At 71.4% G+C, this 55,060-nt stretch carries 57 protein-coding genes and 2 rRNA genes (2 of these 59 running past the window's edge); 28 read left to right on the forward strand and 31 right to left on the reverse strand.

Annotated features, from left to right (window positions below; translation table 11 throughout):
- From FEF34_RS20335 to FEF34_RS20345, 3 genes are all read left to right on the forward strand, one after another.
- Positions 1-964: ribosomal RNA gene (locus FEF34_RS20335) — 23S ribosomal RNA — on the forward strand; it begins 2,154 nt to the left of the window's first position.
- Between the two features lie 88 nt (positions 965-1,052).
- Positions 1,053-1,169, forward strand: a 5S ribosomal RNA gene (gene rrf / locus FEF34_RS20340).
- A 192-nt stretch (positions 1,170-1,361) separates the two neighbouring features.
- The gene (locus tag FEF34_RS20345) at positions 1,362-1,916 is read left to right on the forward strand and encodes a GNAT family N-acetyltransferase (RefSeq protein WP_138054437.1); all 555 of its coding nucleotides are present in this window, start codon (positions 1,362-1,364) and stop codon (positions 1,914-1,916) included.
- 68 nt (positions 1,917-1,984) lie between these two features.
- On the opposite strand, the gene FEF34_RS20350 is transcribed toward FEF34_RS20345, so the two are convergent.
- From FEF34_RS20350 to FEF34_RS20385, 8 genes are all read right to left on the reverse strand, one after another.
- The gene (locus tag FEF34_RS20350; RefSeq protein WP_234042471.1) at positions 1,985-3,646 is read right to left on the reverse strand and encodes a type VI secretion protein; all 1,662 of its coding nucleotides are present in this window, start codon (positions 3,644-3,646) and stop codon (positions 1,985-1,987) included.
- Positions 3,647-3,649: 3 nt separating this feature from the next.
- Positions 3,650-5,056: an ATP-binding protein gene (locus tag FEF34_RS20355; protein WP_138054438.1), complete on the reverse strand. Its 1,407-nt coding sequence runs from the start codon at positions 5,054-5,056 to the stop codon at positions 3,650-3,652.
- Between the two features lie 43 nt (positions 5,057-5,099).
- Positions 5,100-6,653: an SCO6880 family protein gene (locus tag FEF34_RS20360; RefSeq protein WP_138054439.1), complete on the reverse strand. Its 1,554-nt coding sequence runs from the start codon at positions 6,651-6,653 to the stop codon at positions 5,100-5,102.
- On the reverse strand, positions 6,650-8,017 hold the full coding sequence (locus FEF34_RS20365) for a hypothetical protein (protein ID WP_138054440.1): 1,368 nt from the start codon (positions 8,015-8,017) through the stop codon (positions 6,650-6,652). Before FEF34_RS20365 ends, FEF34_RS20360 begins: the two co-directional genes overlap by 4 nt.
- Positions 8,007-8,840, reverse strand: coding sequence for a hypothetical protein (locus tag FEF34_RS20370; protein WP_138054441.1), 834 nt, complete (start codon positions 8,838-8,840; stop codon positions 8,007-8,009). The genes FEF34_RS20365 and FEF34_RS20370 overlap by 11 nt, the downstream gene beginning before the upstream one ends.
- A 168-nt stretch (positions 8,841-9,008) precedes the next feature.
- Positions 9,009-9,317 (reverse strand): hypothetical protein, encoded by a 309-nt coding sequence (locus FEF34_RS20375; RefSeq protein ID WP_017945892.1) that lies wholly within the window; start codon positions 9,315-9,317, stop codon positions 9,009-9,011.
- Between the two features lie 363 nt (positions 9,318-9,680).
- On the reverse strand, positions 9,681-9,824 hold the full coding sequence (locus FEF34_RS20380; RefSeq protein WP_234042472.1) for a hypothetical protein: 144 nt from the start codon (positions 9,822-9,824) through the stop codon (positions 9,681-9,683).
- A 157-nt stretch (positions 9,825-9,981) separates the two neighbouring features.
- Complete coding sequence (locus tag FEF34_RS20385) at positions 9,982-10,773, reverse strand: thioesterase family protein (RefSeq protein ID WP_138054443.1); 792 nt, start codon at positions 10,771-10,773, stop codon at positions 9,982-9,984.
- 238 nt (positions 10,774-11,011) lie between these two features.
- Between FEF34_RS20385 and FEF34_RS20390 the strand changes: the two genes are divergently transcribed.
- Together FEF34_RS20390 and FEF34_RS20395 are read left to right on the forward strand one after the other, a co-directional pair.
- On the forward strand, positions 11,012-12,022 hold the full coding sequence (locus FEF34_RS20390) for a C40 family peptidase (protein ID WP_138057611.1): 1,011 nt from the start codon (positions 11,012-11,014) through the stop codon (positions 12,020-12,022).
- 248 nt (positions 12,023-12,270) lie between these two features.
- On the forward strand, positions 12,271-12,981 hold the full coding sequence (locus FEF34_RS20395) for a phosphatase PAP2 family protein (RefSeq protein WP_138054444.1): 711 nt from the start codon (positions 12,271-12,273) through the stop codon (positions 12,979-12,981).
- A 266-nt stretch (positions 12,982-13,247) separates the two neighbouring features.
- Here the strand turns inward: FEF34_RS20395 and FEF34_RS41355 are convergent, their stop codons facing one another.
- The gene (locus tag FEF34_RS41355; protein ID WP_171053026.1) at positions 13,248-13,403 is read right to left on the reverse strand and encodes a hypothetical protein; all 156 of its coding nucleotides are present in this window, start codon (positions 13,401-13,403) and stop codon (positions 13,248-13,250) included.
- Between the two features lie 60 nt (positions 13,404-13,463).
- Here FEF34_RS41355 and FEF34_RS20400 point away from each other — a divergent pair, with 60 nt between their 5' ends.
- Together FEF34_RS20400 and FEF34_RS41360 are read left to right on the forward strand one after the other, a co-directional pair.
- The gene (locus tag FEF34_RS20400) at positions 13,464-14,291 is read left to right on the forward strand and encodes a hypothetical protein (protein WP_138054445.1); all 828 of its coding nucleotides are present in this window, start codon (positions 13,464-13,466) and stop codon (positions 14,289-14,291) included.
- A gap of 99 nt (positions 14,292-14,390) precedes the next feature.
- Entirely contained in the window at positions 14,391-14,558 is a 168-nt protein-coding gene (locus FEF34_RS41360; protein WP_171053027.1) for a hypothetical protein, read from the forward strand.
- Positions 14,559-14,600: 42 nt separating this feature from the next.
- On the opposite strand, the gene FEF34_RS20405 is transcribed toward FEF34_RS41360, so the two are convergent.
- On the reverse strand, positions 14,601-14,951 hold the full coding sequence (locus FEF34_RS20405) for a metal-sensitive transcriptional regulator (protein WP_138054446.1): 351 nt from the start codon (positions 14,949-14,951) through the stop codon (positions 14,601-14,603).
- 188 nt (positions 14,952-15,139) lie between these two features.
- On the opposite strand from FEF34_RS20405, the gene FEF34_RS20410 reads away from it, so the two are divergent.
- Both FEF34_RS20410 and FEF34_RS20415 read left to right on the forward strand, forming a co-directional pair.
- The gene (locus FEF34_RS20410; protein WP_027731940.1) at positions 15,140-15,760 is read left to right on the forward strand and encodes a DUF47 domain-containing protein; all 621 of its coding nucleotides are present in this window, start codon (positions 15,140-15,142) and stop codon (positions 15,758-15,760) included.
- Positions 15,761-15,766: 6 nt separating this feature from the next.
- Positions 15,767-16,765, forward strand: a complete 999-nt coding sequence (locus tag FEF34_RS20415) for an inorganic phosphate transporter (protein WP_138054447.1) — start codon at positions 15,767-15,769, stop codon at positions 16,763-16,765.
- Between the two features lie 673 nt (positions 16,766-17,438).
- Here FEF34_RS20415 and pstB read toward each other — a convergent pair.
- The 10 genes from pstB to mshD all read right to left on the reverse strand — a co-directional run bounded on the left by pstB (position 17,439) and on the right by mshD (position 27,829).
- The gene (pstB, locus tag FEF34_RS20420) at positions 17,439-18,215 is read right to left on the reverse strand and encodes a phosphate ABC transporter ATP-binding protein PstB (RefSeq protein ID WP_138054448.1); all 777 of its coding nucleotides are present in this window, start codon (positions 18,213-18,215) and stop codon (positions 17,439-17,441) included.
- Between the two features lie 29 nt (positions 18,216-18,244).
- On the reverse strand, positions 18,245-19,315 hold the full coding sequence (pstA, locus tag FEF34_RS20425) for a phosphate ABC transporter permease PstA (RefSeq protein WP_138054449.1): 1,071 nt from the start codon (positions 19,313-19,315) through the stop codon (positions 18,245-18,247).
- Positions 19,312-20,304, reverse strand: coding sequence for a phosphate ABC transporter permease subunit PstC (gene pstC, locus FEF34_RS20430; RefSeq protein WP_138054450.1), 993 nt, complete (start codon positions 20,302-20,304; stop codon positions 19,312-19,314). The genes pstA and pstC overlap by 4 nt, the downstream gene beginning before the upstream one ends.
- Before the next feature lie 99 nt (positions 20,305-20,403).
- Positions 20,404-21,540, reverse strand: a complete 1,137-nt coding sequence (gene pstS, locus FEF34_RS20435) for a phosphate ABC transporter substrate-binding protein PstS (RefSeq protein ID WP_138054451.1) — start codon at positions 21,538-21,540, stop codon at positions 20,404-20,406.
- 352 nt (positions 21,541-21,892) lie between these two features.
- Positions 21,893-22,336, reverse strand: coding sequence for an NUDIX hydrolase (locus FEF34_RS20440; protein ID WP_138054452.1), 444 nt, complete (start codon positions 22,334-22,336; stop codon positions 21,893-21,895).
- Positions 22,333-23,454, reverse strand: a complete 1,122-nt coding sequence (locus FEF34_RS20445) for a CHAD domain-containing protein (protein ID WP_138054453.1) — start codon at positions 23,452-23,454, stop codon at positions 22,333-22,335. Before FEF34_RS20445 ends, FEF34_RS20440 begins: the two co-directional genes overlap by 4 nt.
- Positions 23,441-25,663 (reverse strand): RNA degradosome polyphosphate kinase, encoded by a 2,223-nt coding sequence (locus FEF34_RS20450; protein ID WP_138054454.1) that lies wholly within the window; start codon positions 25,661-25,663, stop codon positions 23,441-23,443. The genes FEF34_RS20445 and FEF34_RS20450 overlap by 14 nt, the downstream gene beginning before the upstream one ends.
- Positions 25,664-25,908: 245 nt before the next feature.
- Positions 25,909-26,241, reverse strand: a complete 333-nt coding sequence (locus FEF34_RS20455) for a hypothetical protein (protein ID WP_138054455.1) — start codon at positions 26,239-26,241, stop codon at positions 25,909-25,911.
- A gap of 130 nt (positions 26,242-26,371) precedes the next feature.
- Positions 26,372-26,767 carry a GntR family transcriptional regulator gene (locus FEF34_RS20460; protein ID WP_138057612.1) on the reverse strand — a complete coding sequence of 132 codons (396 nt, stop codon included), beginning with the start codon at positions 26,765-26,767 and terminating at the stop codon, positions 26,372-26,374.
- Positions 26,768-26,902: 135 nt separating this feature from the next.
- Positions 26,903-27,829 (reverse strand): mycothiol synthase, encoded by a 927-nt coding sequence (gene mshD, locus FEF34_RS20465; RefSeq protein WP_138054456.1) that lies wholly within the window; start codon positions 27,827-27,829, stop codon positions 26,903-26,905.
- Between the two features lie 137 nt (positions 27,830-27,966).
- On the opposite strand from mshD, the gene FEF34_RS20470 reads away from it, so the two are divergent.
- Positions 27,967-29,793 carry a bifunctional metallophosphatase/5'-nucleotidase gene (locus FEF34_RS20470; protein ID WP_138054457.1) on the forward strand — a complete coding sequence of 609 codons (1,827 nt, stop codon included), beginning with the start codon at positions 27,967-27,969 and terminating at the stop codon, positions 29,791-29,793.
- Between the two features lie 169 nt (positions 29,794-29,962).
- Entirely contained in the window at positions 29,963-30,838 is an 876-nt protein-coding gene (locus FEF34_RS20475) for a phosphatidylinositol-specific phospholipase C (RefSeq protein WP_138054458.1), read from the forward strand.
- Here FEF34_RS20475 and FEF34_RS20480 read toward each other — a convergent pair.
- The 5 genes from FEF34_RS20480 to FEF34_RS20500 all read right to left on the reverse strand — a co-directional run bounded on the left by FEF34_RS20480 (position 30,803) and on the right by FEF34_RS20500 (position 36,223).
- Positions 30,803-32,236, reverse strand: a complete 1,434-nt coding sequence (locus FEF34_RS20480; RefSeq protein WP_138054459.1) for a sensor histidine kinase — start codon at positions 32,234-32,236, stop codon at positions 30,803-30,805. The two genes, FEF34_RS20475 and FEF34_RS20480, sit on opposite strands and share 36 nt — an antisense overlap.
- On the reverse strand, positions 32,233-32,958 hold the full coding sequence (locus tag FEF34_RS20485) for a response regulator transcription factor (RefSeq protein WP_138054460.1): 726 nt from the start codon (positions 32,956-32,958) through the stop codon (positions 32,233-32,235). The genes FEF34_RS20480 and FEF34_RS20485 overlap by 4 nt, the downstream gene beginning before the upstream one ends.
- Before the next feature lie 20 nt (positions 32,959-32,978).
- Positions 32,979-33,992 (reverse strand): S1C family serine protease, encoded by a 1,014-nt coding sequence (locus FEF34_RS20490; protein WP_138054461.1) that lies wholly within the window; start codon positions 33,990-33,992, stop codon positions 32,979-32,981.
- A gap of 387 nt (positions 33,993-34,379) precedes the next feature.
- A complete protein-coding gene (locus FEF34_RS20495; RefSeq protein WP_138054462.1) occupies positions 34,380-35,405 on the reverse strand; it encodes a LacI family DNA-binding transcriptional regulator in 1,026 nt (341 codons plus the stop codon).
- 23 nt (positions 35,406-35,428) lie between these two features.
- Positions 35,429-36,223 carry a response regulator transcription factor gene (locus FEF34_RS20500; RefSeq protein WP_138054463.1) on the reverse strand — a complete coding sequence of 265 codons (795 nt, stop codon included), beginning with the start codon at positions 36,221-36,223 and terminating at the stop codon, positions 35,429-35,431.
- A 285-nt stretch (positions 36,224-36,508) separates the two neighbouring features.
- Here FEF34_RS20500 and FEF34_RS20505 point away from each other — a divergent pair, with 285 nt between their 5' ends.
- The 8 genes from FEF34_RS20505 (at position 36,509) to FEF34_RS20535 (ending at position 42,116) form a co-directional block, all read left to right on the forward strand.
- On the forward strand, positions 36,509-37,468 hold the full coding sequence (locus FEF34_RS20505) for an alpha/beta hydrolase (RefSeq protein ID WP_138054464.1): 960 nt from the start codon (positions 36,509-36,511) through the stop codon (positions 37,466-37,468).
- 40 nt (positions 37,469-37,508) lie between these two features.
- Entirely contained in the window at positions 37,509-37,763 is a 255-nt protein-coding gene (locus tag FEF34_RS20510; protein ID WP_138054465.1) for a MoaD/ThiS family protein, read from the forward strand.
- Between the two features lie 10 nt (positions 37,764-37,773).
- The gene (locus FEF34_RS20515; protein WP_138054466.1) at positions 37,774-38,979 is read left to right on the forward strand and encodes a hypothetical protein; all 1,206 of its coding nucleotides are present in this window, start codon (positions 37,774-37,776) and stop codon (positions 38,977-38,979) included.
- 103 nt (positions 38,980-39,082) lie between these two features.
- Positions 39,083-39,772: an LmeA family phospholipid-binding protein gene (locus FEF34_RS20520; RefSeq protein ID WP_138054467.1), complete on the forward strand. Its 690-nt coding sequence runs from the start codon at positions 39,083-39,085 to the stop codon at positions 39,770-39,772.
- 544 nt (positions 39,773-40,316) lie between these two features.
- Positions 40,317-40,397, forward strand: a complete 81-nt coding sequence (locus FEF34_RS44275; protein ID WP_352103060.1) for a putative leader peptide — start codon at positions 40,317-40,319, stop codon at positions 40,395-40,397.
- Between the two features lie 155 nt (positions 40,398-40,552).
- On the forward strand, positions 40,553-41,398 hold the full coding sequence (locus tag FEF34_RS20525; protein WP_138054468.1) for a sulfurtransferase: 846 nt from the start codon (positions 40,553-40,555) through the stop codon (positions 41,396-41,398).
- A gap of 44 nt (positions 41,399-41,442) precedes the next feature.
- The gene (locus FEF34_RS20530) at positions 41,443-41,730 is read left to right on the forward strand and encodes a DUF1416 domain-containing protein (RefSeq protein ID WP_017945923.1); all 288 of its coding nucleotides are present in this window, start codon (positions 41,443-41,445) and stop codon (positions 41,728-41,730) included.
- A 110-nt stretch (positions 41,731-41,840) separates the two neighbouring features.
- Positions 41,841-42,116, forward strand: a complete 276-nt coding sequence (locus FEF34_RS20535; protein WP_093661261.1) for a DUF3099 domain-containing protein — start codon at positions 41,841-41,843, stop codon at positions 42,114-42,116.
- Positions 42,117-42,189: 73 nt separating this feature from the next.
- Here the strand turns inward: FEF34_RS20535 and FEF34_RS20540 are convergent, their stop codons facing one another.
- Positions 42,190-42,552: a DsrE family protein gene (locus tag FEF34_RS20540; protein WP_138054469.1), complete on the reverse strand. Its 363-nt coding sequence runs from the start codon at positions 42,550-42,552 to the stop codon at positions 42,190-42,192.
- Between the two features lie 333 nt (positions 42,553-42,885).
- Here FEF34_RS20540 and FEF34_RS20550 point away from each other — a divergent pair, with 333 nt between their 5' ends.
- From FEF34_RS20550 to ygfZ, 3 genes are all read left to right on the forward strand, one after another.
- Positions 42,886-43,458 carry an FABP family protein gene (locus tag FEF34_RS20550; protein WP_138054470.1) on the forward strand — a complete coding sequence of 191 codons (573 nt, stop codon included), beginning with the start codon at positions 42,886-42,888 and terminating at the stop codon, positions 43,456-43,458.
- Positions 43,459-43,724: 266 nt separating this feature from the next.
- Positions 43,725-44,162, forward strand: a complete 438-nt coding sequence (locus tag FEF34_RS20555; RefSeq protein WP_171053028.1) for a Fur family transcriptional regulator — start codon at positions 43,725-43,727, stop codon at positions 44,160-44,162.
- A gap of 10 nt (positions 44,163-44,172) precedes the next feature.
- Positions 44,173-45,153, forward strand: coding sequence for a CAF17-like 4Fe-4S cluster assembly/insertion protein YgfZ (ygfZ, locus tag FEF34_RS20560; RefSeq protein WP_138054471.1), 981 nt, complete (start codon positions 44,173-44,175; stop codon positions 45,151-45,153).
- A 158-nt stretch (positions 45,154-45,311) separates the two neighbouring features.
- Here the strand turns inward: ygfZ and dtd are convergent, their stop codons facing one another.
- Entirely contained in the window at positions 45,312-45,737 is a 426-nt protein-coding gene (gene dtd / locus FEF34_RS20565) for a D-aminoacyl-tRNA deacylase (RefSeq protein ID WP_138054472.1), read from the reverse strand.
- A gap of 146 nt (positions 45,738-45,883) precedes the next feature.
- On the opposite strand from dtd, the gene FEF34_RS20570 reads away from it, so the two are divergent.
- Both FEF34_RS20570 and FEF34_RS20575 read left to right on the forward strand, forming a co-directional pair.
- The gene (locus FEF34_RS20570) at positions 45,884-46,534 is read left to right on the forward strand and encodes an RsiG family protein (RefSeq protein ID WP_138054473.1); all 651 of its coding nucleotides are present in this window, start codon (positions 45,884-45,886) and stop codon (positions 46,532-46,534) included.
- 380 nt (positions 46,535-46,914) lie between these two features.
- Positions 46,915-48,165 carry a GNAT family N-acetyltransferase gene (locus FEF34_RS20575; RefSeq protein WP_138054474.1) on the forward strand — a complete coding sequence of 417 codons (1,251 nt, stop codon included), beginning with the start codon at positions 46,915-46,917 and terminating at the stop codon, positions 48,163-48,165.
- Between the two features lie 129 nt (positions 48,166-48,294).
- Here FEF34_RS20575 and FEF34_RS41365 read toward each other — a convergent pair whose 3' ends face one another.
- The gene (locus tag FEF34_RS41365; RefSeq protein ID WP_171053029.1) at positions 48,295-48,462 is read right to left on the reverse strand and encodes a hypothetical protein; all 168 of its coding nucleotides are present in this window, start codon (positions 48,460-48,462) and stop codon (positions 48,295-48,297) included.
- 192 nt (positions 48,463-48,654) lie between these two features.
- On the opposite strand from FEF34_RS41365, the gene FEF34_RS43010 reads away from it, so the two are divergent.
- The 3 genes from FEF34_RS43010 to FEF34_RS20585 all read left to right on the forward strand — a co-directional run bounded on the left by FEF34_RS43010 (position 48,655) and on the right by FEF34_RS20585 (position 51,554).
- On the forward strand, positions 48,655-49,539 hold the full coding sequence (locus tag FEF34_RS43010) for a winged helix-turn-helix domain-containing protein (protein WP_234042474.1): 885 nt from the start codon (positions 48,655-48,657) through the stop codon (positions 49,537-49,539).
- Complete coding sequence (locus FEF34_RS43015) at positions 49,536-50,276, forward strand: HAD family hydrolase (RefSeq protein ID WP_234042475.1); 741 nt, start codon at positions 49,536-49,538, stop codon at positions 50,274-50,276. Before FEF34_RS43010 ends, FEF34_RS43015 begins: the two co-directional genes overlap by 4 nt.
- 153 nt (positions 50,277-50,429) lie before the next feature.
- Positions 50,430-51,554 (forward strand): phosphotransferase, encoded by a 1,125-nt coding sequence (locus tag FEF34_RS20585; RefSeq protein WP_138054475.1) that lies wholly within the window; start codon positions 50,430-50,432, stop codon positions 51,552-51,554.
- Here the strand turns inward: FEF34_RS20585 and FEF34_RS20590 are convergent.
- Both FEF34_RS20590 and FEF34_RS20595 read right to left on the reverse strand, forming a co-directional pair.
- Entirely contained in the window at positions 51,530-52,969 is a 1,440-nt protein-coding gene (locus tag FEF34_RS20590) for an MFS transporter (protein ID WP_138054476.1), read from the reverse strand. The genes FEF34_RS20585 and FEF34_RS20590 overlap by 25 nt on opposite strands.
- A gap of 78 nt (positions 52,970-53,047) precedes the next feature.
- Positions 53,048-53,890: a nitroreductase/quinone reductase family protein gene (locus FEF34_RS20595; RefSeq protein ID WP_138054477.1), complete on the reverse strand. Its 843-nt coding sequence runs from the start codon at positions 53,888-53,890 to the stop codon at positions 53,048-53,050.
- A 475-nt stretch (positions 53,891-54,365) separates the two neighbouring features.
- On the opposite strand from FEF34_RS20595, the gene FEF34_RS43715 reads away from it, so the two are divergent.
- Positions 54,366-54,491, forward strand: a complete 126-nt coding sequence (locus FEF34_RS43715) for a hypothetical protein (protein WP_267905242.1) — start codon at positions 54,366-54,368, stop codon at positions 54,489-54,491.
- 171 nt (positions 54,492-54,662) lie between these two features.
- Here the strand turns inward: FEF34_RS43715 and FEF34_RS20600 are convergent, their stop codons facing one another.
- A protein-coding gene (locus tag FEF34_RS20600) for a VOC family protein (RefSeq protein ID WP_138054478.1) crosses the window boundary here: on the reverse strand, positions 54,663-55,060 show its 3' portion. 19 nt of this gene lie beyond the right edge of the window; 398 of the gene's 417 nt are visible here — the last part of the coding sequence; the start codon falls outside the window, past its right edge; it ends in the stop codon at positions 54,663-54,665.

The following is a 55,060-nucleotide window of genomic DNA, read 5'->3' on the forward strand; positions in this document are numbered from 1 at the left end:
AAATTCCTTGTCGGGTAAGTTCCGACCTGCACGAATGGCGTAACGACTTCTCGACTGTCTCAACCATAGGCCCGGTGAAATTGCACTACGAGTAAAGATGCTCGTTTCGCGCAGCAGGACGGAAAGACCCCGGGACCTTTACTACAGTTTGATATTGGTGTTCGGTTCGGCTTGTGTAGGATAGGTGGGAGACTGTGAAGCTTGGACGCCAGTTCAGGTGGAGTCGTCGTTGAAATACCACTCTGGTCGTGCTGGATGTCTAACCTGGGTCCGTGATCCGGATCAGGGACAGTGTCTGATGGGTAGTTTAACTGGGGCGGTTGCCTCCCAAAGGGTAACGGAGGCGCCCAAAGGTTCCCTCAGCCTGGTTGGCAATCAGGTGTTGAGTGTAAGTGCACAAGGGAGCTTGACTGTGAGACCGACGGGTCGAGCAGGGACGAAAGTCGGGACTAGTGATCCGGCGGTGGCTTGTGGAAGCGCCGTCGCTCAACGGATAAAAGGTACCCCGGGGATAACAGGCTGATCTTCCCCAAGAGTCCATATCGACGGGATGGTTTGGCACCTCGATGTCGGCTCGTCGCATCCTGGGGCTGGAGTCGGTCCCAAGGGTTGGGCTGTTCGCCCATTAAAGCGGTACGCGAGCTGGGTTTAGAACGTCGTGAGACAGTTCGGTCCCTATCCGCTGTGCGCGTAGGAGTCTTGAGAAGGGCTGTCCCTAGTACGAGAGGACCGGGACGGACGAACCTCTGGTGTGCCAGTTGTCCTGCCAAGGGCATGGCTGGTTGGCTACGTTCGGGAGGGATAACCGCTGAAAGCATCTAAGCGGGAAGCCTGCTTCGAGATGAGGACTCCCACCCACTTGATGGGGTAAGGCTCCCAGTAGACGACTGGGTTGATAGGCCGGATATGGAAGCCAGGTGACTGGTGGAGTTGACCGGTACTAATAGGCCGAGGGCTTGTCCTCAGTTGCTCGCGTCCACTGTGTTAGTTCTGAAGTAACGAACATGCCGAGACCACTGTGTGGTCGGCCGGGTTCGATATCTTCATAGTGTTTCGGTGGTCATAGCGTTAGGGAAACGCCCGGTTACATTCCGAACCCGGAAGCTAAGCCTTTCAGCGCCGATGGTACTGCAGGGGGGACCCTGTGGGAGAGTAGGACACCGCCGAACAATTCTTCTGGGAAAGCCCCGGACCGTGATGGTCCGGGGCTTTCTCATGTTCCGGGGGCGTATTCCGCTTCGCTGTGCCGGATTCCGATGGTCGAGAGGCCCTCTCTCCACCGCGGCCGGGCGGGCCGGCCGAATCTGCGAGGCGGCGAAATCGCCTTGGCGTACCGCCGGTGCCCCCGCGAGGATCGGAGCATGGACCACATCATTCGCGCCGTACGAGCCGGCGAGTGGGAGAAGGCCCGGGACATCCGGCTGGCCGCCCTCCGGGACCCCGCGGCGCCGATCGCCTTCCTGGAAACCTACGAGCACGCCATGGGCAGGCCCTCGACGTACTGGCAGGACCGTACCGACACCGCTGCGGCAGGGGTGGGCTTCCGCCAGTTCATCGCGGAGGACTCCGAAGGGCGCTGGGTCGGCACCGTGACCGTGATGGTCGAAGGCCCGGCGGACGAAGTGCTGTTCGGTGAGGTGGCCAAAGTCGACCAGGCGCATCTCGTGGGGGTGTTCGTACGGCCGGAGGCTCGGGGAACCGGTGTCACGGAACTGCTGTTCCGGGCTGCCGTCGAGTGGTCGTGGGGGCTCACCGAGCCGTCGGTCGAGCGGGTCCGGCTGTATGTGCACGAGAGGAACGGCCGGGCGGCGGCCTTCTACCGGCGGTTCGGGTTCGTTCCGAGCGGCGACTCCGTTCCGGTGCCGTCCGATCCCTCGGCCAGGGAGTTCGAGTACGAGCTGCGCCGAACCCAGTAGCGGCCTCAGCCGACGTCCGCCCCGTCACGACGGGCAACCCTGCCCGACGCGGCACCGGTCCCGTGTCTCTACCCGGGCTGGTGAGCGCTCGGGCTGTGCCCGGCGCCGGGTGTCGTCAGTGGCTGCGGCCAGCGGGCCCGACCCTGTTCGCGGGAACGCAGCAGCGCGAGAGTCGGCATGCCCAGCACCGGGCCCGTGGCCAGCAGCTCGGGGAGGAGCGGTAGCGGGGCGACGGCGGCGATGTCGTCCAGGACGAGAGCGAGTGGTGGGTCGAGCCGACCGTCGGATGACCGTGCGGCCATGCGGCGGCCGTGCTCGACCACGCTTGAGGCGAGTGCGGTGAGGAGCGGCATGGCCCCGGGGCGGGTGCGCGGGTCCTCGATCGATTCACCCACCACATAGAGCGTGCCCCCCTCGTCCACAAATGATTCCAACGTGAGCGAATCTGCTCGGTTAGAGGTGCAGACCTCGCGGATGTGGACTGAGGAGAGGGCGGACAGCGTACGGGCCGTCAGTTCCTGAGCGACCTCACGGCGTTCATTGTGCGAGGTGAGCGCCGACTCGAGCAGGCCGGCGAGGCCGGAGGCTGCCTTCTGGTGAGTGCGGAGGATGCGTACCGGCTCGTGGGCGCCACTGCCCTGGGCCCAGCGGTGGACCTGTTTGAACGGGCGCCCGTCCACGGCGGCGGCGTGCAGCCAGCAGCGCAGGAGCGTTTCGGCGGTGTCCGCGACGGCCTCGTCCAGACGGGAGCGGGGTCGTACGGGAGCGAAGAGGGACGCCGCCCGGCTCGCCGCCGTTGCCGGGTCCTCACAGCCGGCCGTCGGGGACCAGTGGAGCCGGGTGGGCGTGTCGCAGAGATGGCCCGGATCGTAGACGAGGGCAGGGCCGAGTTTGGCCCTGGCGTCCTTGGTCTCCCACCAGACGGTCGGATCGGACGTGACGACGAGCGCCGGGCCGGCGGCGTCCCGGATCGCCTGGACGACCGAGGGGCGCCGGACGGAGGGGCCTCCGTAGAGGACGTGCGAGCGCCAGGGGACCGGGGCAGCGGCCGGTCCTGCCGGGGGCAGGACTGCGGACACGGAGGGCTCGGCAGGTGCCGCGGCAGCGGCGTGCTCGACCGGAACCGAGGCGTGCGCGGGTTGGGCGTGCTCGACCGGAACCGAGGCGTGCGCGGGTTGGGCGGGGGGTGCCGCTTCGGTCCGGAGGGTCGTACCGCCTCCGGTCATCGCCCCTGCGGGGACCGGGGTGCCCTCGGCGACGGTCGCGGTCGGACGGGAATCCGGCCGGTTCGGGGCCGTCACCGGTACCGCCTCGGCCGGGCCGCCCCTGTCCGTCTCCCCGACCCCCTTGCGGCGCGAGCGGACCGCGCGCCATCGGGCCAGCGTGCCGAGGACGAAGACCGTCAGCACGACGAGCGTCATCAACTGGCCGATGAGCAGCCCCCAGAACAGCCCGTAGCCGGACAACCGGGCGGGCGGCGTGTCGGGCCAGGCCGCGGGCAGGTCATGGGGCTCGGACACCAGGCTGCGTATGGCCAGCGGGGTGTTCGTGAACGTCACGCCGTCCGGCCAGGACCCGTGCGCGAACAGGCCCGCGAGGCCCGTTGCGGTCCAGACCAGCAGGGTCAGCCCGAGGAGGAAGCCGAGGACGCCCACGAGCAGTCCGTCCGGGATGCCTCTCTCCTCGTGCGGTTGCCGGCGCCCTGCGCCGTGTCGCGGGTCACGCGCCATCGGTCAGGCCACCGTCGACTCGGAGGAGTCCAGCCGCCGCTGCTGCCGTTCGATGAAGGCGGCGCGCTGCTCCGTCTCCTGTTCCGCGGCGCGGACGTCCTCGGGGAGCGAGGACTCCGTCATCGCCCGGTCCGTGTAGACCAGGGGGCGTTCGGCCTCCGTCACCAGGTGTTTGACGACCTGGACGTTGCCGTTGACGTCCCACACCGCGATGCCGGGGGTGAGGGTGGGGATGATCTCCACCGCCCACCGGGGCAGACCGAGCACTCTGCCTGTGGCCCGGGCCTCGTCCGCCTTCTGGGCGTAGATCGTGCGGGTCGACGCCATCTTGAGGATGGCGGCGGCCTCCCGGGCCGCGGCGCCGTCGACCACGTCGCTGAGGTGGTGGACGACCGCGACGAAGGACAGGCCGAGCCGTCGGCCGAACTTCAGCAGCCGCTGGAAGAGCTGCGCGACGAAGGGGCTGTTGATGATGTGCCAGGCCTCCTCGACGAGGAAGATGCGCTTCTTCCGGTCGGGGCGGATCCAGGTGTGCTCCAGCCACACGCCGACGATCGCCATGAGGATCGGCATCGCGATGGAGTTGCGGTCGATGTGCGACAGGTCGAAGACGATGAGCGGGGCGTCCAGATCGATGCCGACGGTCGTCGGGCCGTCGAACATGCCGCGCAGGTCACCGTCGACGAGCCGGTCCAGGACCAGGGCCACGTCCAGGCCCCAGGCCCGTACGTCGTCGATGTCGACGTTCATCGCAGCCGCGGACTCGGGCTCCGGGTGGCGGAGTTGCTCGACGATGTCGGTGAGCACCGGCTGCCGGTCCGTGATGGTCTCGTTGACGTACGCGTGCGCCACCTTGAGCGCGAAGCCCGCACGTTCGTCGAGGCCGTGACCCATGGCGACCTCGATGATGGTGCGCAGCAGCGCGAGCTGTCCGGTGGTGGTGATCGACGGGTCGAGGGGGTTGAGTCGGATACCGTCGTCCAGGGCGGCCATCGGGTCGAGCCGGATGGGAGTTATTCCCAGCTCCTGGGCGATGAGGTTCCATTCGCCCACGCCGTCCTCGCCCTGGGCGTCGAGGACGACGACCTGGCGGTCGCGGAAGCGGAGCTGGCGCAGGACGTAGGTCTTCTCCAGCGCCGACTTGCCGTTGCCGGACTCGCCGAGGACCAGCCAGTGGGGGGCGGGGAGCTGCTGTCCGTACAGCTGGAACGGGTCGTAGACGTAGCCCTTGCCGCTGTACACCTCGCGGCCGATGATCACGCCCGAGTCCCCGAGGCCGGGCGCGGCGGTCGGCAGATAGACGGCCTGCGCCTGGCCGGTGGAGGTACGTACGGGGGAGCGGGTCGTCTCGACCTTCCCGAAGAGGAAGGACGTGAAGGACTCGGTGAGGACGGACAGCGGGTCTCGCATCGGATGAGGGCCCCTATCGGCGCGTGTCGGTGCGTGTCAGCCGCTATCGGCGGATGCCGGTGGCGAACGGCAGCGTGTTCACAAAGGCCCGGTGGTGCTCGCGGTCGCACCACTCCAGCTTCAGGTACGACTTGCCCGCCGAGGCCCTGATCGTGCGCTTGTCCCTGGCCAGGGCCTCGGGCGTACGCGACGACACAGTGATGTACCCGACGAGATTGACGCCTGCCGCGCCGCTGGCGAGATCTTCACCCCGCTGGTCGAGTCGGCCGTGCGCGGCGATGTCTCTGGGGTCGACGGTGCGGTTCATCTTGGCGGCGCGACTGGCCTCGGCCTCGTCGTTGGTCTTCTCGGTGAGCATGCGCTCGATGGCGACCTCCGTGGGTTCGAGGTCCATGCAGACGGCCACGGTGCGGATCACGTCCGGGGTGTGGACGAGCAGCGGGGCGAGGAAGTTGACGCCGACGGGAGTCATCGGCCACTCCTTCACCCAGGCCGTGGCGTGGCACCAGGGGGCACGGGTGGCGGACTCGCGGGTCTTGGCCTGGAGGTAGGTGGCCTCCATCGCGTCGAGTTCGGCGGGCCAGGCGTTGCGCTTGGTCATGGCCTGGATGTGGTCGATGGGGTGGTCCGGGTCGTACATGGAGTGCACGAGGGAGGCGAGCCGGGCCTGGCCGAGCGGCTGGCGGACGCGGATGTCGGCCTCGGCGAGGCGGGCGCAGATGTCGGTCAGCTCGCGCGCCATGACGACGGCGAGGCCGGCGTCCTTGTCGAGCCGCTTGGCGCCGGTGGCCTGACGGGCGGCGCGGGCCATGGTGTGCGCCTCGGCGGCCAGCTCCCGGGTGTAGTGCATGCAGGCGACGAGGTAGGCGCGGTGTTGCTCGCTGGAGGTGGAGACCATCGACTGGAGCTGGTCGTAGGACTGCTGGAGCCAGGCGGGGGAGCCCGCGTCGCCGCGTTGGGCGACGTCCTTGGCGTGGGCGTCGGGGTCGGCGGGCAGGGTGCGGGCGAGCATCTGAAGGCGCGTCACGAAGCCGTCGCCGTTGGCGACGTGCTTCAGCAGCGTGCCGAAACGGTCCACCAGGGCTTCCTGGTCCTCGCTGTCGCGCAGGCCGACGCCGGGGCCCTCGATCTCGATGGCGGCGGTGACGGTGCGCCGGTCGGCGTGGAGCAGTACGGCGATCTCGTCCGGGCCGAAAGGGGCGGCGAGCCAGTTGATGCGGCCGATGCCGGGCGGGGGGCCGATCTCGACCTCGCGGCCGTCCACGCGGGTGCCGGCCTCCATGACGCCGGAGCGGTAGACGGTGCCCTGGCGCAGGGTGCGCTTGTAGCTGCGGTTGATCTCGTACCAGCGGTAGAAGGTGCGCTGCTTGTACGGCACGTACACGGCGGCCAGCGCGAGCAGCGGGAAGCCCATGAGCAGCACGATGCGCAGCGACAGGACGGGCACCAGCAGTCCGCTCATCATGCCGAGGAACGCGCCGGCGATGATCAGGGCGATCTCGCCCGTCTCGCGGTTCTTGCCGACGATCGCGTTCGGCCGGGCCCGGCCGATGAGATACGTGCGGCGGGGCGCGATGGCCGGGGACTGCGTCGTCAACGCCCTCCACCTCCTGTGCTTCCTGTACTGGTGCCGGTGGTGCTGCCGGAGTTCCTGCGGTGGCCGTGCGGGGTGCTGCCCGGGCCTCCGCTACGGGGCGGGGGCGCGGCGGAGGGGACGGACCCGCCGCCCCCGCCCGCGGCACCCGTTCCGGCCCCGCGTGCGCTGTGGGCGGCGACTCCGCCGGCGACCGGGCTCGGGGCGCTGCCGCCTCCCGAGCCGCCCCCGCCCTGCTGGTGGGTGCGGCTGCTGTGGGTCTTGATGCCCTGCGAGACGAGGGCGGCGGGTGAACTGATGACGGCGGCGGCCTTGTTCTCGGCGCTGTTCTGGAGTCGGTTGTTGCGGGACGCGGCGATCTCGTCGCCGAACCCGGGAACGAAACGGTAGATCATCGCGGACGCGAAGATCGCGAGCAGGATGATGGCGAGTCCGGTGACGACGGCGGAGAAGGAGTCCGGACCGTCGTCGGCGGAGAGGGCTCCGGCGAGGCCGAGCACGATGACGATGACCGGTTTGACGAGGATCACCGCGATCATGATTCCGGCCCAGCGGCGGACGTGGCCCCACATGTTCTTGTCCACGAGCCCCGAGTACACGACGACGCCGAGCAGGGCGCCGACGTACAGGAGGACGGCGCGGAGGAACAGCTCCAGGTAGAGGATGCCGGCGGCGACGATGGTCACCAGCGACACGACGATCAGCATGATCGGCCCGCCGCCGATGTCGTCGCCCTTCTGCAGCGCCTCCTTGAAGCCGCCGAAGAAGACGTCGGTCTGGCCGCCGGTGCCCTGGGCGATCACGTCGGTGATCGAGTCGGTCGCGGACACGAGTGTGTAGAGGATCAGCGGGGTGAAGGCGGAGGCGAGGACCGTGAGCCAGAGGAAGCCGATGGCCTCGGAGACGGCGGTGGTGAGCGGGACGCCGCGGATGGCGCGCTTGGCGACCGCCAGCAGCCAGAGGAGGAGGGTGAGGAACGTGGCGGCGGCGAAGACCACGGCGTACTGGCCGAGGAAGGTGGTGTTGGTGAAGTCCACTTCGGCGGTGGACCTCACGGCCTTGGAGAGGGTGTCCACGACCCAGGCCGCGGCGTCGGCACAGCCGCGGGCGAGGGAGGAGAGGGGGTCGAGCGCGCCGGCGGGGTCGTCGAGCGAGGGGGCGCGGCGGGCGGCTCCGCCGGATTCGCCGGTTTCGCAGTAGTCGCGGGCGGGGCCACGGATCAGGTCGCACGGGTTGTTGCTGCCGCTCGGGCTGGGCGTCGGTGTCGGCGCGGCAGCCACGCGAGCGGCGGTGACCATGAACGCGGCCTGCAGGCCGCCCACGGCTGAAGCCAGGGCGACCGCGCGGCGGGAGCGCTTACCGGGCATAGGTGAAGCCTCCGAACTGTTCCACCGCGTCGGCCATTTCCTTGGCGCTCGATGCCACCTGGTCGCGGCCCACGGGCACAGGCCCGTCCTTTTGCGTGTGCCCGGTGACCTTCCAGCCTCCGTCGATCCACTTCATCTCGTAGGTGGTCGTGTACCAGCTCTCGGCGACGGGGTTCTTGGATCCCTCCCCAGCGAGACCGAACAGCGACGAGTACCAGACGGCGACGCTGGCGGCGTTGGCGGTGAACTTCTGCACCTTGGTGCCCACGGGCACGACCCGTGAGACGAACGTGAGACCCTCGGGCGCGGTACCGTCCTCCCGCAGCCCGATCCGGGAGAGGAAGCCCTCGTCCGCGTAGACCCTGTCGAGGTCAGCCTGCCGGGCGTCCACCGCCTCGGGGGCGTACACGGTGCTCACGATCTCGTGGCGGCGTGCCTGGTTGTACATCTCGGCGGAACCGAGGGGAACCGCGTAGTTCGCCGCCGCGCTCTGTGCCCCCTGTTCGTCCCTCGCGTACCCCGCGGGGATGCCCGCGTGCTTGCCTGCGACCGGGCGGATGCCCGTCGCCGCCGTCGGGGCCGTGCCCTTGGCCGTGTCGGTGGTTCTGGGGGAGTCCGTGCCGTCGCCGCGGTTGGCGAAGGCGATGGCGGCGACGAGGAGGACGACCACGCCGACGACCGTGAAGAGGGAGCGGGAATTGCGGGTGGGTCGGCGGGCGCCGCCGTAGACGTCGCCGGTGCCGCCCTCGGGGAGGCGGGTGCGGGTCTGGCCCGTGCCGCCGGCGCCGCTGTCGAAGCCGTCGGTCTCGTCGTCGTAGCTCATGCCGCGTGCTCCCCCTCAGCCGTGTGCCTTGCCGTGCCGTAGTACGACGGTAGCCCTGCTGTTCTCCGTACGGGCGGAGTGTGGTGACTCGACATCAGGGGGACGCAACCTCTGCCGGTGGGCGCGACGGACGGGTGGTGTCGGGGACGGGCGATGCGGTGCGGAGGGTCAGACGGCCATTCCGTACACGATGGTGAACAGGGTCCCCAGTGACCCGATGATGAAGACGCCGGTCAGGCCGGCGACGATCAGGCCCTTGCCCTGCTCCGCGCTGAACGTGTCGCGGAGGGCCGTGGCGCCGATGCGCTGCTTCGCCGCTCCCCAGATCGCGATGCCCAGGCAGAGCAGGATGGCGACGGCCATCACGACCTCGATCATCACGCGGGCCTCGTTCCCGAGGCTGCCGAAAGGCCCCCAGTTCGGAGCGATTCCGCCGATGATGGTGGTGATGTCGCCTTTTTCAGCCGCCAGGTACATATAACTCACCGCCCCTGTTGGGTAGTTGTCCGCCCCTGCCCCACGGCACAGGCCATCGCTCTATCTTCGCTGATGAAACCGTCCGCGTGCGCCGACTTGGCGGCTCTCTTTGCACGTTCCGCGCACGGATGCCGGTCCGGCCGCTCTGACCTGCGGTGGCTCGTGCGGCCAGGTCGAGCGTGAGGACACGTTTCGTCACTCTGTGTATCACGGAGCGTGACTTCGGGCAATGACTGTCGTTGTGGCACCCAAGGTGTGAATCCGGCGCCGGGGTGCTCGCCGGTGCGCGACGGGAGCGGCTGACTTGGGGCATGAGCGCGGGGCGGCGCCGGAGTGCGGCGCCGCCCCGTGTGTGGGGGTCGGTCAGCGGTTGGCGACCATGTAGCCGAGCAGCCCGATGGCCACGGCGATGAGGGCGATGACGGTCACGGCGGCGATGGTTCCCCCGGCGTCGCCGTTGCGGCCCGTCGTCTTGACGCCTGTCCCCGCGTTCTGAAGGTTCTGCACTTGTTGCTCCTGGTGCTGGTCGTCCCGCCGTCGGTCGAACGGTGGGATGGTGCACAGCCTTCCCGGCTGCGTGACACAGCGTAACCATGGCAGGTCCAGGCCATGTTTCCGGGGTCGGTCGGGGCCTGACCGTGCCGTCGTGTCCCGGTGGTCGGCCTCAGCGAGGGGCGACGAAGAGGCTTTGGGCGCTGCGGCCGATCGGGCCCTTCTCGTCGTGCAGCCGGGCGTCCGCCAGGCCGATGCCGGCCGGGTCGACGCTCGTGCGGGCCTCGACGCAGGCCCATTCGCCGACCGGGTGCCGGTGCAGATGGACCGTCAGATCGGCGTTGACGAACACGTGGCGCTCGAAGTCGAGGACGTTGCTGATGCCGTTGCCGGAGTCGGCGGCGACCAGGACGCGGTCCAGTGGGCGGATCTCCTCGCCCGCGACGAGCGGCATCCTCATTCGCATCCAGCAGGTTCCGGGGCCCTGCTCCCGGAAGGTCCCCTCGGTGAACCGGGTGTCCATGGACGTGTGGTAGCCGACGTCCCACGGCACGCCGAAGAAGGGCGTCTCGGCGACCTCCCCGGGGGACGGCACCTGCGGTCCCTCGGCGACCGCCGGCCCCGGCTCGGCGAGCGTGCGGACGCGCAGACCGCGGGCGAACATCACCGGCGTCCCGTCCTCGGGCGCGAGTGCCGACTCGACGATCTCCACGCTGCGCCCGGTTCGCAGAACGGTCGTGGTGACCTCCAGCGGCCGGATCGGCACGGGGCGGACGATCTCGTACGTCATGCGCGCGAGCCGCATGTCGGCGCGTGCGCCCGGCCGCTCCTCCATGGCGCGGCCGAGCAGCGCCGCCGGCGGGCCGGCGTGCTGCGATCCGGCGTCCCAGGGGCCGCGGGTGTGCTCGGTCGGCGCGAAGCGGTTCTCGGAGATCCGCTCGTAGAACGCCTGGTGTTCCCCCATGACGGGCCGCCTCTCGCAGACATGTGTGCGAGCCACACGCTACCTGCGGGTAACCTTTCGGAACAGCCCCCGGCTCACCCTCCGCCCGGCCGCACACCCCCTCGGTCCGCTCTGGCGGGCCCTCCGGTCGGAGCCCGCCGCCCGTGCTTCACCGACCCCCTTGTGCGCCCCCTGAACCGGGTCCTCCCCGCCTACACTGACGGGCGGTGGACTGCCGTGCGGCGGAGGGTGATTGACGGTGCGTAAGGCGTGGCTCGTCGCGGGCGGGGCCGTCGGGCTCTGTCTGAGCTTCGTCGCCCTGCTCGTCGTCGGGACCTTCTCCGCGGCCGCCGGGCTCGGGGGCGGCGCGAAGGGGGCCGTGGCGCTGGCCAAGGGAGCCGTGCCGGCCCTGTACCAGCCGCTGGTGCAGAAGTGGGGCAACCTGTGCCCGGCCATCAACCCGGCGCTGCTCGCCGCGCAGCTGTACCAGGAGTCCGGCTGGAACCCGCGGGCCCAGAGCCATGCCGCAGCCCAGGGCATCGCCCAGTTCATCCCCGGCACCTGGGCGGCGCACGGCGTCGACGGGGACGGTGACGGCGACCGCGACGTGTGGGACCCGGCGGACGCCATCCCGTCGGCGGCCTCGTACGACTGCAAGCTCGCGGGGTACGTGAAGAAGGCGCCAGGCGACCCGACGGACAACATGCTCGCCGCGTACAACGCGGGCGCGTACGCCGTGATCAAGTACGGCGGTGTGCCGCCGTACAAGGAGACGCGGAACTACGTGAAGGTCATCCGGACGCTGGAGAAGAGCTTCGCCAGGCCGGTGGGGCGGGTGGAGCCGTCGCGGCAGGCGGCCGGGGCCATCTACTTCGCGCAGCAGAAGCTCGGCACGAAGTACCTCTGGGGCGGGAACGGGACGCCGGAGCAGGGGGGCCGGTTCGACTGCTCCGGCCTGACGCAGGCCGCGTACCGCACCGTCGGGATCGAGCTGCCGCGCGTGGCCAACGACCAGTACAACGCGGGGTCGCATCCGTCGAGGGACGAACTGCTCCCCGGGGACCTGGTGTTCTTCTCCGACGACCTGACCGACTCACGGGCCATCAGGCACGTCGGGCTGTACGTCGGCGGGGGTTATATGATCAACGCTCCGTACACCGGGGCGGTGATCCGTTTCGACAGGATCGACACCCCGGACTACTTCGGTGCGACGCGGGTGACCAAGGACGGTGCCGAGGCGCTGCCGACTCCGCCACGGCCCGCCGTCTGACGGCCGGTGACGGTGCGTCGGCCCTGGCCGGAGTTCTCCGTCGAGTCCCGGTCCGGACTGCGACGGCGCATCACTCTTCGATAACGTCATGGTGATCGTTTCGTGGAGAGTGGAACGTACGCGCGGAACGGGTCGTTCCCTGGAGCGGAGCAGTACGTACACACCGCACCGACCACGGGGTCTCTCGGAATGCGGCGCACACGGGCGTGCGCCGCGGCTGGCGACACACAGGCAAGGGGCCGCAGCAGATGGCTGGACTCGCACTCGACGGCGTGAATCCGGATGTCGGTCTGCTCTACGACATCAACGGACTGGCCCGGTCGGCCCCGCCGTGGTTCGACCGCGTCATGGGATTCGTCGGCGAGTACGGCATCATGCTCGCCCTCGTCCTCGTGGCGCTGTGGTGCTGGTGGAGCGTGCGCCGGCGGGGCACGGCCGAGGACTCGGTCGCCGGGGTCGCCGCGCTGGTCTGGGCGCCCCTGGCCGCCGGCGTCGCCCTGCTGGTCAACGTGCCGATCCGCGGGTTCGTGGAACGGCCGAGGCCGTTCCTGGACCACCAGGGGCTCGAGGTCCTGGTCGCCGGCAAGACCGACTTCTCCTTCGTCAGCGACCACTCCACGATGGCGATGGCCATCGGCGTCGGGGTGTTCGTCGCGAACCGCCGCTTCGGGTTCGCGGCGATCGGCCTCGCTCTCGCCGAGGGCTTCTGCCGGGTGTACATGGGCGTCCACTACCCGACCGACGTCGTCGGCGGGTTCGCGCTCGGCACGGCCGTGGTGCTGCTCCTCGCCCCGCCGGCGCAGGCCCTGCTCACCCCGCTGGTGTCGGCGGTCTCCCGTTCGGGTGTCGCGGGCCGGCTCGTACGGTCGCGCCGGGCGGTGACGCAGGACCAGGAGCACGAACTGCTCGACATTCCGGAGCCCGTCGTCAGGCCCGGGCACAACGACCTGGCGGCGTAGCCGGCGGGGGCTCCTTCCGCGCGCTCGCCCGGCCTCGGATCCCCCTGACCTGCCCGGCACGCCCGCCGGTTCCGGACCGCCTCCGATCCCTCGGCCCGCCGGCCGCCCCGTTTCCCGTCTTCTCGGCCCGCCCGCCGGCTTCGCGACCTCCCGCACGAGCGACGATCGCGGCGTTACCGACCGGCGGGACCGGCTCCGTCCGGGCGTCCCGGTCGATCGCCCCCGGTGCACGGGCGGTTGGGGGCGCCGGGCGGGTCGAGTGCTTCTCAGGCCCCGGTGGGCGTCGCCGTCTCATGCGCCCTCGCGTCGGTGCGGGCGCGTTCCCGGGAGCGACGGGCTGGTCCCGCCCAGCCGCAGGAGCAGCGGGCCAGCGCGAACGAACCCCGTTCGACGGTCGTGGTGTGGTGGGCGGACGTGCGCACCCTTCCACGGTACCGGTCGTTATGCGGGGCAGCGGCGAGCGTGTTGGGGGTTGACAGGCGATGGTGGTGCAGCAGCACTGGCTCAGGCGCGGCGCATGTGCCGCTGCCGCCGTGATGGGTGTGACCGGGACCGCGGGCTGCTCGGGCGGCGGGGACGCCGTCGCCGACGCCCGAGCCGGTGCGGATCCCCTCCTCAGCGTCAGGAAGGCCGCCGACGTGCTGGCCGAGGCGGGTACGGCGAAGGCCCGCACCGCCATGGAGACGGCCGCCGGCGGGACCCGGGTCACCATCCGCGGCGAGGGCGCGTACGACTTCCGGCGTGCCATGGGCCGGCTGCGCGTGGTCCTCCCCAACGACCCGGCCGGATCCAGCGGTCATCAGCCGATCACCGAACTGCTCGCTCCCGGTGCCCTGTACATGAAGGACCGCGGCGCCGGGGTGCCGCGGGACAAATGGGTCAGGGTGGACACGACCACGCTGACGGACGGCAATCTCGTCACCGGCGGTGCGACCGACCCGGCCGCCGCCGCGGAGTTGCTCCGCGGGGCGCGGAGCGCGACCGTCGTCGGGTACGAGGATCTCGCGGGGGTGCGGGTCACCCACTACCGCGGCACCACGGACCTCGCGCATGCCGCGAGGGCCGCGTCCCCGCACGCGCGGGGGGCGCTCGCCGCGGCGGCGAAGGGGTTCGCCCAGGACGCCGTGCCCTTCGACGCCTATCTCGACTCCGAGGGGCGGCTGCGCAAGGTGCGCCACCGGTTCAGCTTCGCGAACCAGGGCAGAACGGTCGCCGTGGCCTCCACGACCCTGCTGTACGAGTTCGGTGCCCCCGTCGTGGTGCGCCTCCCCGGCCGGGGCGACATCTATGCCGGCCGCGTCCGGATGTAGGCACCGGGGGGTCGGTAAATGGTCCGGACGTGCCATGCGCGGTGTGTATCCCGCTCCCTACGCTAGGAAGCCGACACCGGCCGGAAGAGGTGAACGCACGTGGCTCCCGCCAGTACGCCGACAGTCCAGGACCACGTCGCCCTCGCCGAGATCGAGTTGTGCGGTGAGTTGATGATCGCGGCCTCGGCGGCGGACGGGGAACGGCTCAGCCCCGACCGGATCGACGAGGTGCTCAACGTCCACGTCATCATGACCGACGGCGAGTGAGGCCGGCCGGCGCGACCGCCGGGACCGGCCCCCGGGCGGGGGTCACGTCCGCATCATGCGGGCGATCGCCTTCGTCGCCTCCTCGACCTTCGCGTCGATCTCTTCGCCGCCCTTGAGCGCGGCGTCGGCGACGCAGTGGCGCAAGTGCTCCTCCAGCAGCTGCAGTGCGAAGGACTGCAGCGCCTTCGTGGAAGCGGAGACCTGTGTGAGTATGTCGATGCAGTACGTGTCCTCGTCGACCATGCGCTGCAGTCCGCGAATCTGGCCCTCGATCCGGCGCAGCCGCTTGAGGTGCTCGTCCTTCTGCTTGTGGTAGCCGTGGACGCCCTGGTCGTGGCCGGGCTCCTCGTGAGCTGCGACCGGAAGTGCGCCGGTCGTGTCCGTGCTCGTCATCGGTCCTCCCGCAGACCTGTCCGGTATACCCCTCGTGGGTATATGGTACCGATCCCTGACGGTTCGGGCAGGGCCCCGTGCTGCTCCCTCTTCTCGATGGGCGACACTGAGGGGACGCCGGTTAGTCGTGGCCGGACGATGCGCCTAGCATCAGGCTGACCGAAGACCCAGTACCCCGAGGACCCCACGTGCGATTTCGTCTGACCCCCAGGGAGACGAGCTTCTACGACATGTTCGCCGCGTCCGCGGACAACATCGTCACGGGCTCGAAGCTCCTGATGGAACTGCTCGGAGCGGACGGTCCCGCCCGGGCCGAGATCGCGGAACGGATGCGCGCAGCGGAGCACGCCGGGGACGACGCCACCCATGCGATCTTCCATCAGCTGAACTCCTCGTTCATCACGCCCTTCGACCGTGAGGACATCTATTCCCTCGCGTCGTCGCTGGACGACATCATGGACTTCATGGAGGAGGCCGTCGATCTGGTCGTCCTCTACAACATCGAGGAGCTGCCGAAGGGTGTCGAGCAGCAGATCGAGGTGCTGGCCCGGGCCGCGGAGCTGACGGCGGAGGCCATGCCGCACCTGCGGACCATGGACAACCTCACCGAGTACTGGATCGAGGTGAACCGTCTGGAGAACCAGGCGGACCAGATCCACCGCAAGCTCCTCGCCCACCTCTTCAACGGCAAGTACGACGCCATCGAGGTCCTCAAGCTCAAGCAGATCGTCGACGTTCTCGAGGAGGCCGCGGACGCGTTCGAGCACGTGGCCAACACGGTGGAGACCATCGCGGTCAAGGAGTCCTGAGCGGACGTGGACACCTTCGCGCTGGTCGTGACCATCGGGGTCGCGCTCTTCTTCACGTACACCAACGGCTTCCACGACTCGGCGAACGCGATCGCCACCTCCGTGTCGACGCGTGCCCTGACCCCTCGCGCCGCCCTGGCGATGGCCGCGGTGATGAACCTGGCGGGCGCGTTCCTCGGCAGCGGTGTCGCCAAGACCGTCAGCGAGGGCCTGATCGAGACGCCCAAGGGCGACCGGGGCATGGGCATCCTGTTCGCGGCGCTGGTCGGCGCGATCATCTGGAATCTGATCACCTGGTACTTCGGTCTGCCCTCGTCGTCCTCGCACGCCCTCTTCGGCGGCATGGTGGGTGCGGCGCTGGCCGGCGGTACCGAGGTCATCTGGGGTGGGGTGCTCGACAAGGTCGTCATCCCGATGTTCGTCTCCCCCGTGGTCGGTCTGCTCGTCGGCTACCTCGTGATGACCTCGATCATGTGGATCTTCCGGCGGGCCAATCCGGCGAAGGCGAAGCGGGGCTTCCGTATCGCCCAGACCGTGTCCGCGGCGGGCATGGCCCTCGGCCATGGTCTCCAGGACGCGCAGAAGACCATGGGCATCGTGGTGATGGCGCTGGTCATCGCCGATGTCGAGGACTACGGCGACCCCATTCCGGTGTGGGTGAAGGTCGTCTGTGCGGTGATGCTGTCGCTCGGTACCTACGCGGGCGGCTGGCGCATCATGCGGACCCTCGGCCGCAAGATCATCGAGCTGGACCCGCCGCAGGGGTTCGCGGCGGAGACGACCGGTGCGTCGATCATGTTCGGCTCGGCGTTCCTCTTCCACGCGCCGATCTCCACGACGCATGTGATCACCTCGGCGATCATGGGTGTCGGGGCGACGAAGCGGGTGAACGCGGTGCGGTGGGGCGTCGCGAAGAACATCGTGATGGGGTGGTTCATCACGATGCCGGCCGCGGCGTTCGTCGCCGCGCTGAGCTTCTGGATCGTGAACCTGGCCTTCGGCTAGTGCCGCGTCAGGCAGGGTTTGCCCGTCAAGGCGCGGCGTCCGGTGCACGGGGCCTCCTCCGGCCTTCCGGTCGAGGGGGTGGGGTCTCCTCCGGCCTTCCGGTCGAGGGGGTGGGGTCTCCCCCGGCCTTCCGGTCGAGGGGGTGGGGTCTCCTCCGGCCTTCCGGTCGAGGGGGTGGGGTCTCCCCAGGCCCTCCGGGCCGAGGGGAAGATCGCAAGGCGCCGGATCGACCTCGTGGTGGGCCTACCCGGTTGCTCCGGCAACGCCGCGAGTCGCCGTGCCGGGCGCCGCGACGGGGCGAACGTCGCCCGATGCGGCACCTGGCACCGCGTGGGGCCGCCCCGGTCCCCGGCGTGACGTCTCGCGTGCGCCGCGCTCCGTTCCGGGGCGCGGCGTTTCCATGCCGCGGCCCGTGTGCGTCCGTCTGCGAACTCCCCCGGACCTGGTCCGGGGGGCCCGACGGGCCGGGCGTTCGTGTGCGGCCCGCACCGGGCGTGCGCCTCCGGTGGCGAAGCGGCGGGGTCGTGGGCGTACGCGCGACGCCCCCGTGCACGGCAGGCGGACCCCGCAGACCGCGGGCGGAAAGACGTCGGCCCCCGCTCGGATGAGAGGGGGCCGACCGTTCGCCCTGCGGTGGCACCGCCATGCAGCACCGCAGGGCAGTACGGGGTGCTCAGCCGAAGCGGCCCGAGATGTAGTCCTCGGTCGCCTGGACGGACGGGTTGGAGAAGATCCGCTCCGTCTCGTCTATCTCGATGAGCTTGCCGGGCTGACCGACAGCCGCGAGGTTGAAGAACGCCGTGCGGTCGGAGACGCGAGCCGCCTGCTGCATGTTGTGCGTCACGATGACGATCGTGAAGCGCTCCTTCAGCTCGCCGATCAGGTCCTCGATCGCCAGCGTGGAGATCGGGTCGAGCGCCGAGCAGGGCTCGTCCATCAGCAGGACGTCCGGCTCGACCGCGATCGCGCGGGCGATGCAGAGACGCTGCTGCTGACCGCCGGAGAGGCCCGAGCCGGGCTTGTTGAGGCGGTCCTTGACCTCGTTCCAGAGGTTGGCGCCCCTGAGCGAGCGCTCGACGATGTCGTTGAGCGCGTTCTTCCTGTACGAGCCGTTCAGCCGCAGGCCGGCCGCGACGTTGTCGAAGATCGACATCGTCGGGAACGGGTTGGGGCGCTGGAACACCATGCCGACGGTGCGCCGCACCGCGACGGGGTCGACGTCCTTGCCGTACAGGTTCTCGTCGTCCAGCATCACCTTGCCCTCGACTCGGCCGCCGGGGGTGACCTCGTGCATGCGGTTCAGGGTGCGCAGGAACGTCGACTTGCCGCAGCCGGAGGGGCCGATGAAGGCCGTCACCGAGCGGGGCTCCACGGTCATCGAGATGTCCTCGATCGCCTTGTGGGAGCCGTAGAAGGCGGACAGTCCGCTGATGTCGATTCGCTTGGCCATTACTCAGTCACTTCCAAATCGCCGCGCGCTCAGCGGCCGGTCTTCGGGGCCTTCCAGCGGGCGATGCCGCGGGCCACCAGGTTGAGGATCATGACGAAGGCGATCAGCACCAGGGCCGCTGCCCAGGCGCGGGAGACGGAGGCGTCGGTGCCGACGGCGTACTGCTCGTACACGTACAGCGGCAGGGACGCCTGGGCGCCTTCGAAGGGGTTCGGGTTGATCAGCTTCGTGCCGAAGACGAGCAGCAGCACGGGAGCCGTCTCACCGGTGATGCGGGCCACCGCGAGCATGACGCCCGTGGTGATGCCGCCGATCGCGGTCGGGAGGACCACCTTGAGGATCGTCCGCCACTTGGGGACGCCCAGCGCGAGCGAGGCCTCGCGCAGCTCGTTCGGGACGAGCTTGAGCATCTCCTCGGTGGAGCGGACGACGACCGGCATCATCAGGATGGCGAGCGCCAGCGCGCCGGCGAATCCGGAGGGCCCGAAGCCCAGCATCAGATTCCAGGTGGCCAGGATGAACAGACCCGCGACGATGGACGGGATGCCCGTCATGACGTCGACGAAGAAGGTGACGGCCTTGGCCAGCTTCCCACCGCCGTACTCGACGAGGTAGACCGCGGTGAACAGGCCGATAGGGGCGGCGATCAGCGTGGCGATGAGAACCTGCTCGATCGTGCCGAGCAGAGCGTGGTACACGCCGCCACCGGTCTCGGCGTCGAGGACCGCGTTCATGGAGTGGCCGAGGAAGTACGGGTCGAGTACCTCCAGGCCGTTGCTGATCGTGACCCACGACAGGGAGACGAGTGGGACGACGGCGAGGACGAAGGCGACCCAGACGATGCTGGTGGCCACCCGGTCCCTGGCCTGGCGCTTGCCTTCGACCTTCGTGGTGATCAGGTAGCTGAAGAGCACGAAGAGCAGAGCAGCCAGCAGACCCCACTGTATTCGGCTCTGCCAGCCGGCGGCCATGCCGAGGCCGATGCCCGCGGCGACGGCGCCGACGGCGATGGCCGGCTGGGCCCAGCGCGGGAGCCGGGCGTGGGAGAGGTGGTTGACGCGCGCGGTCGTGACCGGCCGATCCTGGACGACGTGGCTCATGCGTTGGCCCCCGAGTACTCCTTGCGACGGGCGATGATCCACCGGGCCGCGCCGTTGACCAGCAGCGTGATGACGAAGAGAACCAGACCGGAGGCGATGAGGGCGTCGCGGCCGAATTCGTTGGCCTCGTTGAACTTCGAGGCGATGTTCTGGGCGAAGGTGCCGCCGCCCGGGTCGAGCAGGTGCCCGGAGATCAGGAAGCTCGGGGAGAGGACCACGGCGACGGCCATGGTCTCGCCGAGCGCGCGGCCCAGGCCGAGCATGGAGGCGCTGATGATGCCGGAGCGGCCGAAGGGGAGCACCGACATACGGATGACCTCCCAGCGGGTGGCGCCGAGGGCGAGCGCCGCCTCCTCGTGCATCTTCGGGACCTGGAGGAAGACCTCACGGGTGACGTTGGTGATGATCGGAAGGATCATGATCGCCAGCAGGATGCCGACGGTGAACAGATTGCGCGCGGGGCCGTCGCCGGCCTTGTCGAATATGTACGTCCAGCCCATGTACTCGTCGAGCCACTGGTTGAGGCCGTCGAGATAGGGGACGAGGAAGATCGCGCCCCACAGGCCGTAGATGATGCTCGGCACGGCCGCGAGCAGGTCCACGATGTAGGCGAGCGGCGCTGCGAGCTTGCGCGGCGCGTAGTGCGAGATGAACAGCGCGATACCGACGGCGACGGGCACGGCGATGGCCATGGCGATGACCGAGGAGACGATCGTGCCGAAGGCCAGGACGGCGATGCCGAAGACCGGCGGGTCACCTGCCGGGTTCCACTCGAAGGTGGTGAGGAAGTTCCCCTGGTCCTTCGAGATGGCCAGGAAGGCACGGTAGCTGAGGAAGCCCGCGATCGCGGCCATGATCATCAGCAGGGCGATGCCGGAACCACGGGACAGGCCCAGGAAGACACGGTCTCCCGGGCGGGCCTTGGGCTTGGCTGCTGCGGCGGCCGGCCCCGGTGGAGGCGGCGCGTCGGTCTGAGTGGTGGTTGCCATCAATGGTTTCTCCGGTCTGCGGAGCCGTGAGGCTCCCGGCGGCGGTGCACCGGATGCCGGGGCCGGCCCGTCGTGGTGGACGGACCGGCCCCGGTCGGGTCAGGACAGGGTGGGGACGATCTCGCGGACCTTGGCCGCGATCTCGGTCGGCAGCGGCGCGTAGCCGGCGTCCGAGAGGACCTTCTGGCCCTCGTCGCTGACGGTGTAGTTCAGGAACGCCTTCAGCGCGGGCAGGGTCTCCGCCTTGTTGCCCTTGTCGCAGGCGATCTCGTACGTGACCAGGATGATCGGGTAGGCCCCGTCGGCCTGGGTCTTGTAGTCGAGGCTGAGGGCGAGGTCGTTTCCGGTGCCCTTGACCTTGGCGGCGGCGATGGCCTTCGAGGCGTTCTCGGTGGTGGCCTCGACCGGGGCGGAGGCGCCGGTGTCGAGCTTGACCGTGCTGATCTTCTGGGCGGTCGCGTAGGACAGCTCGAAGTAGCCGATCGCGCCCTCGGTGCCCTTGACGGAGGAGGCCACACCGGAGGAGCCGCTGGCGGCCTGGCCGCCGGGGGCCTCCCACGACTTCGACTTCGGGTCGTGCTTCCACTCGGCCGGGGCGGCCTCGCTGAGGTACTTGTGCAGGTTCTGGGTGGTGCCGGACTCGTCCGAGCGGTGGAACGCCTGGATCGTGGTGCCGGGGAGGCTGACGCCCGGGTTCAGCTTGGCGATCGCCGGGTCGTTCCACTTCTTGATCTTCGTGTCGAAGATCTTGGCCAGGGTGGGGGCGTCGAGGATGAGGTTGTCCACGCCGCTGAGGTTGTAGCCGATGGCCACGGGGCCGCCCACCATCGGCAGGTTGATGCCCTGACCCGTCTTGCAGACCTTCTTGGACTCCTCGACCTCCTCCGGCTTCAGCGCGGAGTCGGAGCCGGCGAAGGCCACCTGGCCCTGGGTGAACTTGGTGATGCCACCGCCGGAGCCGATGGCCTGGTAGTTGACCTCGACGCCGGAGCAGGCCGCCTGGAAGTTCTTCACCCAGAGGTCCATGGCGTTCTTCTGTGCGGTCGACCCCGCCGCCAGGAGCTGGCCCTTGGCGTCGTCGCACGTGATGTTCGACGCGGCGGTCGTCTTCTCGCCGGCGCTGCCGGCGCCGCCGGTGTTGTCGTCCGAACCACACGCCGTGAGGACCAGGGCGCCGGACACGGCGAGGGCGCCGAGCGCGGTGGCGCGAAGCCCGTTCTTGCGCTGAAGCTTCACTTTCGGGTGTTCCTTCCAGAAGCCGCCGGGTCGCGGACGGGGCTCGGTCTGCCCTCGTCGTTCTACGGCGGCGTGTGTCGGGGTGGGTGGCGCGGCGCTCTGCCGGTCACCGGGTAAGCCCGAAATTAGGCAGATCAGGTGAAGCGGCCGACGGGGCGTGGTGAACGGGAGGTGAACCCTGCCGGACAAGGAAGTTCCGCCTTTATCGGGGCGTGACCTCGGGCTACGGCGGGCACCGTGTCGCTGGCCGCGGTTCGGCGGTTTCGCGTGCCCGGCCCGGCCCGGCGGCACGACTGGGTCCCGGTGCCGCGGTTGCGCGGCTCCTGCGCGGGGCGCGGCGCTCGGTCCCTGGTCAGTGGGTGTCGATGGCCTTCAGCAGGGCGTCGACGAGCGTCCGGTCTCGCGGCTCGGTGATCCGGCGGCGGGCGGCGTCCGGGGGCAGCCAGGCGATGCGGTCGACCTCGTGGCCGGGGGTGAAGTCACCCGGCGAGGGGGCTTCGGCGGCCCAGTAGCTGACCTGCTTGGGGCGGCCGGCGGCGAGGTAGCGGACCGTCGGCAGGACCGGGCCCGGCACCCCCTGGTGTCCGGTCTCCTCGCGGACCTCGCGCAGGGCCCCCTCAAGTGCCGGCTCGCCCCGCTTGAGCTTGCCCTTCGGGTGCGACCAGTCGTCGTACCTGGGGCGGTGGACCAGGCAGATCTCTATTCCCCCGGCCGTCTGCGGGGAGCGGCGCCACAGGACGCAGCCGGCCGCGAGGACGGTGCCGTCGGGGGCGGTGCTGTCGGGGGCGGTGCTCATGGCGCGGCCAGCGCGTGCTCGTCCCGGGGCCCGTCCTGTCCGGGGGTCGGTTCCCGCCATGTCCGCTGGAAGGCGAAGCGGGCGGCCTCGACCTCGTGGCGCTGGTCGGCGTGGAGCACGCCGAGGGCGTACGCGGTGGCCGGCGCGATGCGGGGTGTGCGGGCTGCCGAGGCGGCGGCCGCGGCCGCCTCGGCGGCGTCGCGGTGCCGGTCGAGGGTGCGGCCCGCGGCGGTGAGCCGCCGACCGGGGCCGGTGCCGTCTTCCGCGTACAGCACCTCCCGGGCGTAGCGGTGGAGCCGCAGCAGGTGCCGCACCTGGTGCCAGGGAGCGTCCTGCGCCTCGCCGGCGGAGGCGGTGGCGAGGCCGTGGACCAGGGCTTCCGCGTTGTACGGGTGGGCCGCGCGGGTCAGCGGCAGTGCGGTGACCGCGTCGAGCAGCCTGCGCTCGGCGACCTCCGCGTGCGCCGCGAGCGCGGGGCCGGGCGCCCCGGCGGGCGTGGCCAGCGGTACCTCGGAGGCGAGCAGGGCGACGGCGTCCGCGACCGCGTGGAACCGTGAGGAGCCGAGCGCCTGGAGGGCGGCGGAGTGGGCCCGGGTGCGGCCGAGCGTCAGCTGCCGCTCCAGCAGTGCCCCGGCGCGGGCGCCGCCCACGGTGAGGGCGCCGCGGACGGGCCGTTCGGCAACGGGTGGCCGTTCGGAGGGGGCCGCAGGAGCGCCGTCCGCGGGCGCGACCGGCCGGGCGTCGCCGTCCGCGGCCCGGGCCGCCGGGACCGGCTGGGTGCCCGAGAGCCGGGCCAGGGCGTCGAGCAGCCGGGTCAGCCGTGCCGTACAGGCGTGTTCCTCGGCGAGGATGCCGGACAGCCAGGCGAGCTCGGTGCGCAGCTGGTCCGCCCAGGCCTGGTCCAGCAGGGGACGGAAGGTGTGGAGCGTGCCGCGGATGCGGCGTGCCGCCCGCCGCAGGGCCCCGGCGGCCTCCGCCGCTCCCTGCGTGTCCGCACCGCTTTCGCCGTGCAGCCGCAGACTGCGGAGGAAGTCGCCGGCCTGTTCCTGCAGATATCCGGCCAGGACCTGGTCGGCGCCGGCCCCCCGCGGCGCCAGGGGAAGGTCATGGTTGTGCACGCCGGCGCCTCCGGGCGTCTATGAGCATCTCCTGGATGTGCCGCAGTGGCTGTCCGTCCGCGTCCGTGGCATGACGGCTCCACTCGCCGTCCGGGCCGAGGTGCCAGGACGAGGTGGAGTCGGACATTCCGGTCTCCAGCAGCCGGGTCAGGGCCGCGCGGTGGGCCGGGTCGGTGACCCGGACGAGTGCCTCGATACGGCGGTCGAGGTTGCGGTGCATCATGTCGGCGCTGCCGAACCACACCTCGGGTTCGCCGCCGTTGCCGAAGGCGAAGATCCGGGAGTGCTCGAGGAAACGGCCGAGGACGGAACGGACCCGTATGTTCTCGGACAGGCCCGGGACGTCCGGCCGGATCGCGCAGATCCCGCGGACCCACACGTCGACCGGGACACCGGCCCGGGACGCGCGGTAGAGCGCGTCGATGACGGCCTCGTCGACCATCGAGTTGACCTTGATGCGGACGTACGCGGGGCGGCCGGCCCGGTGGTGGACGATCTCCTTGTTGATCCGGGCGACGAGTCCGTCGCGCAGCGACTTCGGGGCGACGAGCAGCCGGCGGTACGTCTCGCGGCGCGAGTACCCGGAGAGCCGGTTGAACAGGTCGGAGAGGTCGGCGCCCACCTGCGGGTCCGCGGTGAGCAGACCGAGGTCCTCGTACAGCCGGGCGGTCTTGGGGTGGTAGTTGCCGGTGCCGACGTGCGAGTAGCGGCGCAGGACGTCGCCCTCCTGGCGCACCACGAGCGACAGCTTGCAGTGGGTCTTCAGGCCGACGAGGCCGTAGACCACGTGGCAGCCCGCCTCCTCCAGCTTCCGGGCCCACTTGATGTTGGCCTGCTCGTCGAAGCGGGCCTTGATCTCCACGAGGACGAGGACCTGCTTGCCGGACTCGGCGGCGTCGATCAGGGCGTCCACGATCGGTGACTTGCCGGAGGTCCGGTACAGGGTCTGCTTGATCGCGAGGACGTCCGGGTCGGCCGCCGCCTGCTCCAGGAATGCCTGGACGGAGGTGGAGAAGGAGTCGTACGGGTGGTGCAGGAGTACGTCCCGCTCCCGCAGCGCGGCGAAGATGTCGGGCGCCGACGCCGACTCGACCTCGGCGAGGTCGCGGTGGGTGCCGGCGATGAACTTCGGGTACTTCAGCTCGGGCCGGTCGAGCGAGACGATCCCGAACAGGCCCGTCAGATCCAGCGGGCCGGGCAGCGGGTAGACCTCGGACTCGGAGATCTTGAGCTCCCGGACGAGCAGGTCCAGCACGTAGGGGTCGATGGACTCCTCGACCTCCAGCCGGACCGGCGGGCCGAAGCGGCGGCGCAGCAGCTCCTTCTCCAGGGCCTGGAGGAGGTTCTCGGCGTCGTCCTCCTCGACCTCGAGGTCCTCGTTCCTGGTCACCCGGAACATGTGGTGCGCGAGTACCTCCATGCCGGGGAACAGCTCCTCCAGGTGGGCCGCGATGACGTCCTCGAGCGGTACGTACCGCTGGGGCGAGGCCTCCAGGAAGCGGGACAGCAGCGGCGGCACCTTCACCCGGGCGAAGTGGCGGTGGCCGCTGACCGGGTTGCGGACGACCACGGCGAGGTTCAGCGACAGGCCCGAGATGTAGGGGAAGGGGTGCGCGGGGTCCACGGCCAGCGGAGTGAGCACCGGGAAGATCTGCTGGCGGAAGAGGGTGAACAGGCGGGCCTGTTCCTTCTCCGTGAGCTCGGGCCAGCGGATGAGGTGGATGCCCTCGTCGGCGAGGGCCGGGGCGACGTCCTGCTGGAAGCAGGCGGCGTGCCGGGCCATGAGCTCGCGGGAGCGGTTCCAGATCAGCTCCAGGACCTCGCGGGGCTGCAGTCCGGAGGCCGAGCGGGTGGCGACGCCGGTCGCGATGCGGCGCTTCAGTCCGGCCACCCGGACCATGAAGAACTCATCCAGGTTCGAGGCGAAGATCGCCAGGAAGTTCGCCCGTTCGAGGAGCGGTGTGGCGGGGTCCTCGGCGAGCTCCAGGACCCGCTCGTTGAACGCGAGCCAGCTGCGCTCGCGGTCCAGAAAACGGCCCTGGGGCAGCTCCGCGTCCTCGGGTCCGCCCTCGTAGGCGTCGAGGTCGGCGTCGATGTCGGGCTCCAGGTCGGACACCGCGCCCGGCATCGTGTGGGGGCGGTGCGCGGCGATGGATCCGACGGACGGCTGGGCGTTCTGGACCGGTACCTCGGCGGGCTGCTGGCTCATGGACCCATTGTTCCGCGCAAAAGGGTGACCGGGCGCGCCGGAACGGGGCCTGATGGTGTCGGAACGCCCGTTCCGCGGGGCGGGGGGCACAGCGGGCTGCATTCCGTGAGGGTTGCAAGGGTCGCTGAATGGCCGGTAACGAGAACATGACGTACGGGATACCCGCCGGGCATCTCGTGTGTCGTGCCACCGCCCGAGCGGTGGTGGTGACCCCCGTCCACCACGGCCGCGCGGGCGGCGAGTTGTCAGCCGTGCCGCCGGCGCAGCACGGCGAACGCCGCGTATGTGGCCACGGCCGCGAGGAGCAGCACGATGCCCGTCTCGACGAGCTGGATCGGCCAGAAGTGGGCGGGCGGGTGGTGGACGGCGTACCACTCGCGGATCCCGGTGCCCGGCCGGCAGCCGGGGGGCGACGCCGACTGCGGGGTCACGCACTGCTGGACCCGTTCCCCGGAGGGGAGCACCAGGCCCTGCTCCATCTGCCAGGCACCGCGGCCGAGCTCGCCCCGGGACTGCCGCCACACGATCTCCGCCGTCGGCCACAGGCGGTCCCGCAGGCCGTCGAAGAGCAGCCACACCAGGCCGGTCAGGCCGAGGGCGAGGGTCCCGGCGGGGAGGGCGCGCCGCAGCAGCAGGCCCGTGAGCGCGCCGGCCGCGAGGGCGAGCAGCCCGTACGCCCGAGTCCGGTCGCCTCGATGGCGGTGTCGGTCATGTGTCGTCCCCCTGGGTCTGCGTGAAGTGCTCGTCCAGCACCGCGGTGAAGAGCGCGGCCGCGTCCTCCCGGTCCAGTCCGGCCGCGCGGGCCCGCGCCGCCCAGTCGGCGAGTTCGCCGCGCAGGGGGGTGTCGGCGCCCGCGGCGCCGAGCGTCCTGCGGACGAACGTGCCGAGTCCGCGGCGGGCTTCCACCAGGCCTTCGCGCTCCAGCTCCCGGTAGGCCTTCAGCACCGTGTTCGGGTTGACGGCGGTCGCCTCGACCACTTCGCGGGCCGTGGGCAGCCGGTCGCCGGGCCGGAGCAGGTCCAGCCGCAGGGCCTGCTTCGTCTGCTGGACGATCTGGACGTAGGTGGCGATGCCGCTGCGCCGGTCGATCCGGTACTCGATCACGCTCACCACCCTTTCACTAATCAAGTAGTGAAAGGGTGGTGCAAGAGAGGGGGCGGTGTCAACCGCCCCCTGGTCCCGTCTCTCGGTCCCGCCTCCGTGCGGACGCGCTCGGCCCCGCGCGGCGAGGGAGGCCGCTCAGGTCTCCGTGCGGTACATCAGGTCCACCTCGTGCGTGGTGAACCCGAGCCGCTCGTACACCCGCAGGGCCGCCGGGTTGTCCGCGTCGACGTACAGCATGGCCGTCGGCACGCCCTGCGCCGCGAGATGGCGCAGTCCGATCGCGGTGAGGGCCTTGCCGAGGCCGGTGCCCTGGGCATCGGGTCGGACGCCCAGCACGTACACCTCGCCGAGCTGGTCCTCGGCGTGGAGCTTCGTCCAGTGGAAGCCGACGATCTCGCCCCCGCGCTCGGCGAGGAAGAAGCCCTTGGGGTCGAACCAGACCTCCTCCTTGCGGTCGTCGAGGTCGCGCTGGGTGATCGAGCCCTGCTCGGGGTGGTGGGCGAAGGCGGAGGCGTTTACCGCGAGCCAGGCGGCGTCGTCCTGGCCGGGGACGAAGGTGCGGACCGTCACGCCTTCCGGAAGGGGCGGTTCCGCAATGTCGAGCGGGCTCAACGGGCGCCGCAGCTGACGCAGTTCACGGAACAGGGTCATGCCGAGCACCTGGGCGAGATGGCGGGCCGCGGACTTGCCGCCGTGCGCCCACATCCGCAGCCGCTTGCCGGACGCGCCGAGCAGTGCGTTGCCGAGGGCCCGGCCGTGGCCGCGGCCGCGGTGCGCGGGGTGGACGACCAACTCGGCCGCGGGGGCCTCCACCGGGTCCGTTCCCTCCAGTTGGGCGTACCCGCGGAGGTCCCCGGCGACGGTGAGCACGAAGTGCCGTACCCCCTCGCGCCGACCGTGGCGCAGATACAGCCGGCCCTGTTCGGAGACGGCCTGCACCCCGTCGGCGCGGGCGGCGACGGACAGCAGGCCGAGCACGTCGTCGGCCAGCTCGGGGGAGAGCTCGTCGAGGGTCTTGATCTGCCGGCCGGGCTCGATGGCTGCGGGAGCTGCGTCAGTCATACGACGAGGGTACGGCGCCGGGCCGAACCCGATCGGATACCAGCTCGTAACCCGCTACCCCCTGTTGCGCTACGCGCGTTGACTCTAGGCTGCCCGGCTGAGGACAGTCGTTTCACGCTGAACTGACAAGGGGACAGATGCCAGCGACATCGCACCGGAAGCGCCGCCGCGTACTCGCGGCCGCCGCCGGACTGACCACCGTCGGCGCACTGGTCGCCGCGATGCCCGCCGGGGCTCACGAGCGCGACAAGGGACAGGGCCACGGCCACGGACACGGTTACGGCCGCACCGTCGACGTCCAGCTGCTGTCCTTCAACGACCTGCACGGCAACCTGCAGCCGCCCGCAGGCTCGGCGGGCCGGGTCACCCACACCAACGAGGACGGCACCACCCGCACCATCGACGCGGGCGGTGCCGAGTACCTCGCCACCCATCTGCGCGAGGCCCGCAAGGGCAACAGGTACTCGATCACGGCCGCGGCCGGCGACATGGTCGGCGCCTCGCCGATGCTCTCCGGTCTCTTCCACGACGAGCCGACCATCGAGGCGCTCAACAAGCTGAAGCTCGATGTGACCTCCGTCGGCAACCACGAGTTCGACGAGGGGGCCAAGGAGCTCGCCCGGCTGCAGAACGGCGGCTGCCACCCGGTCGAGGGCTGCTACGAGAAGAAGGCCAACGGCAAGCCGAAGACCTTCCGCGGGGCGCGCTTCCCGTACCTCGCGGCCAACGTCACCAACGAGAAGTCCGGCCGCCCGGTCCTGGACCCGTACTTCGTCTGGGAGAAGAACGGGGTGAAGATCGGTTTCATCGGCGTCACCCTGGAGGGCACCCCGGACATCGTCAGCGCCGAGGGCATCAAGGGCCTGAAGTTCGGCGACGAGATCGAGACGATCAACAAGTACACCAAGGTGCTGGAGCGCAAGGGCGTGAAGTCGATCGTCGCCCTGCTGCACGAGGGCGGCGCCCCGGCCTCCGGCTCGTACAACTACGACTGCGACAGCCCCGGCCCGGGCGACGGCATCTCCGGCCCGATCGTCGACATCGCCAAGAAGGTCAGCCCCCAGGTCGACGCCCTGGTCACCGGCCACACCCACCAGGCGTACGCGTGCACCATCCCGGACCCGTCCGGCAAGCCGCGCACGGTCACCTCGGCGGCCTCGTTCGGCAAGCTCTACACCGACACGACGCTCACGTACGACCGGCGCACCCGCGACATCGTGCGCACGTCCGTGGCGTCCGCCAACCACGTCGTCACCCGTGACGTGCCCAAGGCCGCGGACATGACCCGGCTCATCGACCGCTGGAACACGCTGGCCGCGCCGATCGCCAACAGGCCCGTCGGCTACATCTCCGCGGACATCGAGAACCCCGCAGACTCGCCCGAGCGTCCGGCCGGCAACCTGATCGCGGACGCCCAGCTGGAGGGCATGGCCCCGGCAGACAAGGGCGGCGCGCAGCTCGCGCTGATGAACCCGGGCGGCATCCGTGCCGGCCTGGTCCACAAGGCGTCCGGCGGCGAGGGCGACGGCGTCGTGACCTACGGCGAGGCCTTCACCGTGCAGCCGTTCACCAACATGATGACGGCGGTCGACCTCACCGGTGCCCAGCTGATCACCGTACTGCAGCAGCAGGTCAGCGGCCCCAACCAGACCGCGCCGAAGATCCTGCAGGTGTCGGAGGGCTTCACCTACACCCTGGACATGACGAAGACCGGTGCCGACCGGATCGTGACGGGCTCCGTGAAGCTGAACGGTGAGGCGATCGACCCGGCGAGGACCTACCGCGTCGCGATGAACGAGTTCCTCGCGGGCGGCGGCGACGGCTTCGCCGTGCTGAAGGAGCACAAGAACAAGCTGGTGGGCGCGTCCGACCTGGACCTGCTCAACGCCTACTTCGCCGCGCACTCCAGCCCGAGCGCCCCGCTGGCGCCGCCGGCCACGGGCCGGATCACGGTCGTCAGGTGACCGGCTGACCCGGCGCATGCCGAGGGGCGGCGGACCACCGGTCCGCCGCCCCTCGGTTCTTTCCGCGGTTTCCGCCCGGCTCATTTTCTGTCATGGGCATGTCTGTCATCATCCGGGTGCCGACCGCGACGCCCCCACATCGCGGAGGCCGACGAAGGAGACGGCGAGCATGTCCTTGACCAGACGTGGTTTCCTCACGGGCGCGGCGGTGGCCTCCGCGTCCGTTCTCATCGGCGCGCCGGGCCCGGCGGCGGCCGCGCCGCGCAGGGCGCTCGGCCCGCAGGACTGGCTGGCCGGCTTCGACGACGCCAGGGCGCTGCGGACGCTCACCATTCCCGGCACTCACGACTCCGGCGCCCGCTTCGGCGGCCCCTGGTCGGAGTGCCAGAACACCACCGTCGCCCGGCAGCTGGACTCGGGGATCCGCTTCCTGGACGTACGCTGCCGGGCCATCGACGGCTCGTTCGCCATCCACCACGGGCCCTCGTACCAGAACATGATGTTCGGCGACGTCCTCGTCGCCTGCCGCCACTTCCTGCGCGCGCACCCCTCGGAGACCGTCCTGATGCGGGTGAAGCAGGAGTACTCGGGGGTGAACGACGCCGCCTTCCGCGCCATCTTCGACGACTACCTCGACGCACGGGGCTGGCGCTCGCTGTTCCACATCGGCGACGCCCTCCCACCTCTCGGCCGGGCCCGCGGCAAGGTCGTCCTGATCGCCGACAACGGTGGGCTGCCCGGACTGAAGTGGTGGGACGGCGGGGTCCTCGACACCCAGGACGACTGGAACGCCCCGCCCTGGGACAAGTACCCCGAGGTCGAGGCCCATCTGCGGAAGGCCGTGGAGCAGCCCGGCAAGCTGTTCGTCAACTTCGTCAGCACCTCGGCGTATCTCCCGCCGAGGTGGAACTCCGACGACCTCAACCCCCGCGTCCACCGCTTCCTGGACGGCACGGCGAGCGGCTGGAAGGGGCTCGGAATCGTCGTGCTCGACTTCCCCGACACCCGGTCAGGGCTGGTCGACTCGCTCATCCGGCACAACTGACGGCGCCTCCGGCGGCGGGGTGGGCGCCCCCGGCAGACGGATCACCGCCACGGTGCCGCCGCCCTCCGCCGGACGCAGCTCCACCTCGCCGCCCGCCTGCCGCACGGTCCTGGCCACGATCGACAGCCCGAGGCCGGAGCCGGGCAGCGCGCGGGCGGACGGGGAACGCCAGAACCGTTCGAAGACGTAAGGGAGTTCCTCCGGTGGCACCCCGGGTCCGTGGTCGCGCACCGTCAGCACTCCGCGGTCCAGCCCCACCTCGACCAATCCGTGCGGCGGCGAGAACTTCACCGCGTTGTCGAGCACGTTGACGACGGCCCGTTCCAGTGCCGCGGGCTCGGCCCGTACGTACCAGGGCCGCAGCTCGGCCTCGAACCTCAGCTCGGGACCGCGCAGCCGGGCGCGCTCCAGCGCGGTCCGGGCGGTCTCGTGCAGCGCGACGACCCGGGCCGGGCCGGGCGCCGCGCTGTCCGGCCGGGAGAGCTCCTGCAGATCCCCGATCAGCGCGGCCAGCTCGGACATCTGCGCCTTCACGGAGGCCAGCAGCGCCGCGCGGTCGTCGGGCGGCAGGGCCCGGCCGGTCCGCTCGCTGCGGACCAGCAGGTCGATGTTCGTCCGCAGCGAGGTCAGCGGGGTGCGCAGCTCGTGTCCGGCGTCCGCGACGAGCTGGGCCTGCCGGTCGCGGGAGGAGGCCAGCGCGGCGGTCATCTGGTTGAAGGAGCGCGACAGCCGGGCGATCTCGTCCTCGCCCTCCACCGGGATCCGCACGGTCAGGTCCTCGGTGCGGGCAACGTGCTCGACGGCGTCGGTGAGCCGGTCGACGGGCTTCAGACCGGTGCGGGCGACCCACAGCCCGGCGGCTCCGGCGGCGACGACCCCGGCGCCGGCGAGGAAGGTGAGGAGGAGGGCGAGCCGGTTCAGTGCGGTGTCGATCTCGTGGAGGGGGCGGGAGACCATGACGGTGACCTGTCCCCGGCCGTTCGGGGCGTCGTTGAGCGTGTGCACCCGCACCTCGTCGCCGTCGTCCGTCCTGCTGCCGTGCAGGACGTCCCGCTTGAGACCCCGTGCGACCGCGATGTCCGCGGGCTTCACCTTCACCGGCTCCGAGTACGGCGTGACGCAGCGCGTACCGTCGGGACCGATGACCTGGATGTACGCGAACGCCTTGCGCTCGGTGGTCTGTGCGCGGTCCGGGGCGCGGCACGCCGCCAGGGCGGTCGCGATCGAGTCGGGGGGCGCGCCCGTGTTCCGCAGCGAGGTGTCGAGCTCGTCGCGCAGCTGCGCCCGCGCCAGCAGCCAGCAGGCGACGGCGACCGCCGCCACCGCGGCCGCCACGGCCGTCGCCGTCAGCAGCGCGAGCCGCGACCGCAGCGGGAGGGCACGGAATCTGCGGATCACTCCGGGGACCCCTCCCGCAGGGCGTAGCCCACTCCGCGGACGGTGTGGACCAGGCGCGGCTCACCGGCCGCCTCGGTCTTGCGGCGCAGGTACATGACGTAGACGTCCAGCGAGTTGGAGCTCGGCTCGAAGTCGAAGCCCCAGACGGTCTTCAGGATCTGCTCACGGGTCAGCACCTGCCTCGGGTGGGCCAGGAACAACTCCAGCAGGGTGAACTCGGTGCGGGTCAGCTCGACCCGGCGCGGGCCCCGGGTGACCTCGCGGGTGGCCGGGTCCATCCGGAGATCGGCGAACGACAGCACCTCGCCGGACTCCACGCCGGTCCCGGCGGCCGCGTACGAGCTGCGCCGCAGCAGTGCCCTGATCCGTGCGAGCAGCTCGTCCAGCTCGAACGGCTTCACCAGGTAGTCGTCGGCCCCGGCGTCGAGTCCGGTGACGCGGTCGCCGACCGTGTCCCGGGCGGTCAGCATCAGGATCGGCAGTGTGGAGCCGGCGGAGCGCAGCCTGCGCGCGGCGGTCAGTCCGTCCATGCGGGGCATCTGGATGTCCAGGACGACCAGGTCCGGCCGGTACGACTCCACCTTGGCGAGCGCGTCGGCGCCGTCGACCGCGACCTCGGTGGCGTACCCCTCGAAAGCGAGGCTGCGCTGGAGGGCGTCGCGTACTGCGGGCTCGTCGTCGACGACGAGGATGCGTCCGCCGTCATCCGGTGTGGAGGTCATGGCCCAAGCCTCGCACGCGCTCAGGACCCGCCGCCGGAGCGGAGGCCTTCCAGGTCCGCCTTGACGGTGTCGACGGGGATGGCGAACCCGAGCCCGACGCTGCCCGCGGTCGAACCGGACGCCGAACTCGGCGCGTACATGGCGGAGTTGATTCCGATGATCTCGCCGTTCATGTTGATCAGTGCGCCGCCGGAGTTGCCGGGGTTGAGGGAGGCGTCGGTCTGGATGGCCTTGTAGGTGGTCCTGGAGTCGCCGGTGTCCCCGTTGAACTCCCGGCCGCCGAACTCGAAGGGCCAGTTCCCCCGCGGGTCCTGCCGCCCCCGCCCCTGCCCCTCGTCCTTGGCGACGGTCACGTCCCGGTCGAGGGCCGAGACGATACCGCTGGTCACGGTGCCGGTGAGGCCCTCGGGGGAACCGATCGCGACGACCTCGTCGCCGACCTTCACGGCGCCGGAGTCGCCGAGGGCGGCCGCCTTCAGGCCCTTGGCGCCCCGCAGCGCGACCAGTGCGAGGTCCTTGTCGGGGTCGGTGCCGACGACGTCCGCGGTGTACGCGCTGCCGTCGCTGAGCCGGACCTTGACGGTGTCCGCGCCCGCGATCACGTGGTTGTTGGTCACGATCTCGCCGTCCGCGGAGATGATCACTCCCGAGCCGGTGGACTCGCCGGAGCCCGTCGAGGCGTTGATCTCCACGATGCTGGGGGAGACGGCCTGCGCGACACCGGCGACGGTGCCCTTGCTGCTCTGGGACACCGTCGCTCCGTTGACACCGTCGGACGTGCCGGGCGCGCTCCCCGCCGTGAACCGTTCCACGAGCGTCGCCGCCCCGCCGCCGACGGCCGCGGCCACGATCGCCACGGCCGCGATCAGCGCGACGGGCCGCCTGGCGCGAGCCCGGTGGGCGGGGGCGGGGGCCGCCGGAGCGTGCGGGGGCGGCGGCGGGTACGCCCCCTCGCCGGAGCCCGCGTAACGGTACGGGGGGTACGCGTGGGTGGGGTGGGTGCCGTCGTCGCCGCTGCGGTAGTGGTCCGTCATGGTGACGACTCTCGGGCCGGTACATGAGAGTGCGCTGAGGGCGCCCTGAGAAGCCCGACAGAAGCCTGTATGCCCCATATAAGGGAGGGTCGCGAGGCGGGAGGGTCGCGAGGCGGGGGAGTTGCGAGGTGGGAGGGTCGCGAGGCGGGGGAGTTGCGAGGTGGGAGGGTCGCGAGGCGGGGGAGTCGCGAGGCGGGGGAGTTGCGAGGTGGGAGGGTCGCGAGGCGGGGGAGTTGCGAGGTGGGAGGGGCGCGAGGCGGGGGAGCGGCGTCCGGCCGGGGTCCGCCACGTCGTCGGGACCGGGCGGCGCCGTGCCCCGGCCGGAACGCGCGAGGACCCGCGTGCCCGGACCACCGGGCCGCCCCGGCGCGTCGCCGGGTCCGGAGATCAGCTGCCGCAGCCGCAGGAACGGCGCACGATCAGCGCCGAGGGGAACTGCCTGACCCGCTCCCGCCGCGATCCGACCACCCGCAGCCCGTCGTCCAGTACCAGGTCGACCGCCGCGCGTGCCATCGCCGGCCGGTCGGAGGCGATCGTCGTCAGCGGGGGATCGGTCAGCGCGGCTTCCTTGACGTCGTCGAAGCCCGCCACCGCCAGCTCGCCGGGCACGTCGATCCGCAGCTCACGGGCCGCCCGCAGCACACCGATCGCCTGGTCGTCCGTCGCACAGAAGATCGCCGACGGCCGGTCGGGTCCGGACAGGAGGTCCAGGGCCACGCGATAGGCGTCGTAGCGGTTGTACGGCGCCGAGAACAGCCGGCCCTCCGTGGACCGCCCGGACTCCAGCATCGCCCGCCGCCAGCCCTCGACGTGGTCCGCCACCGGGTCGCCCACCGCCGGGGTCTCCTCGAGCCCGCCGAGGCACGCCACGTAGGGGTGCCCGTGCTCCAGCAGGTGCCGGGTCGCGAGCTGCGCGCCGCCGATGTCGTCCGTGACGACGGCGACGTCGTCGATCGCCTCGGGGCGCTCGTGCAGCAGCACCACCCGGGCGTCCCAGGCCTCGATCTCCGCGGCGGCCCGCTCGCTCGGGCCCTGGCTCACCAGGATCAGCCCGGCGACCCGCATACCGAGGAAGGCCCGCAGATAGTGGACCTCGCGCTCGTCGCGGTAGTCCGAGTTGCCGACCAGGACCATCTTTCCGCGGTCGGCCGCGGCCCGCTCCACCGCGTGCGCCATCTCCGCGAAGAACGGCTGGCGGGCGTCCGGCACGATCATGCCTATGAGGTCGGTGCGCCGCGAGGCCATCGCCTGGGCGACCCGGTCGGGCCGGTAGCCCAGCTCCTTGATCGCGGCGAGTACGCGCTCGCGCGTGGCCGGGGCGACCGGCCGGGGTCCGTTGTTGATGACGTAGCTGACGACAGCGGTCGAAGTACCCGCCAGTCGCGCCACGTCGTCCCGCGTCACCTTGGCCACGCGCGCAGTCTACGCGTGGTGACCTACCTCTGGGCAGGGCGTACGGCGGCCTCGGCGCTCTCGGCCGGGTCCGCCGCGGGGGCGGCGGACCCGGCGGACGCCTTCTTCGCCTTGGCCGCGGCCGTCTCGTCCGTCGCGCGCTCGGCCTTCTCCGGCGTGACGAAGCGGTAGCCCACGTTGCGCACGGTGCCGATCAGGGACTCGTGCTCGGGGCCGAGTTTGGCGCGCAGCCGCCGTACGTGGACGTCTACCGTGCGCGTGCCGCCGAAGTAGTCGTAGCCCCAGACCTCCTGGAGCAGCTGGGCCCGGGTGAAGACCCGGCCGGGGTGCTGGGCCAGGTACTTCAGCAGTTCGAACTCCTTGAAGGTCAGGTCCAGGACCCGGCCCTTCAGCTTCGCGCTGTACGTCGCCTCGTCCACCGACAGGTCGCCGTTGCGGATCTCCATGGGCGAATCGTCGGCGGTGAGCTGCTGGCGGCCCATCGCCAGCCGGAGTCGCGCCTCCACCTCGGCGGGGCCGGCCGTGTCCAGCAGCACGTCGTCGATGCCCCAGTCGGCGGTGACGGCCGCCAGACCGCCCTCCGTGACGACGAGCACGAGCGGGCAGCCGGGCCCGGTGGAGCGGAGCAGCTGGCAGAGACTGCGCACCTGGGGGAGGTCGCGCCGGCCGTCGACCAGGATCACGTCGGCGCCCGGGGTGTCGACGAGGGCCGGGCCCTCCGCCGGAGCCACGCGTACGTTGTGCAGCAGCAGGCCGAGGGCGGGAAGCACCTCAGTGGACGGCTGGAGGGCGTTGGTCAGGAGCAGCAGAGAACTCATCGCGCCCCACCTGCCCCGGCCGTCTCCCCTGCCCGGGTCGTCGTTTCTCGGTCGTGCACGTTTCGCTCGCCCATAACGTCGGTTCCTCCTCGTCCCTGCGAGAGGGGGTCCTTCCACGCCCGAAGGCCGCGGGGGAGTATGCGGCAACTGCTTCTTGCCCGGCCGCGGCACCCGCGCCCCGGGTTCCGCGATCGTTTCGTTCACCTGTCTGTAACAACGGCCTGGAAACACAAAAGGACCCGGGGGCTGCGTCGCCCGGATCCTCTGCCAAGCAGAATAGCCCACATGACATCCGTGTCGGAGGGCCGATTTCACAGTGTGGATGTTTCCTCGATCACCCCGGGTCCCCTGCGCGCAACGCTGAGGACCTCCGACGGAGTCCTCGTGGAGGCCCTCCACGAGCCCTGCACGGACCGGTCCCGCAGGAGGTCCGGGAGCGGTCCCACGGCCGCGGACGCCGGCACGGCGATCGTCGTGGCGCACGGTTTCACCGGTTCGGTGGACCGCCCGGCGGTGCGCCGGGCGGCTCGTGTCCTCGCTCGCCGGGCGGCGGTCGTCACCTTCTCCTTCCGCGGGCACGGCCGGTCCGGTGGGCACTCGACCGTCGGTGACCGCGAGGTGCTGGACCTGGCGGCGGCGGTCGCCTGGGCGCGGTCCCTGGGGCACCGGCGCGTCGTCACGGTCGGCTTCTCGATGGGCGGCTCGGTGGTGCTGCGGCACGCGGCGCTGTACGGGGCGGCCTTCGCCGGTCGGGCGGGGGAGCGCGCCGCTGCGGACCCCGGCGACGGGTTCGACACGCGTGGGAGGCGGGCGCGGCCGCACGGGGACGCCGCTGAGCCGTGGCTCGCGCCCGACGCCCCCGCCGGCCGTACCGACGCCGTCGCGGCCGTGAGCGCGCCGGCCCGCTGGTACTACCGGGGGACCGCGCCGATGCGCCGGCTCCACTGGGTGGTCACCCGGCCGGTGGGCCGGTTCGTCGGGCGCCACGGTCTGCGCACCCGGATCCATCCCGAGGACTGGGACCCGGTGCCGCTCTCCCCGGTGGAGGCCGTGCCGCTGATCGCGCCGACCCCGCTGCTGATCGTCCACGGCGACCGCGACCCGTACTTCCCGCTGGACCACCCCCGGACGCTGGCCGCGGCCGGACCGTCCGAGCTGTGGCTGGAACCGGGCATGGGGCACGCGGAGAACGCGGTCGGCGAAGCGCTCCTGGGGCGCCTCGGGGACTGGCTCGTCCGCGCATAGCCCATGATGGACAGTCGACGAGGGAGAGAGGAGTACCGCGATGGCAGCGGGGACCATCCGCTACTGGGCCGCGGCCAAGGCCGCCGCCGGTGTGGCCGAGGAGCCGTACGCCGCGGAGAACCTGGCCGAGGCGCTGGACGCCGCCCGCGAGAGGCACCCGGGCGAGCTCGTCCGCGTCCTCCAGCGGTGTTCCTTCCTCGTCGACGGCGCGCCCGTCGGGACCCGCGGGCATGAGACCGTACGGCTGGCCGAGGGCGGCACGGTCGAGGTGCTCCCGCCGTTCGCAGGAGGGTGAACCGCACAGCATGAGCAGCGATCAGCAGTATCCGTACGGCGCGCACGACTCCCACGGGCAGAACCCTCCGGACCCCCACGTCACCCAGACGTGGGAAGGGCAGACCTGGGACACCCAGTACCAGCCGGTGGCCGAACCCGGGCAGCAGGCCCCGTACCCGCAGGGCGCCCCGTACCCGCGCAGCGCCCAGTACCCGCACAGCGCCCAGTACCCGCAGTCCGCCGCGGAGACCGCGTACCTGCCGCCGGTCGGCGCTGCGCCGGGGGCGTACCCGCTGCCGCCGGAGATGCCGGCCGCGCCCGCCGCCGGCCCCGCCGTGGCCCCGGTCCCGGGCGTACCCGTGGCCCACGGGCCGCAGGGGGCCCCGTACGGACCGGCCGCCGAACGGCCGGCCGCTCCCGTTCCCCCCGGCGGCGCCGAGGCCGCTTACGGCACGCCCACCACCCTGGGCAACGCCCGCGTCACCGACGCCCAGCGCGCCCGCGCCGAGGGCCGGTCGCCGATCATCCCGCCCGGGATGCGGCCCGCCGGTCTCACGGCCCTTACCGGCCTGCTGCTCGCGGCGACCGCCGGCGTCTCGCCGTACCTGCTGCTGGTTCCGCTTGTCGCGCTGCAGGGCCTCACCGCGGCGGGCTGGTTCCGGCTGAACGGCATGTGGCCCGCCCGCCAGGGCATCGCGCTCGCCTTCGCCGGCGGTCTCGTCGCCGACGCCGTGCTGCTGGCCGCGGGCCGGGAGCACGCCCCGGCCGCGCTCGTCGGCACCCTCGGCGTCTGGGTGCTGCTCACGCTCGTGCTACAGCTGCGCAGCCACGCGGCCCCGGACGAGCGGATGTACGGGCTCATGGCGACGATCGCCTCCGCGGCGCTGACGATCGTGGCGGCCGGGTTCCTGGCCGCCGCCCCGGCCGCGGTCGCGGCCGGCGGCGCGGCGGTCGCCGTCGCGGCCCTGGCCCGGGCGCTCCCGCTTCCCGGAGCCGCCTCGGCGGCCGTGGCCCTGCTGGCCGCCGCGGGCGCGGGGATCGCGGCCGGCGCGGTCACCGGGGCGGGCGCGGAGGCCGCGCTCCCGGCCCTCGGCGCGGGGCTCTGCGCGCTCGTCGGCCTGCGGGTGGCGAGCTACGACTACCCGTCCCGCTTCGTGCACATGACGGCCGGTGTCGCGCTGCCGCTCACCGCCGCGGCGCCGATCGTCCACCTGCTGGGCCGCGCGCTCGGGTGAGGCCTGGTCCGGTCCGAGCGGGAACCATTGGCGTGCCCCGGGACGTCGATCATTCAGTCCGCCTTCGTTCGGGGCGGTCGCGACAAGGGTGGGGGAACCAGGCGTGCGCGCACTGCGAATACTGCTGATCACCGCGGTGATCCTCGGCGGGCTCTTCGTCGCCGCCGACCGGCTGCTGCTCAACTACGCCGAGTCGGAGGCCGCCGAGAAGGTCAAGGCGCGCCAGGGCCTGTCCGGGAAGACGGAGGTGTCGATCGCCGGCTTCCCGTTCCTGACCCAGGTCGCCGGGAAGGAGCTCGAGCGCGTGGACGTCACCGTCCGGGGCATCGAGGCCAGCGCCGACGGGCACCGGGTGGTCATCACCGAGATGTCGGCCGCTCTGCACGACGTGCGGCTCGGCGCGGACTTCTCCAGCGCGACGGCGACGACGGCGACCGGCACGGCCCGTATCTCGTACGCCGATCTCGCCGCGGCGGCGGACGAGGACGTCACGCTGGCCTACGGCGGGAACGGCAAGGTGAAGGTCACCGGATCGGTCGGCGTCCTCGGCCGCACGATCTCCCGCAGCGTGGTCTCCACCGTCAGCCTCGTCGACGCCGACACGATCCGGGTGCGGGCCGACAGGGTGCCCGGGGAGGGCATACCGGGGCTCGAGGACCTGATCCGGGGGAAGACCGACTTCGACCGGAGGATCAGCGGGCTGCCGCAGGGGATGAAGCTGGAGAAGGTGCAGGCGGAGGAGAACGGCCTCGTCATCACCGTCTCGGGCATGAACGTTCCGCTGGCCGGCTGAGCAGCTGCCCACCTGCCCACCAACCGCCCAGCCGCCGGGCCCGGCCTGTCGGCCTCCCGGCCTCTCGGTGCACCGAGCCGAGGCCCCGCCGCCCCGCCCCGCCGCCCCGGGCGCTGGGTACCGGCCCGGCCTTCACTCGGCCTCTCGGCCTCTCGGCCTCTCGGCCGCCCGGCGCATCGAGCCGAGGTCCCGCCCCGCCGCCCCGCCGCCGGCGCTCGCGGGCAGGTCGCAGGGGCGGTGGTCCCGCCTACCGGGTCCGTGGCGGCGGAGCCGTCCGCGCCGGTCCCTGCCCGCGCCGTGGTGCATCCGCGCAGCGCCCCCTGGTCGTGAACCGGTGGCCTGCCGGGCCGCCGCGCCCCGATGCGGGGCATGGCCGGATACTGAGACGGTCGTGTCCGGTCCGCAGAAGCCGTCCCGGCGGCGGCCCGGGACGGCGACTCGAGGGGCCTCGGCGGAGGCCGGTCATTCCACCTTTCGGACGATCGCGTCTCAGAATGCGACACGCCGGTGACATAGCCGCCGACTCGTCCCTACGATCGGACCCATGAAGCGACAGGCGGATCTCACGAAGCGGCGGGCAGTCGACCTGTGCCGTGTCGCCGCCATGCTCTGTCGCGCCATCTGAGCGGAAGCGTTCGACTTCCGTATTCCCCGGGCCCGCTGACCTGCCAACGGATCAGGGCCAACCCTTGTGCCTGACGCCCTTGCGGCGCACCCGCACATCCCCGCGCGACACCCCAGCGCACCACTCGCCGCACACTGCCCCGGAGGAGAAACAGCATGAGCCGCAGCGACGTCCTGGTAGACGCCGACTGGGTCGAGGCCCGCCTGGACGACCCGAAGGTCGTCGTCGTCGAGGTCGACGAGGACACCTCGGCCTACGACAAGAACCACATCAAGAACGCCGTCCGGATCGACTGGCAGAAGGACCTCCAGGACCCGGTCCGCCGTGACTTCGTGGACCAGGCCGGCTTCGAGAAGCTTCTGTCCGAGAAGGGGATCGCGAACGACGACACGGTCGTCCTCTACGGCGGCAACAACAACTGGTTCGCGTCCTACGCGTACTGGTACTTCAAGCTTTACGGCCACCAGGACGTGAAGCTCCTCGACGGCGGCCGCAAGAAGTGGGAGCTCGACTCCCGCGACCTCGTCGACGGCTCCGAGGTTCCGCAGCGCCCGGCCACCGAGTACCGGGCCAAGGCCCAGGACACGGCCATCCGCGCCTTCCGCGACGACGTCGTCGCCGCCATCGGCAGCCAGAACCTGGTCGACGTCCGTTCGCCCGACGAGTTCAGCGGCAAGCTGCTCGCCCCGGCCCACCTGCCGCAGGAGCAGTCGCAGCGCCCCGGCCATGTGCCGAGCGCCCGCAACATCCCGTGGTCGAAGAACGCCAACGACGACGGCACCTTCAAGTCGGACGACGAGCTCAAGGCCCTCTACGCCGCGGAGCAGGTCGACCTGGCGAGGGACACTATCGCCTACTGCCGCATCGGTGAGCGCTCCGCGCTGACCTGGTTCGTCCTGCACGAGCTGCTCGGTGTGGAGAACGTCAAGAACTACGACGGCTCGTGGACCGAGTACGGCTCCCTCGTCGGCGTGCCGATCGAGCTCGGCGCGAACAAGTAAGCACCCCGGACCTCCGGACCCCTCGACCGTAAGGACAGAAAAGCATGTGTGGAGCGAAGGCCGGCGGCCCCGACGCCTCGACGATCAAGCCCGGTGAGACCACCATCCAGGGTCAGGTGACCCGCGACGGCGAGCCGGTCACCGGCTACGTGCGTCTGCTGGACTCGACCGGCGAGTTCACTGCCGAGGTCCCGACCTCGGCGACCGGACAGTTCCGCTTCTACGCGGCCGAGGGGACGTGGACCGTACGCGCCCTCGTCCCGGGCGCCACGGCGGACCGTACGGTCGTCGCGCAGACCGGTGGCCTCTCCGAGGTGGCCATCGCCGTCTGACGGCAGTCGACCGAACCGGCCGAAGGGCCGCACCCCAGGGGGTTGGACGCTTTCCTGGACGTGGTGCGGTCCTTCGTGCCGTCGTGGGCGGTGCGACCTACGCTGGAGGCATGTACGCGCGGCGCCGTCACGCCTACTTCCTGCTCATGGGCGGATGCCTCGTCCTCTTCGTGTCCGCCTGGGCCTTCGTACGCCTCTGGTCGGTGCCGGTCGCCGTCGGCATGTGCGTCGTCGCCATGGTGATCCCTCCGCTCGCGGCGGTGGTGGCGAACCGGCGCGGCCCCGAGGACCGCTGGTGGGACGACCCGTCCGGAGACCCGCAGTCCGACGAGTGGTGGGACGAACTGGACGGGAAGAGGAAGCCGGGCTCGGGCCCGCGCCCGTGACGCGCGGGAACGAGCCCGCCTGCTGCCCGATCCGCTCGTGCCCGCTGCCCGATCCCGGGAGCCGGGCACCCGTTCAGTAGACGAGCGCCTGCGTGCCGTCGGCCATCGCCTCGCTGACGAAGACCTGCGCGCCCGCGATCCGGACTCCCTCGATCACGTCCTCCTCGGTGATCTCGCGCCGCGCTGCGCACTGCGTGCAGAGGGTGATCCGCCCCGCCGCCAGGATCGAGTCGATCAGGTCAGGCAGCGGTGCCGCGTGCGGCAGCTCGAACTCCCCGGCCCGGCCCGGCAGGGCGAACCACGACGACTCTCCCGTCAGCCAGAGCGAGACCTCCACCCCGCTGGCCACGGCGACGGCGGCGACCGTGAAGGCCTGCGAGCAGCGTTCGGGGGCGTCGGCCCCGGCGGTCACCTTGATCACGAGCTTCTTCGCCATATGCCGAACTGTAATCGGCTCGGCCGCGACCCATGATCGGGGGCGCGGGACAGTCGTGTGAGCGCGGACAAACGGAATACGCGCCTGCAGACCGTCGTCCTGCAGAACCACCTGCTGGGCTGACCTCGCGGAGAGGGCCGCGCCCCCGCCCACTAAGCTGGGGTGCGGCCCGATCTGCCTTCGCGCTCACCCGAGGAGCACCCGTGATTGTTTTCTTCGAACTTCTGCTGGTCCTGGTGTGTGTCGGCGTGCTCGCCTTCACCGGCCTGGCCGTGAAGAAGCTGTACCAGGGCCAGCGCTAGTCCCGTATCCCACTGACCGACAGAGCCAGCCATGATCGAGATCCCTTCCGACCTCAACCCCGACCTCGTGCCGCTCGCGTTTCTCCTCGGCACCTGGGAGGGCGCGGGTGTGTCCGACTTCCCCGGCTCGGAGAAGTGCAACTTCGGCCAGTCCGTGACCTTCAGCCACGACGGCCGGGACTTCGTCGAGTACGTCTCCCACAGCTGGGTGCTGGACTCCAAAGGCAGGAAGGTCCGCCCCCTGGAGAGCGAGTCCGGCTACTGGCGGATCGACAAGGACCGGAAGGTCGAGGTCGTCATGGTCCGCGACCAGGGCGTCGTGGAGATCTGGTACGGCGATCTCGCGGACAAGAAGCCGCAGATCGACCTGGCCACCGACGCCGTCGCGCGCACCGCGGCCTCCCCGCAGTACTCCGGAGGCAAGCGGCTCTACGGCTACGTCAAGGGCGACCTGATGTGGGTCGGCGAGAAGTCCACCCCCGAGGTGCCGCTGCGGCCGTACATGTCGGCGCACCTGAAGAAGGTGGTCACGCCCGAGCAGGTCGAGGCATGGGCCAAGGACCTCGGTGACCTGCCGGACGACGGCATCGCCTTCTTCAAGTGACGTCCCGCCCCCCCTTCGGCGACTCCCGCGAGGGCCGAGCGCCCCGCGTGAGCGGCGGCACGGGTGGCCCTCCGCGCACGCGCCGCGGCTCCGGCGGAAGACACGGGGCGGACGGATGGCCGTCCCTCCGCGCCCCCGCCGGGGAGTGGGACATGCACGGGTGGCCCTCCGCGCACGCGCCGCGGCTCCGGCGGAAGACACGGGGCGGACGGATGGCCGTCCCTCCGCGCCCCGCCGGGGAGTGGGACAGTCCCTACACTGGACCCGTGGTGAGCACCGACTGGAAGAGCGATCTGCGGCGGCGAGGCTACCGGCTGACCCCTCAGCGCCAGCTCGTCCTCGAAGCCGTCGACGCGCTGGAGCACGCGACGCCCGACGACATCCTCGTCGAGGTGCGCAAGACCGCGTCCGGGGTGAACATCTCGACGGTCTACCGGACCCTGGAGCTTCTGGAGGAGCTTGGTCTGGTCTCGCACGCCCATCTCGGGCACGGCGCCCCCACCTACCATCTCGCCGACCGGCACCACCACCTCCACCTGGTCTGCCGCGACTGCGGGGACGTGATCGAGGCGGACGTCGACGTGGCCGCCGGGTTCACCGCCGAGCTGCGCGAGAAGTTCGGATTCAGCACCGACATGAAGCACTTCGCGATCTTCGGCCAGTGCGGGAAGTGCGCGGGAAAGGCCGCCGGCGAGCAGTCGTAGGCTTGGGACCATGCAGCGACGTTCAACGATCAGCCCTCTGCTGTCCCTGCCCGGCGCCGTTCCCGCCGAGGGACCCGACGAGGGTGTCGCCGCCCACTACGGCGATCTGTTCCGTGAGCAGCGTGCCCTCGCCGACGGCACCGGTCTCGTCGACCTCTCGCACCGCGGCGTGATCACCGTCTCCGGCAAGGACCGGCTCGGCTGGCTGCATCTGCTGCTCACCCAGCACGTCAGCGAGCTCCCCGCCGGGGAGGCCACCGAGGCCCTGATCCTCTCCGCGCACGGCCACATCGAGCACGCGCTTTACCTCGTGGACGACGGCGAGACGGTGTGGGCGCACGTCGAACCGGGGACCCAGGAGGCGCTCCTCGCGTACCTGGAGTCGATGAAGTTCTTCTACCAGGTGGACGTCGCGGACCGTACGGACGAGTTCGCGGTCGTGCATCTGCCCGCCGGCTCGATCGCGGAGGTCCCGGAGGGCGTGGTCGTACGGGAGACCCCGCAGGGCCGCGACCTGTTCCTGCCGCGTGCCGAACTGGAGTCGTACGCGGCGGCCAACGGCCCGGCGATCGGCGTCCTGGCGTACGAGGCCCTGCGCGTGGAGGCGCACCGGCCGCGGCTGGGCTTCGAGACCGACCACCGCACCATCCCGCACGAGGTCGGGCTGATCGGACCCGCCGTGCATCTGCAGAAGGGCTGCTACCGGGGGCAGGAGACCGTGGCGCGCGTCCACAACCTGGGGAAGCCGCCGCGCCGGCTGGTGTTCCTGCACCTCGACGGCAGCGAGGTGCATCTGCCGGGGCACGGCACGCCGGTGCGGCTGGCCGCGGACGGTGAGGAGGGCCGGCAGCTCGGCTTCATCACGACCTCGGCCCGTCACCACGAGTTGGGGCCGATCGCCCTCGCCCTGGTGAAGCGGAACGTACCGGTGGACGCGGAGCTGCTGGCCGGGAGCACGGCCGCGGCCCAGGAGGTCGTGGTCGAGCCGTAGGGCCCGCCCGGGGCGCCCCGGCTCTGCGGGCTGCGGCGCCTCCGTGCACCCCCGGCTCTGCGGGCTGCGGCGCCCCCGTGCACCCCCGGCTCTGCGGGCTGCGGCGCCCCCGTGCACCCCCGGCTCTGCGGGCTGCGGCGCCCCCGTGCACCCCCTCACTACACCTCCAGCAGCACCGTGAACGGGCCGTCGTTCGTGAGCGAGACCCTCATCTTCGCCCCGAACCGGCCCGTCTCCACCCGCGCGCCCAGCTCCCGCAGCCGCGCCACCACCTCGTCCACGAGCGGCTCGGCGATCTCGCCGGGCGCCGCGGCGTTCCAGGTGGGGCGGCGGCCCTTCCGGGCGTCCCCGTAGAGGGTGAACTGGGAGATCACCAGCAAGGGGGCGTTCACGTCCGAGCAGGACTTCTCCCCTTCGAGGATCCGCACCGACCAGAGCTTCCGGGCGAGCTGCGCCGCCTTACCGGGCGTGTCCTCGTGGGTCACCCCCACCAGGACGCACAGTCCCTCGCCGACGATCTCCCCCACGGTCTCACCGGCCACGACGACGCTCGCGCCGTCGACCCTCTGCACCACTGCACGCATACAGACCAACCTATCGGGGGCTGAACGGGTGCAGACCGCCTGCATGGGCACCGTTCGTGATGGCACGATGCACGGAGTCGGTGCATCCCCTCGGCCCTCCGGGCCCGGGGAGACCTCATGCACCGGTCGAGGGGACTGATTCACGCATGAGCACACCTGGCGCCGGGCATTCGCCCGGTCCCGTACAGACGACCCGCGGTGCCTGCTCGGGGGCCGGCACCGCCCGCCCGCCCGCGCAGCGCACCGCCGACAGCTGTCCCGACTCCGGTGCGCGCGATCTCGCCGCCCTGCGGCTGCCGGAGCTGCGGGCCCTTCGCAAGGAGTCCCAGCGGGACGAGGCCGATCTGAGCTATGTGCGGCGGCTGCTGCAGGGCCGGATCGACATCCTGCGCGCGGAGCTGTCCCGGCGTTCGGCACCGCCGTCGCCGCTGCTCCCCGCCGCGACCGCCGGCACGGACGGGACCGGCCCGGACGCCGCCGTGGTCGACCGGCTCTCGCGGATCCTCGCCGACCCGCCGTCGCGGCGCGGCAGTTCGGCCCGGCACGTCACCCTGTCCGTGCCGCGCGGCGAGGAGTACCGGCTGCTGGCCGCGGAGATGCTCTCCGAGGTCGAGCTGTCCGACCTGGACGCGCGTACGGACGACGAACTGCGCGCGGCGATGGGGCGGCTCGCGGACTACGAGCAGGAAGTCTCCGGGCAGCGGCAGCAGTTGCAGCGCACCGCGGACGACTGCAGCGCGGAGATCGCCCGCAGGTACCGTGAGGGCGAGGCGCAGGTGGACGACCTGCTCATCTGAACGCCGCTCACGCGAAACGCCGTTCGAGCACGTGCCGTCGGTGCTTGAGCCGTCCGGGTCCCGTCGTCCCGGGAGACTGCCGCCCCTCAGGGCCGGGCTGGTCCTCTGCGACGGTGCTTGGCCACCGACGCAGGAAGCCCGCCGCTTCAGCGGTGGGCGGAGTCACGACAGTCGCCCCGTCTCCGTCCCCGTCTCCGTCCCGTCCGCCACGCGCCGCTCCACCCGGGGGCGGTGCGGGCCGGCGTTCCGACCGTGGCGGGAGGCCGGGCCGCCGGCCCGGGCGGACCCTGGTCGATCCGTCGGCAGGAGGGGGCCGGGGCCTGCGGACGGCGCCCGTAATCCCTGTGACGAGCGGGGCGGGGCGGCATAGCGTGGGTGTCATGAGCCCCGAAGTGCGCCCCGTCACCGAGCCCGAGATCGCCGACTGGCTGCGCGCCTGCAGGACCGGGTTCCTGCAGCCCCCGGTGGTGAGCGAGGAACTGGCCGCCGACCGGTTGCCGCACTTGGATCTGCCTCGGGTGCAGGGTGCCTTCGAGGCGGGCCGCTGTGTCGCGACGTACCGTTCCTACACTCAGCAGCTCACGGTCCCGGGCGGCGCCGCGGTACCGGCGAACGCCGTCTCGAACGTCACCGTCTCGCCGACGCACCGCCGGCGCGGCCTGCTCAACAGGATGATCACGGCGGATCTCGCGGCCGCGAAGGAACGTGGCGAGATCGTGTCGACGCTGATCGCGGCCGAGTTCCCGATCTACGGTCGGTACGGCTTCGGTCCCGCGGCCTGTTTCACGGAGTGGAGCGTCGACGTGGCGCGCACCGGGCTCGACCCGCGCTGGTCGGGCCCCGAGGACGGCGGCCGGATCGATCTGGCCGACGGCGAGGAGGTCCGCAAGTTCGGCCCCGAGCTGTACGACCGCTTCCGTGCCGGCCGGGCCGGGGCGACGGACCGCGACGAGCGCTGGTGGCAGGTGAACACGGGCGCGGCCCAGGCGGGGCCCGAGCCCTGGAAGGAGCCGTTCTACGCGGTGTACCGCTCGGCGGCCGGTGAGGTGGAGGGTCTGGTGGTCTACCGGGCCGAGGCCTCCGGCTGGTCCGACGCCGGGCAGCCGGACACGACGCTGGCGGTCGAGAAGCTGATCGCGGTGTCGCCCGCGGCCGAGCGGGCCCTATGGCAGTTCGTGTGCTCGGTGGACTGGGTCACCACGGTGAGGACGGGGCGGCGGGCCCCCGACGACCTGCTTCCCCTGCTGCTGCCCGATCCGCGCGCCGCCCGGACCGTCACCTGCGCGGACTTCCTGTGGGTGCGGCTGCTGGACATCGCACGGGCGCTGGAGGCGCGTACGTACGACACCCCCGGCACCCTGGTGCTGCACGTGCACGACCCGCTGGGCCTGGAGGGCGGCCGGTTCCGGTTGGAGGTGGCGCCCGGAGGCGCGGCGCGGTGTTGCCCGACCGAGCTGCCGGCCGATCTCTCCATGGACCTGGGGGCGTTGGGGTCGCTGTATCTGGGCGACGAGTCGCTGCTTCGGCTGATGGAGCTGGGGCGGGTGGCGGAGGAGCGCGCCGGCGTGGCGGCCCTGGCGGACGCGGTGTTCCGGGCACGGCGGCGGGCATGGTGCCCGGACATGTTCTGAGCACCGGACCGGAGCCGGACGAGCCTGACCGGGCGTGGGTGGGCGTGGGTGGGGGCGTGGCGTGTGCCGGGGGCGGGGCGGCAGGGGAGGCCGGCCGAACCCGGCGGGCGGCGGGGCCGCCCGCCGGGTTCACACCGAGGCGGAGTGCAGCAGCAGTGCCAGCACGACGCTGCCCACGCCGGTGAACGCGGCGTTCCTGGCGCGCAGACCGAAGCTGAGCATTCCCAGGCCGATCGCGCCCATGAGGCCGAACCGCCACTGGACGAACTCCTCGAGGGCGAAGGCGATGAGTGGCATGTCAGGTCCCTCCTTGGGGTCGGGGAGGAGCGCAGTCGTCGAAGATCGGCCAACTCGGGTCGATGTGGCCTCACTTCGCCCATGTCTTGTTAAGTTGGCGCCAACTCAATTGAAGTTGTCCCCGCTTGGCAATGTCGACTAACCCGCGTTCGGTAACTCCCCATAACTCCGGAAGAGTTGTAGCGTCGTGTTGTGAACCACGAGAACGGCACGGTGGACGGAAGAAAGCCGACACATCACGACATCGCCGATGTACTGCGCGGCCGGATCGACAGCGGTGCGCTCCGGCCCGGCGATCACATGCCCACGCAGTCCCAGCTCGTCCAGGAGTTCGGGGTGGAGCGCGGCACCGTACGGCAGGCCCTCAGACTCCTCCAGGACGACGGCCTCCTCACTCATGTCACCCGGGGTGCCCCGGCGCGGATCGCCGAGCGCCCGGGCGACTCGGGCGACGGCGAGGACGTCCGGCCCCAGCCCACGATGGTCGCCCTGGCGCCGCAGCTGGCGAAGGCGTTCTCGGTGCCGGAGGTGCGCATAGACGCCCTGTGCCTCACGGCCGAGACGCTCATGCTGGCCCTGGCGGAACCGCTGCGGCTGATCCACGAGGGCCGGATCCGGCCCGAGTCGGTCGAGGTGCGGCTGCTGCTGCCCGACCGCAACATCGACCTCGCCTTCCCAACGTCCGTCGCCGACACGGACGAGGCCGACCTGATCCACCAGCGCTGGCTCGCGCAGCGCAACGCCCAGGGCATGGTGCTGCGCCACAACCTCCAGGCGCTGCGCGTCTCCCACGGCATCGACGTCACGGTCGCCTTCCGCGCGCTGCCGTTCACCCCGCCGGTGAAGCTCTACGTGCTCAACGGCACCGAGGCCCTCTTCGCGTACTACACCGTGACCAGGCGGGAGGAGGAGATCGACGCGACCACCGTGGAGATGTTCGACACCCTCGGCACGCAGTCGCTCCTCTTCCCGTTCGACGCCGGCAACGGGCCCCGGGACGCCGCTTTCGTGGAACAGTCGAGCAAGTGGTTCGACGCACTGTGGAGCACCATCGCCATGAACCTGACACTCTCTTGACTACTGATGCGGCACTCGACGAACAGGCGGCGCGCGTGGCGGAGACCATCGAGGATCTGATCAACGGGGCCGACCACGTCCTCTTCGACTTCGACGGCCCCATCTGCCGCCTCTTCGCCCGCCACCGCGCCGCAGGGGTCGCGGAGAGCCTGGTCGGCTGGCTGGACCGGCACGGCGGCGAGGTGCGGCTCACGGACGAGCAGCGGGCCGCCAAGGACCCGCACGACGTACTTCGGGCGGTGGGCCGGCTGCACCCGGGCAGCGACGTGGTCGAGGGGCTGGAGCGGGAGCTCACCCGCCAGGAGCTGCTCGCCACCCGCAGCGCCTGGCCGACCGCCTACGCGGATCCCCTGATCCGAACGTGGAGCGCGGTCGCGGCCGGACTGGCCGTCGCCACGAACAACTCGCCCCGTGCGGCAGAGGAGTACCTCATCGGGCGTGGTCTGCGCGAGTGCTTCGCCCCCCACATCCACGGCCGTGCCCCGGACCTCGACCTCCTCAAGCCCGACCCGGACTGTGTGCTGCGAGCGCTGGACTCCCTGGGTGCGACCCCGGCGGGCGCCCTGATGATCGGTGACACCCCCTCGGACCTGCGAGCGGCCCGCGCCGCGGGCGTCAGCTTCCTCGGCTACGCCCAGGGCGCCGGCCGTGCGGAACGACTCCGCGCGGCCGGCGCCGCGGTGATCGTGGAATCACTGGACCCGGTGCTCGCGATCGTCCGGCGCCGCCGCCCTTAGGTGTATTCGGTCATGACCTAAGCGCCGTCACCCGCACGGGGCATTCGAGGACGCCCGCGGTGGGGCGGGAGGTGCGTACGTGGGACGGGAGGGTCCGTGAGGAGGTAGCGTGCACTCCTCACTTCGGTACCACTGGGCAAGAGGGCTGCGGCCATGGGCGAACCGATGTCCGCCGCACGTCGGCGAGCCATCTCCCTGAGCCGTGACGAAAACCGGGTCGAGGGGCCGATCGAGGGCCATCACCACGAGACGTACGTGATCCCCCTGCCGCCCGAGGTGGCCGGGGCACTCGGTGTGGACGGCACGGTGCGCTGGAAGTGCCGTGAGCCCAAGCCGGGACTCCTCTGGTTCGACCGCAGGTGCTTCGCGTCCGAGGAGCGGTTGATCGGGGAGCTCCGCGGACGGGTGGGCGGCGTGCCCGAGATCGTCGAGGTCGAGGGCGTTCCGCTGCAGCGATTCGTGGAGGGCGTCACACTGGGCACACGATACGGGCGCGAGGGGTGGCTGCCCTGGGAGGTCGTCGGACAACTCCTCCGTCTGTTCGCCGAGTTGGTGGTGATCCAGCCGGTAGACCTGGACCTCGAACGGACCTGCCGTCCGGCCGACCGGCCCCGCGACGGAGACACCGCGGGATTTCTGCGAGGGCTGATCCGGTTCGTCGAAACCCGGGTCTACCAGGACAACGAGTCCGAATTCGGGGACCTGTTCGAGGTTCTGGGCGTCACGGACGGCTCCCTGCAGGGGCTCCGGGACCGTGCCGAAGGGCTGCGGGAGCGCCCCTTCTGCCTCCTGCACGGGGATCTCCATCGGGAGAACCTCGTCCTGGACGCCCATCGGACGCTCTGGACGATCGACTGGGAGCTCGCGATCGCCGGCGATCCCCTCTACGACCTGGCCACCCATCTCCATCTGGCCGGCTACCCGAACCGGCAGGCCGTGGCGGTCGCCCGGGACTGGGCGCACCGGGTGGAGAGGGCCCGGCCGGGGGCCTCCCGGGGGTGGCGGCACGACCTGAAGCTCCTGTTGGCCTTCAAGGAGGCCCAGTCGGTGTTCACGGACGTCATCCGATCCGCACTGACCGTGTGCGGCCCGGACCCCGACGCGGGCTCCGGGGCCGGGAGGGCGCGGCTGGAGGAGACGGCAGGGCGTCTGCACCGGGTCATGCTGCGCGGCGCCGGTCCGCTCGGGCTGGGCTCCGTGCCCGAGCCGTGGCAGATCGCCGATGCCCTGCAAGCCTGGTGCAAGCGCCGCGCTCAGCTCACCTCGCCCGCCACGTGAACAGCGCAGACGCGCCCGGGAGTTCCATGGCCGGCAGTCCCGCGCACCACACAGGCGCGATCCACGGCGAGTCGCCGACCGGTCGGACGGGGTGAGCGGGTCAGACACTTGGCCTCCCCGGCGGACCCGCCGGACTGACCGGACCCGGATGACTCGGGGAATTCGTCGGGCCCGGGGGCCTCCGCCGTCGCCACACCCCGCCCGGCGGCGGGGAGTCGCCGGAGCCGGCGCACATCGCGTACGGGCAGCAGCGCCACGGTGACGGCGAGGATGCCGGCACAGCAGACCCACATCACCGACGTCGAGCCGATGCGGTCGGCGACCGTCCCCGCCAGCACGTAGGCGAGCGGCACGAGCGCGGTCTCGCCGAACATCGACAGTGACGTGACCCGGCCGATCAGTCCCTCCGGGACCTGCTGCTGCCTGGCCGTCTCGTAGAACACCACGGCGAGTTCCAGGCTCACGCCGCCGACCAGCATGGAGGCGAGCAGCCACGGGAGCTCGGGACGTGCGGCGAGCACGGCGAGGGGCAGTGGCCAGACCAGCTGCACCAGCACACAGGCGAGCATCACCCGCCGCGGCCGCCAGCGCAGCGCGATCAGCGACCCGAGCACCATGCCCCCGGAGAACGCCGACACGGCCCAGCCCCAGTGGGCCTGGCCGCCCGCCCGGCCGGAGAGGACGAGCGGACCGAGAAGCTGGTACCCCGCGAGCCACAGCGGTACGGCGACGGTCCCGGCGAGCGCGTACCCCCACAGCCACGGCCGGCTGCGGAACGCCGCCCAGCCCTCGCGTGCGCCGGTGAGCACGGCGCCGACCGCGCGTGGCGGCGTCACCACCCGCAGACCCGCGAGCACCGCGGAGCACGCGCCGAACGCCACCGCCGCGGCGATCAGCACCTGCCCGTGTCCGAACGCCGTGGCGAGCACCGCCCCGAGACCGGGCACGGCGATCCGCGCCAGGTTCAGCACCAGTCGCAGGCTCGCGTTGGCGCCCTGGAGCGCCGTCGGCGGCACCAGTTGCACGACGAGCCCCTGGAACGCCGGGTGGACGGCGGCGCCCGCCGCACCCGTCGTCACCGCCGCTGCGGCGAACATCCACACCGTGACCCGCTCGGGGGCCAGGAGCAGCAGCAGACCCGTGGTGCCGTGGGCGGCGGCGAGTGCCGCGTTGCCGAGTACGACGACCGTCCTGCGGTCCACCCGGTCCGCCACCACCCCGCCGACCGGGATCAGCAGCGTCTGCGTCAGCACGGAACAGGCCAGGACGAGACCGACGGAGAACCCGTCGCCGCCGGCAGCGAGGACCGCGAAGGCGAGCACGACGTTGACGAGCGCCGTCCCGGCGGTGGACACCCCGCGGCCGACGACGTACCGGACGAAGGCGGGGCGCCATGAGGATGTGCTGCGGGGCATCACTCATGGATACGAGCAGGGCCCCGCCCCGGGCGTGTGATCGAGCCGCACGCCCGGGGCCGCCGGCCACCGTGGCGGTCAGCGCGCCGCGGCGTCGAGAACGGGGACCAACTGCTCCTCCTCGTAGATGAGATGCGCCTCCAGCTCCTCGGTGAGCCGCCCGACTTCGGCCTGAACGAGTGCGGGCTCGGTGCCGTCCGCCGTGACGACGCGGCGCAGTTCGTCCAGGAGTGCCGCGATCCTCCCGTGCTCCTCGCGCAGCCGGTCCATGACCGGTGCGAGTTCCTCGTACCGTCCGGCGAGGAAGGGGAAGAGGGCGGTGTCCTCACCGGTGTGGTGGTTGTGCAGGCCCTGGCAGAGGGTCAGGCAGTTGATCCGGAGCTGGGCGCCGAGCCTGGGGCCGGACGCGGTGGTCTCGGCCCGGATCAGGGCGAGTTCGCGCCGGAAGGCGTCATGGACCGCCTTGATCGCCTCGCCCATGGACGTGGTGCCCGTGCTCGGCGGCCCGTTCTCGACCGACTCGAGGGCGACGACCGGGATCACGCGCTCGGTCTTCGCCTGGTACTCGGCCCAGCCCGGATCCGCCTCCACGGCACGGGCGAAGGCGCGGTCGCGCTCCTCTCCCCGGAGCTCCACGGCGGCCGCCTCGTAGGTGAAGACACCGTCCTCGACGGTGACCCGGGGGTCCGCGAGGATGTTGTGGTACCAGTCGGGGTGCTTCGGCGAGCCGCCCGCGGAGGCGATGACGAGAACGCGTTCGCCGCCGTCGGGGAGGTAGCCGACAGGGGTGGTGTGCGGGGCGCCGGACCGTGCTCCGGTGGTGGTCAGAAGGAGCAGCCGGGCTCCCTCGAAACAGCCTCCGACGCGGCCGCGGTTGGCGCGGAACTCATCGATGACCTGCTGATTGAAATCGTTCGGCATTCTCTGCCTTCTTCTGGTGGATTCTTCTGTTTTCCCGGTTTTCGGGCACGGCGAATTCACCCCTGGAACGGCGCGTCACGGCGACTCGGGGCGGATGGGGAGCGGCGCGTCACGCGGGGGGGGGCGTACGAGCGGCGCGACGCGTACGGGCACGCGGGCGGTGCGATACGTCACGGGTACGGTGCGTACGTCCTGCGGGCGTGCATGTCCGGGGCGGACGCGCTTACGGCCGTGCGGGCTCACGCGCGTGTGCGCGGCACAGGACGGTGTGCGCTTCGGTTCCGAGGAAGGCGGTCGACGACACGCGCCGCGGAAAGCGGAAAAGGCGGGCCTCTCGCCCGCCTCGGCATCACGCCGAGGCCGGGTGCCCTACTCGTTCGTGGCCCATGGCCGACCCGGCAGTCACTCGCTCAAGTTAATGCCCAACGGGCTTGTGGGCAACACCGATTTCCGGTCCGTGAAAGGGAATACGGCGGTGGTCGGGACGTCCGGGAGAACACCGCCGGCCCCCCTCGCGCATCTGGAGGAGAACGTGGCTGCGGGCGCGCTGCGGCTGACCGAGGAGGACATGGCCGTCCTGTCGAGCGTCCCGAACGTCTGACGTCGGTGGATTCGTCCGGGGCGGTGCCGGGCGGCGCGTGGGCGGACGCCGGCCCTGCCCCTCGCCCCTGCCGGTCCCGACCGACGCCCGGCCGAGGTTCGCCCTGGCCGGCCCCGGCCATCAGGCCGTCCGGGAACACCGCTCCGGGCCGCCGGGCCTCGGTCGCGTGGCCTACTTGGCGCGCGGCTGGTTGAACCGGAGCATGTTCCCGGCCGGGTCGCGGAAGGCGCAGTCGCGGACGCCGTACGGCTGGTCCATGGGTTCCTGCAGCACCTCGCCGCCTGCGGCGCGGATCCGCTCGAACGTGGCGTCGACGTCGTCGGTCCGGAAGATCACGCCGCGCAGCATGCCCTTGGCCAGCAGTTCGGCCACCGCCTGGCGGTCGGCGTCCGTGGCGTTCGGGTCCGCGAGCGGCGGTTCGAGGACGATCTCCACGTCCGGCTGGGAGGGCGAGCCCACGGTGACCCAGCGCATGCCCTCGAAACCGACGTCGTTGCGCACCTCCAGGCCGAGGGCGTCGCGGTAGAAGGCGAGCGCCTTGTCGTGGTCGTCGACGGCGATGAAGCACT

Origin of the sequence: Streptomyces marianii (assembly GCF_005795905.1) — a bacterium.
GTDB lineage: Bacteria > Actinomycetota > Actinomycetes > Streptomycetales > Streptomycetaceae > Streptomyces > Streptomyces marianii.

Coding starts and splice junctions, on each gene's coding strand:
- FEF34_RS20345 (WP_138054437.1), top strand. CDS start 1,362: ATGGACCACATCATTCGCGCCGTACGAGCCGGCGAGTGGGAGAAGGCC.
- FEF34_RS20350 (WP_234042471.1), bottom strand. CDS start 3,646: ATGGCGCGTGACCCGCGACACGGCGCAGGGCGCCGGCAACCGCACGAG.
- FEF34_RS20355 (WP_138054438.1), bottom strand. CDS start 5,056: ATGCGAGACCCGCTGTCCGTCCTCACCGAGTCCTTCACGTCCTTCCTC.
- FEF34_RS20365 (WP_138054440.1), bottom strand. CDS start 8,017: ATGCCCGGTAAGCGCTCCCGCCGCGCGGTCGCCCTGGCTTCAGCCGTG.
- FEF34_RS20370 (WP_138054441.1), bottom strand. CDS start 8,840: ATGAGCTACGACGACGAGACCGACGGCTTCGACAGCGGCGCCGGCGGC.
- FEF34_RS20375 (WP_017945892.1), bottom strand. CDS start 9,317: ATGTACCTGGCGGCTGAAAAAGGCGACATCACCACCATCATCGGCGGA.
- FEF34_RS20385 (WP_138054443.1), bottom strand. CDS start 10,773: ATGGGGGAACACCAGGCGTTCTACGAGCGGATCTCCGAGAACCGCTTC.
- FEF34_RS20395 (WP_138054444.1), top strand. CDS start 12,271: ATGGCTGGACTCGCACTCGACGGCGTGAATCCGGATGTCGGTCTGCTC.
- FEF34_RS20400 (WP_138054445.1), top strand. CDS start 13,464: ATGGTGGTGCAGCAGCACTGGCTCAGGCGCGGCGCATGTGCCGCTGCC.
- FEF34_RS20405 (WP_138054446.1), bottom strand. CDS start 14,951: ATGACGAGCACGGACACGACCGGCGCACTTCCGGTCGCAGCTCACGAG.
- pstB (WP_138054448.1), bottom strand. CDS start 18,215: ATGGCCAAGCGAATCGACATCAGCGGACTGTCCGCCTTCTACGGCTCC.
- pstA (WP_138054449.1), bottom strand. CDS start 19,315: ATGAGCCACGTCGTCCAGGATCGGCCGGTCACGACCGCGCGCGTCAAC.
- pstC (WP_138054450.1), bottom strand. CDS start 20,304: ATGGCAACCACCACTCAGACCGACGCGCCGCCTCCACCGGGGCCGGCC.
- FEF34_RS20440 (WP_138054452.1), bottom strand. CDS start 22,336: ATGAGCACCGCCCCCGACAGCACCGCCCCCGACGGCACCGTCCTCGCG.
- FEF34_RS20450 (WP_138054454.1), bottom strand. CDS start 25,663: ATGAGCCAGCAGCCCGCCGAGGTACCGGTCCAGAACGCCCAGCCGTCC.
- mshD (WP_138054456.1), bottom strand. CDS start 27,829: ATGACTGACGCAGCTCCCGCAGCCATCGAGCCCGGCCGGCAGATCAAG.
- FEF34_RS20470 (WP_138054457.1), top strand. CDS start 27,967: ATGCCAGCGACATCGCACCGGAAGCGCCGCCGCGTACTCGCGGCCGCC.
- FEF34_RS20475 (WP_138054458.1), top strand. CDS start 29,963: ATGTCCTTGACCAGACGTGGTTTCCTCACGGGCGCGGCGGTGGCCTCC.
- FEF34_RS20485 (WP_138054460.1), bottom strand. CDS start 32,958: ATGACCTCCACACCGGATGACGGCGGACGCATCCTCGTCGTCGACGAC.
- FEF34_RS20490 (WP_138054461.1), bottom strand. CDS start 33,992: ATGACGGACCACTACCGCAGCGGCGACGACGGCACCCACCCCACCCAC.
- FEF34_RS20500 (WP_138054463.1), bottom strand. CDS start 36,223: ATGAGTTCTCTGCTGCTCCTGACCAACGCCCTCCAGCCGTCCACTGAG.
- FEF34_RS20505 (WP_138054464.1), top strand. CDS start 36,509: ATGACATCCGTGTCGGAGGGCCGATTTCACAGTGTGGATGTTTCCTCG.
- FEF34_RS20510 (WP_138054465.1), top strand. CDS start 37,509: ATGGCAGCGGGGACCATCCGCTACTGGGCCGCGGCCAAGGCCGCCGCC.
- FEF34_RS20515 (WP_138054466.1), top strand. CDS start 37,774: ATGAGCAGCGATCAGCAGTATCCGTACGGCGCGCACGACTCCCACGGG.
- FEF34_RS44275 (WP_352103060.1), top strand. CDS start 40,317: ATGAAGCGACAGGCGGATCTCACGAAGCGGCGGGCAGTCGACCTGTGC.
- FEF34_RS20525 (WP_138054468.1), top strand. CDS start 40,553: ATGAGCCGCAGCGACGTCCTGGTAGACGCCGACTGGGTCGAGGCCCGC.
- FEF34_RS20530 (WP_017945923.1), top strand. CDS start 41,443: ATGTGTGGAGCGAAGGCCGGCGGCCCCGACGCCTCGACGATCAAGCCC.
- FEF34_RS20535 (WP_093661261.1), top strand. CDS start 41,841: ATGTACGCGCGGCGCCGTCACGCCTACTTCCTGCTCATGGGCGGATGC.
- FEF34_RS20540 (WP_138054469.1), bottom strand. CDS start 42,552: ATGGCGAAGAAGCTCGTGATCAAGGTGACCGCCGGGGCCGACGCCCCC.
- FEF34_RS20550 (WP_138054470.1), top strand. CDS start 42,886: ATGATCGAGATCCCTTCCGACCTCAACCCCGACCTCGTGCCGCTCGCG.
- ygfZ (WP_138054471.1), top strand. CDS start 44,173: ATGCAGCGACGTTCAACGATCAGCCCTCTGCTGTCCCTGCCCGGCGCC.
- dtd (WP_138054472.1), bottom strand. CDS start 45,737: ATGCGTGCAGTGGTGCAGAGGGTCGACGGCGCGAGCGTCGTCGTGGCC.
- FEF34_RS20570 (WP_138054473.1), top strand. CDS start 45,884: ATGAGCACACCTGGCGCCGGGCATTCGCCCGGTCCCGTACAGACGACC.
- FEF34_RS20575 (WP_138054474.1), top strand. CDS start 46,915: ATGAGCCCCGAAGTGCGCCCCGTCACCGAGCCCGAGATCGCCGACTGG.
- FEF34_RS41365 (WP_171053029.1), bottom strand. CDS start 48,462: ATGCCACTCATCGCCTTCGCCCTCGAGGAGTTCGTCCAGTGGCGGTTC.
- FEF34_RS20585 (WP_138054475.1), top strand. CDS start 50,430: ATGGGCGAACCGATGTCCGCCGCACGTCGGCGAGCCATCTCCCTGAGC.
- FEF34_RS20590 (WP_138054476.1), bottom strand. CDS start 52,969: ATGCCCCGCAGCACATCCTCATGGCGCCCCGCCTTCGTCCGGTACGTC.
- FEF34_RS20595 (WP_138054477.1), bottom strand. CDS start 53,890: ATGCCGAACGATTTCAATCAGCAGGTCATCGATGAGTTCCGCGCCAAC.